Source organism: Micromonospora sp. CNZ322 (genome assembly GCF_007827755.1).
Genome location: NZ_VITD01000007.1, coordinates 169,730 through 227,400, shown reverse-complemented (window position 1 = coordinate 227,400; position 57,671 = coordinate 169,730). Strand labels below are relative to the sequence as shown.

Here is a 57,671-nt window from a genome sequence, read left to right as displayed (position 1 = left end):
CCGGCATGCTCACCGACCGGGACATCGTGGTGCGGGCCGTGGCGGAGAACAGCTCCCCTGCGGCCACCAGCATCGGCTCGATCGTCACCCGCGAGGTCGTCATGATCGAGCAGCACTGCACGGCGGGTGAGGCGGCGGCGCTCATGCGGGATCGGGGCATCCGACGCGTGCTGGTCTGTGACAGTGACCGCAAGCTGGTGGGGATCGTCTCGCTCGGCGACCTGGCCATGCAGCTCGACCCCACCAGCGCGCTCAGTGAGATCAGCGAGCAGTCGCCCACCGTGTGACCGGGGCCCCCGCACGACGGCGGTAGCCTCGACGCATGGCTGACATGCCGGCCCGACTGGCCGAGATCGTCGACGAGTTCGCCGCCGCGCCGCGCGACCTGGTGCTGGAGCTGCTCCTGGAGTATTCGGACGTCCTCCCGGCGCTGCCGGAGGGCACCGCGGAGCGCGAGGGCATGGAACAGGTGCCCGAGTGTCAGACGGCGTTCTTCCTGCGCGCCCGGGTGACCCCGGAGGGCACCGTGGAGACGCTCTTCGACTGCCCGCCGGAGGCGCCCACCACCCGGGCGTTCGCCGGGATCCTCGCCGAGGGGCTGGCGGGGGCGAGCGCCGAGCAGGTGCTGGCCGTGCCGGACGACCTCTATCAGCGAATGGGGCTGGCGCAGGCGATCAGCCCGCTGCGCATTCGCGGCGGCACGGCGATCCTGGGCCGTCTCAAGCGGCAGATCCGGGAACAACTCGGCTGACCGCGAGGTTGGCACCGATCATGGAGATCGAGATCTACGCGGACGTCATCTGCCCGTGGTGCTACATCGGCAAGCGCCGCCTGGATCAGGCCCTCGCCAGCTACAAGGGTGAGGTGACGGTGCGCTACCGGCCGTTCCAGCTCGACCCGTCGCCGGTGCCACAGCCCCAGCCGCTGGTGGAGGCGCTGGCCGGCAAGTTCGGCGGCCCGGAGCGCGCCCGGCAGATGGTCGACCACGTGACCCAGGTCGCGGCGGCCGACGGGCTGCGGCTCGACTACGACCGCGCGGTGATCGCCAACACCTTCGAGGCGCACCGGTTGGTCTCCTGGGCGACCGACCAGGGCAGGGCGGCCGAGATGGTGGAGGCGCTCTACCAGGCGCACTTCAACCACGGGGTCGACGTCGGCTCGCGGGAGGCGCTGGCCACCCTGGCCGCTGGGATCGGCCTGGACGCGGCCGAGGCACGCCGGTTCCTCGACTCCGACGAGCGCGTCGCCGACGTCGCCGCCGACCTGGCCGCCGCCCGGGATCTGGGCATCACCAGCGTGCCGACCTTCGTGCTGGCCGGAAAGTACGCGGTCTCCGGTGCGCAGGAGGTGCAGACGCTGCTCGCCGCGTTCGCCGAGGTCGAGCAGCGCGAGTCCGCAGCGCACTCACACTGAGTCACCGACGTCCGGGCGTCCGGCATCGATGATCACGATGTTTCACGTGCAACAACATCGATGCCGATGCCTGGTCAGACCGGCCTGGCCAGCCCCTCCACCACCTGGGCTCCCGGCAGCGCGCCCAACGCCGGCCCCGGCAGCGCTATCTTGCTGTGCCGTACGCCGGACCCGACGATCACGTGCGGTGTGGCGATGACGCGCGCGTCCACCAGGATCGGCCACTGCGCCGGCAGTCCGATCGGGGTGATGCCGCCGTACTCCATGCCGGTCAACTCGACAGCGTCGTCCATCGGGGCAAAGCTCGCCTTGCGGACGTCCAGCGCCCGGCGGGCCACCCCGTTCACGTCGGCCCGCGTGGTGGCCAGGATGATGCAGGCCGCGTAGCGGACCACGCCCTCGCGCTTGCCCGCCACCACGACACAGTTGGCCGACACGTCCAACCCCACCTCGTACGCCGCGCAGAACGCCGCGGTGTCGGCGAGGTCGGCGTCGATCGGCGCGACCAGCACGTCGTTGACGTCCACCGGCGCGTCGGCCGGCCACTGCGCGATGGCCTCCGCGACCGGCGGGGCGAGCAGATCCAGGCGGGCGCGGGCCGGTTCGGTCTTCAGCGTTCCCATCACGGGTGCGATCCTCGCATCCGCGACGCTGAACCGCCCAGCGGCTCCCCGACCCCCCGGTGACGCCACCGGCCCGGGCCGGATCGATCCGGTGCTCAACTGCCGGCGAGGAAGGCGTTGTCGCGCATGAAGGAGCGGTCGCGGGCAGCCGCCAACTCCTCCTCGCGCTGGGCCTTGGCCCGTTGCAGCTCCAGATCCTCGAAGGCGTGCCGGACACCCAGCCGGATCACGCCGTAGAGGAAGACGAAGCCGAAGACGTAGAGGATCACAGTGGTGACGACAGCGAACATGGCGTCACGGTAAGACGAACGTGAACCGTTGTTGCTCTCATTTCCGGCCGGTTCCCCCGTACGTGTCGGCCAGGTGGTCGGCCCAGGTTCGTACGCCCCGGGGCAGCGCCTCGGTGGCCAGACCGCCGGCCCGCAGCTCGCGACCGAGTCGGCCGGGAATCCGCACCGGCAGCAAGGGTCGGCGCGAGCCTCGGGCCGCTCGCCAAGCCCGGGCGGCCTCGTCGAAGCGGAGCATCTGCGGCCCACCCAGCTCCTCGATGCCGCCCAACGGGCCGGCGACCAGTCGGGCCGCCAGCCGCGCCGCCACCTCGCGCGGGTCGACCGGTTGGGCGAGCACCGCCCGGTCCCCGATCACCGGGCCCAGCCGCGCGCTGGCGGTCAGCATGTCGTCCAGGAACTGGGGAAACTGGGTGGCCCGCAGCACCGACCAGGGCACCGGACCGGCCGCGATCACCTGCTCGGCGGCGAGCTTGTGGCGGTAGTACGGGATCGGCACCCGATCAACCCCGACGATCGAGATGTAGACGATGTGTCGGACACCGGCCGTGCCGGCGGCCACCACCAGTCGGTGGGTGCCCAACACGTCCACCTGGTAGGTCTGCCGACCCCGAGGCGCCGACGCCAGGTGCAGCACGGCGTCCACCCCGGTCACCGCCTCGGTCAGCCCGTCCCCGGTGGCCAGGTCGGACACCACCCACTCCACGTCCGAGCCGGCGGGCGGTCTGCGGCTGGTGGCCCGGACGCTGATCCGATCGTCGCGCAACCGGCCCAGCACCGCACGGCCCAGATTGCCAGACGCCCCGGTGATCAGAACCTTCATCTCGTCCTCCTGCGAACCCGTCCGACCCTTACCTCGTGTCGACGAAACGACACGGCATCCCGTGACGGCGGGCGGCCGCTCACCCCGAGCGGATCAGGTCCAACACGGTGAGCAGCGCGAAGAACGCGATCACGATCTCGTTGACGATCCAGGCGTGCCCCTCGGCCCAGTCCCGCATCCGGGTCAGCACCCGCGAGGCGCGGCTCCCCAGCAGCAGCAACGCCAGCAGGGGAAGCGCGAGCAGGAGCACTGTGAGCAGCACGAACGGCACCAGGTGCCACCACGGCAGATCATGTCGGGCCACACTCGCACCGACGGTGGCCATGGTCAGGTCGTCGGTCGGCGTCGCCACGAAGAGCAGCGCACCCAGCCGCAGCGCCTGCGGCGGACCGGCATGCTCGATGCTCCCCAGCCAGCGCGGTGGTCCGGAACGGTCCCGGCGCACCCAGATCAGCACGGCCAGGCACACCAGCAGAGCCAGCACCACCAGGTCGATGGCGGGGCCGCGATCGACTTTCCCGGCCACGGCACTGGCGTCGGCGGCCACCCCACCCACCAGCTTGGCCAACAACCAGGCCACCGTCACCCCGGCGGCGACCACCAGCCCCGCGCCGGCGAGGAAGCCCAGCGACGCCGCCCGGGGCCGATCCGACGAAGCCAGGAAGACCGCCACCACCAACTGCGTCCCGGCAACCATGACCACGGCGAGGGGCAGCACGGTCAGGAAGTTCATCGCCCGCCATCCTTCCGGCACGAGCGGGCGGGACGCGGCGGAATCCGCGGATCACCCGGCCTGTCGCACACCCCCGTCCACCACGACCCGGCCGGCGAGCAACGCCCCGAGCAGCGCCAGCCCCGCGGTCACCACGAGCGTCGTCGTGTAGCTGGCCGGGCCCGGCGCGCTTCCTGCCGCCAACACGGCCCCGGTCAGCGCGAGCACTGTCGCCGCGAAGAGGGAGTCGCTCAGTTGCAGTGACGAGCTGTTGCGGCCCTGCTCACCCGGCGCGGACAACTCCAGGGTGAGCACCGACAACGGCGGATAGAGCAACCCCATGCCCAGACCGGCGATCGCCCAACCGGCCACGGCGACGGCCACCGGCAGCTCGGGCCGGACGGCCAGCGCCACAGTGGCGGTGCCGACGGTGATGCAGCTCAGCCCGGCGCGCGGCAGGCTGGCCCGCGACGCCGGCACCGGGATCCGGCCCTGCAACCAGGAGCCCGCCGACCATGCCAGCGCCCCGACAGTGAGGACCAGCCCGGCCGCGGTCGGCGAGAGGCCCCGTTCCCGGGAGAGCATCAACGGGATGACCACCTCGCTGCCGACGAAGGCCGCCGACGCCAGGCCACGCAGCCCCACGACGGTGGGCAGCCCCCGTGCTGCCCGAAGGAACCCGGCCGGCAGCAGGCGTGGGGCACAGACCAACAGGCCGACCACGGCGAACGCGACCAGCACCAGGGCCGTGGCGCCGCGCTGCTGCCCCCCGATGTGCAGCAGTGCGGCACTCACCGCGGCCCCGCACGCCCAACCGATCCGCGCGGCCGCACCCGTCGGCGGGCTCGTCGCCGCACTCCGGCCCAGCGACCGCAGGCCGGGATGGATCAGCAGCCCCGCCGGCACCGCCACCGCCGGCACCGCCAGGAAGACCCACCGCCAGCCCAGATGCTGCACGATCAGGCCGGCAACCGCCGGCCCGACCAGCGACGGTACGACCCACGCCGCCGCGAACGCCGCGAAGATCCGCCGGTGCAGGTCCTGCGGGTACGCCTGCCCGACGATCACGTAGAGCGCCACCGAGAGCAGCCCGGAGCCGAAACCCTGCACGACCCGCCCGACGACCAGCGCGCTCATCACGGGGGCGGTCCCGGCGATCAGCAACCCGACCACGAACCAGGCGACGCCGTGCCACATCGGCCCCTTCGGACCCCGGGCGTCGCACCAGATGCCGGAGACCACCATGGCCAGCACACCGGTGGCGAACGGGCCACCGAACGCGATCCCGTAGAGCGCCAGCCCGTCCAGGCTGCGCGCGACGGTCGGCATCGCCGTACCGACCGCCAACGCCTCGAACGCGAGGAGTGAGATCAGCGCGACGCTGCCCACCGTCATCGCGCGCAGCCGGGGTGCGAAGAGTCCCGGTGCGGCGGGTGTGGCGGTGACTGCTGTGCTCGGCATCGACCGAGCATGCGACTTCAACCCTGATTCATGTCAACCGTCCGGTGACCCGGCTCTCGTCAGGCGTCCTGCAACGCCTCCCCGACACCGCGCACCAGTCCGGAAAAATGCTGGTCTGCCAGCAGGTGACCAGCGGTGATCACCACAGCGATCGGCCACTCGATGACCTGTAGCGCGGCGAGCACTCCGAGCCCTGCGTAGTAGGCGACCTTGTCCGGTGGCGGCACCGCCACCTCGCCCAGCATCGGCAGTTGCACCCGCCGGTTGTACATCTTGACGTTCTCCCGCGAACCGTTGAGATGTCGCGTCAGCGTGCTCATGCCGGCCTCCCCATGTCCGGTGATGGTCGTCGCGTTCCACGGCCCATCCCGTCCATGCGTCAGCGACGGCGCAAAATACCGCCGCTCAGGGGGCATAACGGATGGCAGGTCGGGAAGCCAGGCCGCCGGACGTGAGTGCGGTGGGAGGACGACATGGCCAAGGTCAGGACGAGCGGCAACAGGGAGCCGGGCCGGCGCCCGTCCAGCCGTACGCCTCGATGACGGCGGCGGGCCGCGCTGCTGGCCGCATCCTGCCGTCCTTCGGTGTGCCGCACCTGGTCGGAGAGGCGTCCCGGTCGGTCAGCTCGGCCGCAGTCCGGCTGGCACGGACGGCCGGGCTGGCGCGGCGTCGGGTCTGGTCCCGGCCGGGCCGGCACCACATCGAGGTGCACGGTGTCTGCCAGGACGGTGGCAATCGGCTGGCCCGTCAGGTGGAGGACGCGCTGGAGCAAATGCCCGGGGTGGCCTGGGCCCGGGTCAACGCACCATCCGGCCGGGTGGTGGTCGCCGTCCAGACCCCAGAGCCGACGTTGCGCGACCTGATCGCCACTATCGACCGCGTCGAGCGGACCTGCGACCACGAACCCGACCCGGAGATCCCACCGCCGCACCCACCGGAGGAAGGGCCTCGCACCCCGCGCACCCTCGGCGCGCTCGCCTCGGACGCACTTGGCCTGACCATCTCGGCGGCCACCCGGATCCTGCCGTTCGCACCGCTGCCCGGTGAGGTGGCCGGCCTGCTCTCCGCAGTGGATCTCCAGCCGAAACTGCATGAGTTCATCGGCAAACGCCTGCGCTCCGACCCGCGCGCCGACATCCTGTTTCCGCTGGCCGAGGCGGTGGTGCAGGGCTTGACCGGCCGCTGGACGGGCATCGTCCTGGACGGCGCCCAACGGGTCGTGCAGTGGGGTGAGGATCGGGCCCAACTCTCCGCCTGGGAGAAGGCCGAACCACGGCTGACCGGCGACGCCGAACGGGCCGCCGCCCGCTGGCCGGTGATCGAACGTCCACGGCCGAAGCCGGACGGCCCGGTCGAGCGGTACATCAACCGGATGCTCGCCGCCGGTGCGGCCGCCGGCGCGGCGGCGGTGCCGTTCGCCGGGCCGAAGCGGGCCACCGCGCTGGGCCTGTCCGCGCTGCCGAAGGCGCCGGGCAGCGGCCGCGAGGGGTACGCGGCTCAGCTCGGCCGGATGCTGGCCCGGCGTGGTGTGATCGCGATGGACCGGAGTGTGCTGCGCGAACTGGACCGGATCGACACGCTCGTGCTCGACGCCGCCGTGCTCGGCTCGGACCGGGGCGTCCTGGCCGATCTGGCACCGGCGTCCGACGCGGACGTCGACCAGGTGGCCGAGTGGGCCTTCGCCTTGTTCGACCCGGACGACCCGGCCGCTTCCCGTACGGCGGACGGCTGGCGGCTCGGGCCGCTGGACCGGATGCCCGCAAACGATCCGGACGACATCCCGGACGCGGCCCGGCTGCGTTCCGCCGGCGGGCAACTCCTCGGCCTCGCCCACGGCGACCGGCTCGCCGCCCTGTTGCGGGTCGAGCCGGAACCCGCGCCCGGCGTCGACGGCCTGCCCTCCGCCGCCCGACACGCCGGCCTGCGGCTGGTCGTCGCCGGCGGCGACGAGCAACGGTACGGCTTCGCCGACGCGATGCTCCCCGGCGGGGACCAGTTGGCCGAGTCGGTACGCGCGTTGCAGCGCGACGGCGCGGTGGTGATGCTGGTTTCCGCGGACCGGAAGGCGCTCGGCGCGTCCGACTGCGGTCTCGGGTTCGCCGCGCCGGAGGAGCTGCCGCCGTGGGGCGCGCACCTGCTGGTCGGTGCCGACCTGCGAGTGGTGGCCCTGGTGATCGAGGCGACCGGGGTGGCTCGGCGTACGGCCCAGCAGAACATCCGGCTGGCCATGGCCGGCACCGGTCTCGGGGCGCTGGGCGCGTTCACGGCCCCGCCGACCGAGCTGCCCGGCCGGGCGCTCGTCGCGGTCAACGGCGCGGCCGGGCTGGCCTTCGCCAACGGGGTCTGGCAGGCCCGCCGGTTGCACGACCAGTCGGACACCCCGGCGCCCGTGGCAACCGCCTGGCACCTGATGCCGGTCGGCACCGTGCTCGACCACCTGCGCTCCACCCCCGACGGCCTGGGCAGCGCCGAAGCGCAACGCCGACACCACGGCGCTGGCGGAAACGGCAATGCCGGGCCGGGGAGCGGAGGGCTGCTGCGTGCCTTCGTGGACGAGTTGTCCAACCCGCTCACCCCGGTGCTGGTGGCCGGGGCGGTGCTCTCCGCGTCGTTCGGATCGCTGGTCGACGCCGCCCTGGTGGGCAGCGTCGTCGGTGGGTCCGCCCTGATCGGGGCGGTGCACGAACGAAACACCGAACGGTCACTGGCCGAACTCCTGTCCCGTTCGGCGGTGACCGCACGGGTCCGCCGCGACGGGGCCGAGCAGGTTCTCGCCGCCGAGGACCTGGTCCTCGGAGACGTCATCACCCTTGAGCCGGGCGACTCGGTGCCCGCCGACTGCCGGGTGCTCGAGTCGGTGGGCCTGGAGGCGGACGAGTCGTCGCTGACCGGCGAGTCGCTGCCCGTCGCCAAGTCCAACCGACCGGTGGTGGCCGCCGCCATCGCCGACCGACACTCGATGCTCTACGAGGGCACCACCGTCGCCGCCGGGCACGGCACTGCTGTGGTGGTGGCGACCGGGTCGGACACCGAATCCGGCCGCAGCCTCGCCCTGGTCAAGCAGGACCCGCCGGCCAGTGGAGTGGAAGCTCGGCTCGGCTCGTTGACCAGCGCCGCGATCCCGTTGGCGGCTGGTTCCGCCGTGGCGGTGGCCGGCGCGGGCCTGCTTCGAGGCGTACCCCTGGCCGAAACGGCGGCGACCGCCGCGAACCTCGCCGTGGCGTCGGTGCCGGAGGGGCTGCCGTTCCTGGTCAGCGCAGCGCAGCTGGCCGCGGCCCGGCGGCTGGCCGAGCACGGCGCGTTGGTCCGCAACCCGCGCACCATCGAGGCGCTGGGCCGGGTGGACGTGCTCTGCTTCGACAAGACCGGCACCCTCACCGAGGGCCAGTTGCTGCTAGCCGGGGTCGGCGACAGCGTCGGCGACCGGTACGCCCCGTTGGACCGGTTGGACGACCGGCTCCGGATGACGCTGGCCGCGGCGCTGCGGGCCACCCCCGCCGCGAAGAATCCGGAGGAATTGGCGTTGCAGACCGACCGGGCGGTCCGGCGGGGCGCCGGGGAGGCCGGGGTGGTGGAGCAGACCGGCGCCGCCGGGTGGCGGGCCGCCGGAGGGCTGCCGTTCGAGCCGTCCCGCGGCTACCACGCGAGCATCGGACAGACCGACGGTCACCTGTTGTTGAGCGTCAAGGGTGCTCCGGAGACGGTGCTGCCGCGCTGTTCGTCCCGACGCATGGACGGTCGTCAGGAGCCGCTGGACGACGCCGGCCGCGCAGAGCTGGAGCGGATGCTCGCCGACCGGGCCGGCGCGGGAAACCGGATCCTGGCCGTCGCGGAGTGCCCGGTGAACGATCCGACAGTGACCGACGGGGACGTTCGAGGACTGACCTTCGTGGGCTTCCTGGCCCTCGCGGACGGTGTCCGGGAGAGCGCCGCCCCGGCGGTACGCCGGATCCGGCAGGCCGGCGTGCACACCATCATGATCACTGGTGATCATCCGGCCACCGCCGAGGCGATCGCGGCCACCATCAGTGAGCACGACGAACAGCGGGTGGTCACCGCCGCTGAACTCGACCAACTGGACGACGACGCGCTCGCCGAGCGGTTGGCCAACACCGACGTGGTGGCCCGCTGCACCCCGGCCCACAAGGTGCGGATCATTCAGGCGTTGCAGAAGTGCGGGCGGACGGTGGCGATGACCGGCGACGGTGCCAACGACGCCCCGGCGATCCGGCTGGCCGACGTCGGCATCGCCCTCGGCCAACGGGGCACCCCGGCCGCACGGGCCGCGGCCGACCTGGTGGTCACCGACGACCGGCTGGAGACCATCATCGCCACCCTGATCGAGGGGCGGGCCATGTGGTCGTCGGTGCGGCACGCGCTCAGCATCCTGGTCGGCGGCAACCTCGGCGAGATCGCGTTCAGTGTGCTCACCGCCGCGGCGACGGGCCGCTCGGCGCTCACCGGACGACAACTGCTGCTGGTCAACCTGCTCACCGACCTGGCGCCGGCGCTGGCCATCGCGGTCCGGCCACCCGCGTCGGACCGCACCGACGCGCTGCTGCGGGAGGGCCCGGACAAGGCGCTCGGCGAGAGCCTCACCAGGGAGATCGGGCTGCGGGCGGCAGCCACCACGCTGGGCGCGACAGCGGGCTGGACGTTGGCCCGCTACACCGGACGCCGTCAGCGGGCCGGCACTGTCGCCCTGGTCTCCCTGGTCGGCACCCAACTCGGGCAGACCATCCTGGCCGGCGGCACCAGCCCGGCCGTGCTGGCCTCCACGGCGGCGTCACTGGGAGTCCTGGTCGTGGTGGTGCAGACCCCGGGGGTGAGTCAGTTCTTCGGCTGCACCCCGCTCGGGCCGGTGGGCTGGACCATCGGGGCCGGTTCGGCGCTCGGCGCGACCTTCGCCAACGGCGCGCTCACCAAGCTGATGGAACACCTCCCGGAGGCCCGTCCCAACCGGTCCGGCTCCGGTGCCGAGCCCGCGGCGGACGGTGGTTCCGCCGACTGACCGTCGGCGCCAGCGATCACGCCCGTGGCCCGTAGGTCAGGCGGCGCAGGACGATTTCGGCGGGGCCGGGCTGCTTGCGTCTGTCGAGCTGACGGGCGATCAGGACGGTGGCCAGCCAGACGGCCACCGCGATGATCAGACCGGTCACCGTGGGGCTGCCGAACCGGTTGCCGAGGGCGAGTGTGAAGGGTGCCAGGAGAACGAGCCAGGCCACCGACTGGAACAGGTATCCCGACAGGGAGCGCTGACCGAGGGCGGAGAGAGCGCCGACGACGGTGCCCGATCGGCTGGCTCTCAGGGCGATCAGGCCGAAGACAGCCACGTAACCCGGTCCGGCGAACATGCCGCTCGCCCCGTGCAGCAGCATCATCAGGCTGGCGGCCGACTCGTCGACGTGCAGCCATCCGGCACTGACCAGGGCTGCCGGGATGCCTCCGGCGACGGCGACGCCGAGGCCGAGCGCTGCGGTCCAGGTGAGCAGGGCCCGGTGCCGAGCCGGATCTTCGAGGATCCGACGGCGGGCGGCCCACATGCCCAGCCAGGCGATCATGATGAAGGGCAGGACGGTCAGCGTGTGCACCGGCCATTCGGCGAGACGATCCAGCATGGACGCGACGTAGTCGGGCGCGGCGAGAGAGTTGATGTGGCCCGACGGCAGCGGCGCCGACCCGCCCGACCGTCCGAGCATGCCGCTCACCACCATGGCGCCGATGGCCAGCACCTCGACCGCCGACAGCGCCCAGAGCACAAGCACGACGCGGTGGAACTTGTCGCTGCGGCGCAGCAGCAACACTGTCATCGCGATCCCCACGATCCCGTACGCCCCGAGGAAGTCGCCGTAGTACAGCAACGCGGCGTGCGCGAACCCGAACACGACGAGCCAGAGGTTGCGGCGCAACAGCACGGAGCGGACCTGCTGCCGGGTGGCACCGGAGGCGTCCTGGCGGCGGGCGAGCTGGACCAGCCCGTAGCCGAACATCACGGCGAAGACCGGATAGCCGCGGGCATGGACGAGTTCGAAGAGCAGGAAGTTGAGGCCACGGTCGACGCCTTCCGGCGTGGCGTCGAGGCCGGGCTCTCCGGCGAAGACGACTCCGGCGACGTTGGCCAGCGCGATGATCAGCAGCATCGCTCCCCGGGCCAGGTCCGGCGCGAGGGCACGCTCGGCGCGCAGCACCGGCCCTCTCGAAGTCCGCGGTGCGGTGTCAATGCTCATGGACGTCTCCCCGTAACTCGACTTTTAGTTTCAGGGATAAAGTATCAGTCATATACTAATGCTGTCTGTCATGATGTGGACGTAACCTTCCGGGGCGAACGTGGGAGCCCATGACCAGCGACGATTTCGTTCCGGCGCCGCTGCGCCGGCTGTGGGGGATGTCGGAGTCGTCGCGCCTCGGACGGCCCGCGTCCCTCGACGTCAACGTGGTCGTCGCCGCGGCGGTGGAGATCGCCGACCGGGACGGGCTCGACGGCGTGACGCTGCCCAAGGTCGCCAAGAGCCTCGGCTTCACGAGCATGTCGCTCTACCGGCACGTCGGCTCCAAGGATGAACTGCTCACCCTCATGGCCGACGCCGCACTGGGCCCACCGCCCGACATCGACGCCCCCGACTGGCGGGAAGGGCTGCGCCGTTGGGCCTTCGCGCACCGCGCGGTGCTTCAGCGTCGGCCGTGGTTGACGCGCGTGCCCGTCTCCGGACCACCCTCCGGGCCGCACCAGATCGCCTGGATGGAGGCCGCGCTGGCGATCATGTCCGGCACCCTCCTCGATTGGGCGCACAAGATCGGCGCAATGTCACTGATCAGCGGCTACGTGGTCCAGTCGGTACGGCAGTACAGCGAACTCGCCGAGGGCAGGGCCGACGGCCAGGGCCAGGCCGACGCCGAACGCGACTACGGCCGGGCGCTGGCGCGACTCGTCAACCCCGACCGCTTCCCCGAGACAGCCCGGCTGTTCTCCTCGACGTTGTTCGAGGCGCCACCGTCCGACACCCCCGACGAGGCGATCGCCGACGCGGACTTCGCACTCGGGCTGGACCTGATTCTCGACGGCGTCGCCGTCCGGATGGCGCGCTCCGACCCCTGACCCACGCGCGTGCGCTGGTCGGCCGTAAGTGGCGCCAGCGCCTGAGCCGCATGCCGACGGCGCATCGGGGTACCGGAGCGGCAGGAGGTGGGCACGATGGCGGAGCAACCGCAGGTGACGTTCATCGGTACCGCGACGACGGTGCTGCGGATCGGCGGCTTCACCCTGTTGACCGACCCGAACTTCCTGCACCGGGGTCAACGGGCGTACCTGGGCAAGGGGTTGTGGTCGCGCCGACGCACGGACCCGGCGCTGCGGATCGCCCAACTCCCAGAACTGGACGCGGTGGTCCTCTCCCACCTGCACGGCGACCACTTCGACCGGGTGGCCCGTCGGGAACTGGACCGCGAGCTGCCCATCGTCACCACCCCCGCCGCGGAACGCAAGCTGCGCCGCTGGGGCTTCCAGGCCGCCCAGGGCCTGCCGACCTGGTCGTCGCGAGAGCTGCACCGCGACGGTACGACAGTGCGGCTGACCTCGATGCCCGGGCAGCACGGGCCGGGCGCACTGGACCTGCTGATGCCCGACGTGATGGGCACGATGATCGACGTGGAACGCTCCGGGCGGCGGGAGTTCCGGCTCTACGTCACCGGCGACACCCTCAACCGGCCGCTGCTCACCGCCATCCCCGAACGCTACCCGGACATCGACGCGATGCTGATCCACCTTGGCGGCACGAAGGTCGCCGGAATTCTGCTCACCATGGACGCCCGCCAGGGTGCGAACCTGGTGGAGTTGGTTCGGCCGAAGCTGACCGTGCCGATCCACTACGACGACTACCCGGTGTTCCGCTCACCGCTGGCGCACTTCGTCGACGAGGCCCGCCGCCGAGGTTGGGCAAAGCAGGTACGCACCATCGCCCGTGGCGAGACCGTCCCGCTCACTCCGCCCGCCTGACCGCACTGCCGGCACGGATCGCCGGAGTACGCGAATCGCCGCCTGCCGGCGAACCGGCGGCGGCGATCATTGACAGGCGCGAAGGTCAGCTGCGGGGTTGGTGCCGTGTCTCCTACCCCGGTCGGCGCCTGCCATGCCGCCCGCTGTGTGGTCACCGCTCGTCGGAGCGGAGCGGGTCCCGGTCGGCTCGCGACCTGGTACGCCGGTTGGTCGAGGCAGTCGAGCCCGAACCGGGCTTGGTCGGCCCGTTGGTCAAGGACTACGAGTGCGTCGCTGAAGCGATCGCCGCAGCCGCCGCTTCCCCGGTGCGGGAGCCTTGAGTGCTGGTCGGCCGGAAGTACCACGGGGGAGCAGTGACCCGCGTCGCGGTTGGTCACGGCTTCCGCCAGCAGCGCGCTACGCCTTCGCGCGCCCTGCGGTACGGGCGGCTGCGGGCAGCCTTGTACTGTCCCGCCAGTGACGCGCTCCGACTGGTCAGATGTACGCGAACGGCTTGCGCGGCTGGCCGCTGCGCCCGATGCCCCTGATGTCTTTGGTTCTTCGACTCACCGTTGGGAACTTGAGCCGCCATTGAGTGCCGAGGAACTGGACGAGGCAGAGACGCAACTCCAACTGGAACTGCCCAGCGAGTACCGCTCCTTCTTGCTAGAGGCGGGGCGGGGCGGTGCAGGGCCGGCCTACGGGCTCTTTCCGATGCGTCGCCCAGACGGACGGTGGCAGTGGGAGGGTGACGGTACCGATCTGACCGACCTGGACTCGCTCAAGCTTGCCTTTCCGCACCTCGAGGCATTCAACCCTGCCGACGGTCTACCCGAGCCGCCCGACGAGGAAGACTACGACTCGCCCGAGGAGTTCAACGCGGCTGAGGACGCGTACTGGGAACAGCACGACGCCGTCGTCTTCAAGCCTGAGCATTCGGTTGGCCTGCTGTACCTGTGTCATCTCGGCTGCGCGCTGCGAGAGGCTCTCGTTGTCAGCGGTCCAGCACGAGGGCAGATGTGGGCGGACGACACCGCTGACGACGGTGGTTTCCGGCCGCTCCGCGACGACGACGGGACAACGCTCGGGTTCGGTCGTTGGTATCGGCGCTGGCTGGAAGCGGCCGAAGGTCAGGTGTCACACGGCGTCCACGCCTAGCACACTGTCCGACTCCAAGCGGATCTCTGAGGCTCGTGGGTATCAGTGCGAATGTCCAAGAATTCACGGGACTCATCAAGCGACGCGGCCATACCCTCGGCCACGTCCAGGAGCTGACCGCCGTTGACCCTCGGTTCCCGTCCCATCGGGCACGCCCCGCTCCCTAGTGGTCGCCTGCATTGCTGGCTCTCCTGCTGTACGCGCCTCTCGGATCACTGATCTCCTGTCGGCCCTCGCTCCGGCTGGTTGGACAGAGGAGTACAGGTGCTTTCGCCGGTTCTCAGCAACCAGAGCACCTGATCGGGTGCTGGCATGGGCAACGGGTCACCGAACGAGTAGACCTCCAGCTCCGCGAGCTGCCCGCTGGCAAGGAAGAGCAAGATGCCTCCGAACCACTGCCCTTCTTGATCGGGAAACTGTCCTTCTACCCGAACCGGAGTCTGTGCCGGTGAGGCGGGGAGGTTCTTGCCTTGTGGGAAGAGGTGGATGGTTCCGCATCCACATCCGCATCCGGGGCGGGCCATGGCGTCTCGCGCTTGCACGCGGAGCTCCTCGACGCCTGCGAAGTTGTGGCGGAGAAGTGCTTCCAGGACGCCGGCCTCGTTCGCGCTCAGGTGTCGTAGTGGCGGATCTGGATCTGTCACGGCAAAAGCTTAGGCGCAGGTGGCCGACAAGCGCCTTAAGCCCATCTCCGCCGTGAGCCCGCACATCCGGATGACGGCCGACACCTACGGCCACGTTTCGCCGGCGCGGGCTCGTCAGGCTGCCTCGGCCATTGACCGAATTCTCGGCCAGGAGGGGCCGCGTGACCGGCTTGGCTGTACGGATGGCTGTACTCGGACCGAGATCAACCGAGGAAGGTGCTGGTGGAGCCCAGGGGACTCGAACCCCTAACCCCTGCCTTGCAAAGGCAGTGCTCTGCCAGTTGAGCTAGGGCCCCGTGGGTGGCTTGGCGATGATCGCTCGTCGCCGAGCCGAACGTCAGCGCAGGTCGGGCGCGGTGGTCGCCTCGTGCCACAGGGCGCGCTCGTCGTTCGACGCCTTGATCTTGTTGAACACGACGGCAGCCACACCGACGACGCCAGCCAGAATCAGCAGCTTCTTGAACATGGGGCGACCCCTCGCGCTCGACTACCGTCGGACGACATGCGGTGGGGCTAGATGGAATCGAACCATCGACCTCAGAGTTATCAGCTCTGCGCTCTAACCGACTGAGCTATAGCCCCGCGTTGCGACGAGCAAGATTAACCCATCCGCTCCGTCGGCCCCAAATCGGGGTCCGCGCTTGCGAGCCAGGCCCGTCGCCGCCTGCAAAACCTACCCGAGTACGGGACGCCGGAGCGACCGCATTCCGCGGTGCCCCGGCGTCCCGGTCACTCAGTCCCGCTCGGCGAGCGTCAGCTCGATCCCGCCGACCAGGTCGGCGCAGACGTTGTAGACGAACGCGCCCAGGGTGGCCAGCGCGGTGAACAGCACCACGTTGACCAGGCCGATCAGCGCAGAGCTGAGAATCACGCCCTTGGCGGTGATCTGGAAGCCGCTGGTGCTCTGGCCGCCGCCCGCGTTGACCAGGTCACTCAGGCTCTCGTTGACGCTCTGGAACACACCCATCGCATCCAGCGCCAGGTAGAGCACCGAGGTGGCGACCACCACGACGATGAAGAGCACCACCGACACCGCGAATGCGAACTTCATCACGGACCACGGGTCGATCCGCTTGAGGTTCAGCCGGGCCCGACGCGGTCCGCGAGAGGCGGCCGAGCTGACCGACGTACGCGCCGCACGCACCGCGTCACCGACGCGGGCCGCGCCGACGGCCGACGCGTTGCCGATCCCCGGTGGCAGGCCACCGCCGCTGGCCGGGCGGCCGGCGGTGGCGGACGTACGCGCCGCGTCCGGCTGCGGCTGGGTCATCCCGGGTGTGATCCGCGGCTGGGTGCCGGTGGACCCGGTTGACGCCGCCTGACCCGGCCGGAGACCGATCGGCTGGGTGGTCGCCGGACGTGCCGAGGGTGCCGCCGCCGGACCCGGAGGATTGGCGGCGGCCGACGTCGGCGCCTCGGCGCTGGGCGTCTCGGTCTTGTCGCCGGACTCGCCATCTTCGCCCGGCTGTTCCGGCGGGGGTGTCATACCTGGAGCCCTGGTGAACTTCGGGGCAGGCGCATCGGCGGGGACCGTCGCCCGGCCCACGGCCGCGCGGCCGGTCGCTGGTGTGCCGCCCTTGGCGGCCTCCTCGTCGACCGGTTTGGCCGAGGTCCCCGAGTTCCCCGACTTCGCCTGTGTCTCCGTCATTCAACTAGTCCTGTTCGTCAGGCTCGTCGGCATTGCGAGCAATCGCCACGATAGTCACGCCGTCCGGGAGGTCCATCAGCTTGACCCCCATTGTGTTCCGGTCACGCGTACGCCGTACAGGCTTCACCGGAGTCCGAATGACACCACCGTTGCTGGTGATCGCGAACAGCTCGTCGTCCGGGTCGATCACCACCGCGCCAACCAGACCACCGCGCCGTTCGGTGATCTTTGCAGTCAACACGCCCTTACCTCCCCGGCCCTGCACCGGGTATTCCTCGATCGGGGTTCGCTTCGCGTATCCCCCGTTCGTGGCCACCAGAACGTCCAAACCTTCCCGCACGACTTCCATGGCGAGCAGGACGTCGTCGTCCGTGAAGCGCATGCCGATCACACCCGAGGTGGCCCGGCCCATCGGCCGCAGCGCCTCGTCCGAGGCGTTGAACCGGATCGCCTGTGCCTTCTTCGAGACCAGCAGCAGGTCGTTCTCCGGCGCAACCAGCGCAGCACCGACCAGCTCGTCCTCATCGCGCAGGTTGATCGCGATGATGCCGCCGGAACGGTTGGAGTCGAACTCCTCGAGCCGCGTCTTCTTCACCAGGCCGTTCTTCGTGGCCAGTACCAGATAGGGGGCTACCTGGTAGTTCGGGATCTCAATGATCTGCGCGATCTGCTCGTCGGGTAGGAAGGCGAGCAGATTGGCCACGTGTTGGCCCTTGGCTACCCTACTGGCCTCCGGCAACTCGTAGGCCTTGGCCCGGTAGACGCGGCCCTTGTTCGTGAGGAACAGGATCCAGTCGTGGGTCGAGCAGACGAAGAAGTGGCTGACGATGTCGTCCTGCCGCAGCGTGGCGCCACTGACGCCCTTACCGCCGCGCCGCTGCGAGCGGTACAGATCGACCTTGGTCCGCTTGGCGTACCCGGTGCGGGTGATCGTGACGACCACGTCCTCCCGGGCGATGAGGTCCTCCATCGAGACCTCGCCGTCGAACGGGATGATCTGCGTCCGGCGGTCGTCGCCCCACTTGGTGACGATCTCGCCCAGCTCCTCCGAGACGATCTTCCGCTGCCGCTCGGGCTTGGCGAGGATGTCCTTGAGGTCGGCAATCTCGATCTCGAGCTTCGCCAGGTCGTCGATGATCCGCTGCCGCTCCAAAGCGGCGAGCCGGCGCAGCTGCATGTCGAGGATCGCGGTCGCCTGGATCTCGTCGATCTCCAGCAGCCGGATCAGGCCCTGCCGGGCGTCGTCCACTGTCGGGGAGCGCCGGATCAGGGCGATCACCTCGTCCAGCGCGTCCAGCGCCTTACCCAGGCCGCGCAGGATGTGTGCCCGCTCCTCGGCCTTGCGCAGCCGGAACGCGGTCCGCCGGCGGATCACGTCGATCTGGTGCTCGACGTAGTAGCGGAGGAACTGGGCCAGGTTGAGCGTGCGCGGCACCCCGTCGACCAGGGCCAGCATGTTGGCGCCGAAGGTCTCCTGGAGCTGGGTGTGCTTGTAGAGGTTGTTCAGCACGACCTTCGCGACCGCGTCGCGCTTGAGCACCAGGACGATCCGCATGCCGGTACGACCGGAGGACTCGTCGCGGATGTCGGCGATGCCGGCGAGCTTGCCCTCCTTGATCAGCTCGGCGATCCGCTCGGCGAGGTTGTCCGGGTTGACCTGGTAGGGCAGTTCGCTGACGACCAGGCAGGGGCGACCCCGCTTGTCCTCCTCGACCTCCACGACGGCGCGCATCCGGATCGAGCCGCGACCGGTGCGGTACGCGTCCTGGATCGCTGTGGTGCCGACGATCAGGCCGTGGGTCGGGAAGTCCGGGCCCTTGACGATGCCGAGCAGGGCCTCGAGGGTGGTCTCCTCGTCCTCCTCCGGGTGCTCCAGGCACCACTGCACCGCCGCGCCGATCTCCCGCAGGTTGTGCGGCGGGATCTTGGTGGCCATGCCGACCGCGATGCCCTCGGAGCCGTTCACCAGCAGGTTGGGGATCCGCGACGGCAGGATGGTGGGCTCCTTGGCCCGGCCGTCGTAGTTGTCCTGCAGGTCGACGGTGTCCTCGTCGATGTCCCGCAGCATCTCCATGGCGAGGGGGTCGAGCTTGCACTCGGTGTATCGCATGGCGGCGGCCGGGTCGTTACCCGGCGAGCCGAAGTTGCCGTTGCCGTCGACCAGCGGGTAGCGCAGCGACCAGGACTGCGCCATCCGGACCAGCGCGTCGTAGATCGCCGAGTCGCCGTGCGGGTGGAACTGACCCATCACGTCGCCGACGACGCGGGAGCACTTCACGTAGCCGCGGTCCGGACGGTAGCCGGAGTCGAACATCGCGTAGAGGATCTTGCGGTGGACCGGCTTGAGGCCGTCCCGGACGTCCGGCAGCGCGCGACCGACGATGACGCTCATCGCGTAGTCGAGGTAGGAGCGCTGCATCTCCACCTCGAGCCCGACCGGTTCGATCCGGTCGTGCGCGACCACCGCGGCGATGGCCTCGGCGGGAACCTCGGGCTCGTTCGGTGTGGACTCGGGAGAATCGGTCACTGTATACCCTTATCAGACTCAGAGTCGTTTTCGTGCTGTGGATAACGGCTGTGGATACCGGCCAAGCTGTGGATAACTCTGTGGACCGCCGGATCGGCCGGGCAGTGCCCGACCGATCCGGCGCAGTCCGTCAGATGTCCAGGAACCGCACGTCCTTGGCGTTGCGCTGAATGAACGACCGGCGCGCCTCGACGTCCTCACCCATCAGCACACTGAACAACTCGTCAGCGGTCGCCGCGTCGTCGAGAGTGACCTGACGCAGGGTACGCGTCGCCGGGTTCATAGTGGTTTCCCACAGCTCGGGGTAGTTCATCTCGCCGAGGCCCTTGAAGCGCTGAATGTCGTCCGGCTTGGCGTTCGGCTTCTTCTGCTGGCGCAGCACGATCAGACCGTCACGCTCGCGGTCGGAGTACGCGTACTGGGCGTCATCGCCCTTCTTGTTCCACTTGATCTTGTAGAGCGGCGGGGCTGCCAGGTAGACGTGCCCCATCTCGACCAGCGGACGCATGAAGCGGAACAGCAGGGTGAGCAGCAGCGTCTGGATGTGCTGGCCGTCGACGTCCGCGTCGGCCATCAGCACCACCTTGTGGTACCGCAGCTTCTCCATGTCGAAGTCGTCGTGGATGCCGGTGCCCAGCGCGGTGATCAGCGCCTGAACCTCGTTGTTCTTCAGCACCCGGTCGATCCGGGCCTTCTCCACGTTGAGGATCTTGCCGCGGATCGGCAGGATCGCCTGGGTACGTGGGTCGCGACCCTGCTTGGCCGAGCCGCCGGCCGAGTCACCCTCGACGATGAACACCTCGGACTCGCGGGGGTCGGTCGACTGGCAGTCGGCAAGCTTGCCCGGCATCGAGCCGGACTCCAGCAGCGACTTGCGCCGGGCCAGCTTGCGCGCCTGCTGGGCGGCGATCCGGGCGCGGGCCGCCTGGGAGGCCTTCTGGATGATCGTCTTGGCCTCGGCCGGGTTGCGGTCGAACCAGTCGACCAGCCGGTCGTTGCAGACCCGCTGCACGAAGCTCTTCACCGGGGTGTTGCCCAGTTTGGTCTTGGTCTGGCCCTCGAACTGCGGGTTGGTCAGCTTGACCGAGATGATCGCGGCCAAGCCCTCGCGGATGTCCTCGCCGGAGAGCTTCTCGTCGCCCTTGAGCAGCTTCTTGTCGGTGCCGTACCGGTTGACCACGCTGGTCAGCGCGGACCGGAAGCCCTCCTCGTGGGTGCCGCCCTCGTGCGTGTTGATGTTGTTGGCGAAGGTGTAGACCGACTCGCCGTACGACTCGTTCCACTGCATGGCGATCTCGAGGGACATGCCCTCCTCCTCGGCCTCGAACTCGACCACCGTCTTGTGCATCGGGTTCTTGGAGGCGTTGAGGTGTCGGACGAAGTCGGCGATACCGCCGTCGTAGCGGAAGGTGACCTCGCGGGTCTTGCCGTCCTCGTCCTCAGGGACCCGCTCGTCGAGCAGGTGGATGGTGATGCCCCGGTTGAGGAAGGCCATCTCCTGCAGGCGTCGGTAGATGGTCTGGAAGTCGAAGTCGATCGTCTCGAAGACGTCGGGGTCGGGCCAGAAGGAAACCGCCGAGCCGGTGCGGTCGGTGGCCTCGCCCTTCTCCAGCGGGCTCGGCTTGGAGTTGGTGTAGTGCTGCCGCCACACCGCGCCGGACTTGTGGATCTCGACGAACATCTTGGTAGAGAGCGCGTTCACCACGGAGACACCGACGCCGTGCAGACCGCCGGAGACCGCGTACGCCTTGCCGTCGAACTTGCCACCCGCGTGCAGCACCGTCAGCGCGACCTCGACGCCCGGCTTCTTGAGCTTCGGGTGGAGGTCGACCGGGAAGCCACGGCCGTTGTCGGTGACCCGGACGCCGCCGTCGGCGAGCAGTACCACGTCGATGGTGTCGCAGTAGCCGGCCATCGCCTCGTCGACCGCGTTGTCGACGACCTCCCAGACGAGGTGGTGCAGACCGCGCTCGCCGGTGGACCCGATGTACATACCGGGCCGCTTGCGAACCGCCTCCAGCCCCTCGAGAACGGTGATCGACTCTGCGCCGTACTCCTGCTTGTCCTGCGCTGCCACCCTCGGCCACTTTCTCGCGTCAGCCGCGCCGGTAGGGCGCGTCGGGCGCGGGTTCGGCGGACAGGACGCGACGTCGGCGCGCGGACCGGCGCCGGAGATCTCCGGACAGCGGGTCGAACGCGCCGGTCGCCGCGGTTGCCCGCGGATCGCGATCGGCTCGACCCGACGTGGAGAATGAATCTGGGGCCAGCGGCCCCGTCCCACTCCCGCACCGGGTCTTCGTCTCACTGTCAATCCTACTGTGCGCGGGGGACAGAACCACCACTCGGCACCCTCAACGAGGCGGCTGAGAAGTCCATAGCCGGCAGAACCCCGCCGCCCACGACTCCCCCCACACGCCAGGCCCCCATCGCACGCGCCGCCCCGGAACGGGTTGACCCGCGGTCGGGCGGGTCGGGGGTCGCGGCCAAAGCGTCAGTGCCGTACGTTTGCGGCGCCCCGGAACCAGCCTTGATCTTTACCGGTTGGAACCGGGACGATCGACCCGATCGACCCGACACGTGCTCTTTAAGAGGTGACAGATGGGGCTGGACAACGTCGCGGTGCACTGGCCGCGTACCGGCCGCTTCTACGATCCGGTCGCGCCGGCCGAGTTCGTCGACTTCGGCGAGATCGTCGACCTGCCGCGCATCTCCGCGCCGACCGCGGCGCTGGCCGAGCTGATCGCGAAGACCGGCACCATCCGGGCGACCGCGTACACCGAGCTGGTGGATCTGCTGCTCGGCCTCGAAGGTGTGTTGTACGCCACAGACGCCGCCGCCGAGGACGAGGACCCGGTGATCGACCCGGACGGCTGCTCCTGGATCGCGAGCGGCATCGAACGGTTCGTGGCCGCGCACCGCCCGACCGGCGAGGCGGTCACCTTCGAGTCGGTGAGCACCGTGCTGCGCTCCCTGCTCGGCGACGGTCGGTTGGCCGAGCAGCAGCTGCGCTGGCTGGAGAGCCGGCTCGACGCGCTGCGCGACGAGCGCGGTGACCCGCCGCAGTGGAACTTCACCTGCGCCGAGCTGGGCGTGCTGGCCGCGTTCTACCGGCGCTGCGCCGAGCGCGGGTTCGCCGTCTACGCCGACGCCTGAGCCGCCCCGTCGGTCTCCGGGGCGGCCGGTCGGTTGGCGGCCGAGATCAGCTGCGTGAGCACCGCGTGCAGGTGTTGCAGGTCCTCGACGGGCAGCCCGAGCCGCTGCACGATCGCGGCCGGGATCAGCTCGGCCTGACTCCGCAGCGCGGCACCGCTGGCGGTGAGGGTGACGGCGAGGCTGCGCTCGTCGCTCGGGTCGCGTTCCCGGCGCAGGTAGCCGGCCGCCTCCAGTCGCTTGAGCAGCGGTGAGAGCGTGCCCGGGTCGAGCTGGAGCAGGCGACTGAGGTCGCGACCGGACAACGGTGCGTGCTGCCAGAGCGCCAACATCACCAGGTACTGCGGGTGGGTCAGCCCCATCGGCTCCAGCAGCGGCCGGTAGACGGCCACCACGCTGCGCGCGGCGACCGAGAGGGCGAAGCAGACCTGCTGCTCCAGGGCCAGCGGGTCGACGCCGTCCGGTCGTTCGCTCATCGGTTGCCCTCTCTCCGCACGGTGACTATCGTACCGATCGTTGGGACACCAACCATTGGTGCCCCAAAGGTAAGCTCGTGCGACGGGCGAGAACCGGCGAGGCGACGCGGGGAAGAGGACGGCAGATGAGCGAGGACGGCGCGATCACCAGGGCCCCGGGCGAGGGCGGCCGATTGATGCGTTGGGCCTTCCGGCACCTCGCCGGGCCGGCCGAGGGTGTGCAGGGCGCGGTGCAGGGCGGCTCTGCCGAGGCCCGCGAGGCGTGGAAACGTGACCTGGCCGAGCGCAAGCGCTTCACCCGGGAGCAGCGGGAACGCAAGCGGGCAGCCCGCGAGGCCGACCGGCGCGGCTGAACGGCCGACTCAGCCGTACGTGTCGCGCGGACCCCGGCCACGTACCCGGCGGGGGCCCTTGCCCCAGGAGGGCGCGGCCGGGCCGTGGATGTGCAGCTTGCGCACCACGTTGTGCCCGACCTCGCTGGCGATCTGCTTGAGCAGCGAGCCGGCGAGCAGCCGCAGCTGGGTGGCCCAGGCGGTCGAACGCGCCTCCACTGTCAGCTCGCCGTTCTCCAACTTCACCGGGCGACTGTTCTGCGCGACCTCCGCGCCGACGACCCGCTCCCAGGCGCCGAACACTGTGGCCTCGGCCGCCGGCTGCTGCCAGCCGCGCGCCTTCACCAGCCGGTTCAGCACGGCACTGAGCGGCTGCGGATCGCGCGGGTCGGGGCCGGGGCCGGAGTAGCCGCGCAACCGCCGCCCCGAGCCGCCGGCAGCGTCGCCGCCGCCGGGGGTACGCCGGGCGCGGGCCGCCGCCTGCCGTCGGGACAGCGCCGCGTCGAGCACCGCCCGGGCCAGCTCCGGCCCGCTGGCGGCCGCCGCCGGCTCACCGCCCGCCGACCCCTCCGCCGCCTTCGGGGTACGCGCAGCCGGGCCCTCGCCGGCCGCTGGTCGATCGGTGCCTGGCTTATCCGACACGGCGTACCGTCCCTTCGCCGACCTGGTAGCGGGTGCCGCGCAGGGCGGCCGGCACATCGTCGTCCACCGCGCAGGTGACCAGAAGCTGACTCGCCCCGCCGACCAGCTCCGCCAACCGTTCCCGGCGGCCGGTGTCCAACTCCGCGAAGACGTCGTCGAGCACCAGCACCGGCTCGATGCCGTCGGCGCGCAACAGGTCGTACCCGGCCAGCCGCAACGCGAGGGCGAACGACCACGACTCGCCGTGGCTGGCGTACCCCTTGGCGGGCAGTGGGCCGAGGCTCAGCGCCAACTCGTCGCGGTGTGGGCCGACCAGGGTGGTGCCCCGCTCGATCTCGGCGGAGCGGGACGCGGCCAGGGCCGCCGTCAGCGCCTCGGCCAGCGCGGCCCGATCGGTGGTCGGCTCGGCCAGCTCAATCGAGGGCCGGTAGGTGATGCTCGCCGCACCCCGACCGGCGGCCACCGCGTCGTACGCCTTGGCCACGTGCGGGGTGAGCGCGGCCACCAGCTCCAGGCGGCCGGCGAGCAGCTCCGCCCCGTGCTGGGCCAGGTGGGTGTCCCAGACCGCGAGGGTGCCGAGGTCGCCACCCCGGGACCCACCGGTCTTGCGTGCCAGGTACGCGGTGCGCAGTAGGGCGTTGCGCTGCTTGACGACCCGCTCGTAGTCGGCCCGCACGCCCGCGAACCGGGGTTGCCGGTTGACCAGCAGGTCGTCCAGGTAGCGGCGGCGCTCGGCCGGGTCGCCCCGGACCAGCTCAAGATCTTCCGGGGCGAAGAGCACCAGCCGGAGCGCCCCGAGCACGTCCCGGGCCCGCCGCGCCGGTGAGCGGCCCAGTCGGGCCCGGTTGGCCTTGCCGGGCACGATCTCCAGCTCGACCAGGAGTTCGCGGCCGTCGTGCACCACCGCGCAGCGGATCACCGCGGACGTGGCACCCATCCGGACCAGAGGCGCGTCGGTGGCGACCCGGTGCGAGTCCAGGGTCGCCACGTAGCCCAGCGCCTCGACGAGGTTGGTCTTGCCGACGCCGTTGGCGCCGATCAGGACGTTCGCTCCCGGCTGGAGGTCGACGGCCACCCGCTCGTACGAGCGGAAGTCGACCAGTTCCAGCCGGTGAACGTACACAGGTTGTGGATACCGCTCAGCGCTTGTGGACGGCGTGGCCACCGAACTGCTGACGCAGCGCGGAGACGGCCTTCATGGCGGGCGAGTCGTCCTGCCGCGAGGCGAACCGGGCGAACAGCGAAGCGGTGATGACGTTCAGCGGCACCGCCAGCCGGACCGCCTCGTCGACCGTCCACCGGCCCTCGCCGGTGTCCTCCGTGTAACCGCTCAGGTCGGCCAGCTCCGGGTCCTCGTCGAGCGCCCGGTCGAGCAGGTCAAGCAGCCAGGAACGGACGACGGTGCCCTCCCGCCAGGACTTGATGACGCCCGGCACGTTGGTCACCAGCTCCGAGGCGGCCATCAGCTCGTAGCCCTCGGCGTAGGCGTGCATCAGGCCGTACTCGATGCCGTTGTGCACCATCTTCGAGTAGTGCCCGGCACCGACGGGGCCGGCGTGCACGAAGCCGAACTCACCCTCCGGCTTGAGCGCGTTGAAGATCGGCATCAGACGGTCCACGTGCTCCTGGGCGCCACCGACCATCAGCCCGTAGCCGTTCTGCCGGCCCCAGACGCCGCCAGAGACCCCGACGTCCATGTAGCCGATGCCCCGCTGGTTGAGCCGCTCCGCGCGGGGCGCGTCGTCGCTGAAGCGCGAGTTGCCGCCGTCGATGATGATGTCGCCCTCGCCAAGCACCTCGGCGAGCTCGTCGATCGTGGCGTCGGTGACACCGGCGGGCACCATGACCCAGACGGCGCGCGGCGACTCAAGCTTCTCTGCCAGGCCGGCGAGGGTCGTGACGTCGCTGATCTGAGCGTTGTGGTCGAATCCGACCACCTCGTGCCCGGCCGAACGCAACCGCTCCCGCATGTTGCCGCCCATACGGCCGAGTCCTACCAGGCCGAGCTGCATGTGTTTCTACCTCCGTGGATCTGGGTGTTGCTGGGCGCGATCAGCGCGAGACGCGGATCGGCATGATGAGGTACCGGTACCCCGGAATGACCTCGCCATCCTCGCCAGCGGGAGAGATCACCGCGGGCTTGAAGGCGTCGACGAACGAGAGCACGGCCGTCTGAGCGCCCAGGTTTGCCAGACCGTCGATGAGGTACTGCGGGTTGAAGCCGATGGTCAGTGGTTCACCGGTGAAGGTAGCCTCCATCGCCTCGCTGGCCCGTGCCTCCTCGGAACCGCCGGCCTCGACCACCAGGCCGTCGGCGCTGAAGCTGAGCAGCACCGGGGTGGTCCGTTCGGCGACCAGCGCGACCCGCTTGACCACCTCGATCAGCGTGCTGACCGACACCCGGGCTGCGGCGTTGTGCGTGGCCGGGAAGAGCGACCGCACCGGCGGGTAGTTGGCGCCGTCGAGCAGCCGGCTGGTGGTACGTCGGGTGCCGCCGGCGAGGCCGACCATGCCCTCGCCCGCAGCGCCCTGGGCGAGGGCGAGCGTGACCTCGCCGCCCAGCGGACCGAGGGCCTTGGCGGTGTCGTTCAGGGTGCGTGCCGGCACCAGGGCGTTGATGCTCACCTCGGGGTCGTCCGGCCGCCACTGGATCTCGCGCAGCGCCAACCGGTAACGGTCGGTGGCGAGCATCGACAGGGTGTCACCCGACAGCTCGACGCGGACGCCGGTCATCATCGGCAGCGTCTCGTCGCGACCGGCGGCGATGGCCACCTGGGCCACCGCGGTGGCGAACGCCGCGGCGTCGACAGTGCCGGCGCTCTGCGGCATCTCGGGCAGCGCGGGGTAATCCTCCACCGGCATGGTGGGCAGGGTGAACCGGGCGCTGCCGCAGACCAGCTCGAGGTGCGCGCCGACCGCGGCGATGTCGACCGGCTTGGCCGGCAACGCCTTGGTGATCTCGGCGAGCAGGCGGCCGGAGACGAGCGCGGCGCCGTCGGCGTCGCCCTGCACCTCGACGGTCACCTGGCTGGAGACCTCGTAGTCGAACCCGGAGACCCGCAGGTTGCCGTCGGTGACGCGAAGCATCACCCCGGCGAGCACCGGTACGGATGGCCGGTTGGGCAGGCTCTTCGCGGTCCACGCCACAGCCTCGGCGAGCGCGTCGCGCTCCACTCGGAACTTCATCAATGCCTCCGCGTCGACGTCAGCGACAACTCTCTCATGCCGACCGCTGCCTACCGTCCCGCCCGACCGTGCGGGTACCCATCGCACCTTAGGGCGCGGGGACATCGGCTGTGCGCCCGACCCCATGGATCGTGTCGATGCTGACCGGTTGATCCGACAGCGTTCGGCCCGATCCACAGAAAGCCCAACGGTGATGATTGGTTTTTGTTCTCTTAGAAGAGATAACTCATCGTCTTCATCGCACCTGTGCAAACTGTGGAAAACCGAGGTCTGCGCAGGTCAGACAGGTTATCCACCGGTGATTTAGCTGTGGAGAACCGGGGGTACAACCGGCTCGTGTGTCCACAGCCCGGCGACGACGGCCGGTTGTCCACCGTTGTCCACCGGTTGTCCACCGGTAATCCACCGACTTTCTCCCCAAGCCTGTGGATCGCGGGGAAGATCACCATTGCCGTCATCCCCAGAACCTTCAACAGCTCGTACACAGGTTGATGATGATCGGTGGATAACCTGACGGTCGTCCCCAGGCGTCCACAGCTTCGTACACAGGGTTTCTCCACAGCCTGTGGGTAACTGGCGGAGGACGGACCGTAGTTATCCACCGACGGTGGATAACGAGCTGTGGACAACGAGTGGGGATCGAGGCGGTCACGGCCTCAATGCTGTGGTCTCCACCATGTCGAGAGTCCAGCTGACTGACCCAAAAAGAACGCCCGACCGGCGATCCGGTCGGGCGTGTCCTGCGGCTGTGCGCCGCGCGACGGCGGTCGTACGCCTCAGCTGTTCTGCTTGATGCGGTTGGTCAGCTCGGCGATCTGGTTGTACAGCGAGCGGCGCTCCGCCATCTGCTGACGAATCTTGCGGTCGGCGTGCATCACAGTGGTGTGGTCCCGGCCACCGAACGCCTGCCCGATCCGGGGCAGCGACAGCTCGGTCAACTCCCGACACAGGTACATCGCCACCTGGCGGGCGTTGACCAGCACCCGGGACCTGGACTGGCCGCGCAGATCCTCCAGGCTCACCCCGAAGTAGTCAGCGGTCGAGGCCATGATCTGGTCAGCGTTGATCTCCGGACCGGCGCCGTCGGGCATGAAGTCCCGAAGCACCTCCTCGGCCAGCGACAGCTCGACTGTCGACCTGGTCAGGCTGGCGAACGCGGTCACCCGGATCAGCGCGCCCTCCAGCTCCCGGATCGAGTTCGACACCCGAGAGGCGATGAACTCCAACACGTCAGGCGGGGCGTACATCCGCTCCTGCGCCGCCTTCTTCTGCAGGATCGCGATCCGGGTCTCCAGATCCGGTGGCTGGATGTCGGCCAGCAGCCCCCACTCGAACCGGGTTCGCATCCGGTCCTCGAGGGTCGCGAGCTGGCGCGGCGACCGGTCGGAGGTGATCACGATCTGCTTGTTGGCGTTGTGCAGCGTGTTGAAGGTGTGGAAGAACTCCTCCTGGGTGCGCTCGCGGTTCTCCAGGAACTGGATGTCGTCGATCAACAGGATGTCGACGTCGCGGTAGCGCCGCTGGAACGCGCTGGTCTTGTCGTCCCGGAGCGAGTTGATGAAGTCGTTGGTGAATTCCTCGGTCGAGACGTACCGGACCGAGCGGGCGTTGCCGAGTGTCGTGGCGTAGTGCCCGATGGCGTGCAACAGGTGCGTCTTGCCCAACCCGGAGTGCCCGTAGATGAACAGCGGGTTGTACGCCTTGGCCGGTGACTCCGCCACCGCCACGCTCGCCGCGTGGGCGAAGCGGTTGGACGAGCCGATGACGAACGTCTCAAACATGTACTTCGGATTGAGCCGGTTGCCACCGGTGTCGGCACCGGGCAACCGACGGTCGTCGCGGCCACCGGCGCGATGGTCCACCGCGCTGCGACCCGGACCGCTGTCCGTTCCGCTGTCCCGGGGCAACGAGCGGATCACGTGCTGGTCGCGCGGTGACGCCGAGTCGTCCCGGTAGCGGGGCTCGTAGGGCCGGGTGTCGGGGCCGGACGGGTCCAGGCGGGCGGCCTGCTCGTCGTAGCCGCGCCGGTCCGGACCCGGCCGGGAGGGCCGCAGGGGCTCCGCGAAGGCAGCGCTGAACAGCGCCTCCTGCCCGTCCCTGCTGGCGGGAATCAACCCGGCGCGATGCCCGTCGACGGGCAGCGCGAGTGGCGGACCCGCGGGCGCGGGCGGCGGACCCGGATCGGGGGTACGCGGCGCGGCTGACTGCTCAGGGATCATCGCGTCGGCGGACGGTCGAGCGCCCTGGTCGTCGTCGAACGCCATACCCGGACCGTCGATGTCGAGCTGCCCGGTCTCCGGGGCGCTGCGGTAGACGGTGCCGGCCGGTCGGCCGGTGGCGTCCTCGGCCACCCGAACGGTGACCGCAACCTGGATCGGTCGGCCCAGCCGGCGGGTGAGCGCCTCGGTGATCGCCGGGCGCAGCCGTGACTCGATCACGTCGCGGGTGAACGCGTCCGGAACGGAGAGCAGTGCGGTGTCCTCGACGATCGCTCGCAGCCGGGTCAGTCGGAGATAGGCACGCTGCTGGGCGGAGATGATCTCGTCGGCGAGCTCGTCGGTCGCCGCTAACCACACTGCGGCAAGGTCGGTCGTACCGGCCACCGTCGTGCCACCCCCTCGCTTCTGCTCCCGGCCGCCGCTGTCTGCCAGCCGGCCGTCCCGGGCCCGCCGCGTTCGCGGGTGGAACAACACCCACCCGGACGGTCGACCGGTGGTCATCCACAAGTTATCCACAGCCTGTGTACCGACCGATTGTGGCCGCCGCCGGGCGCGGGTGGGACCTGCCCCTGCCTGAACGGGCGCTGAAGCGGGTTCACCGTGCCGAACGATTCACTGCCATGTCCGGTCTTGCCTGCGCGACGACCGGAGCTTCCGACGCTCACCGCAATCGGGCACGGTAACAGCGTTGTCCCTGCGCCATCAACCGGCGACGCGGCGGCGCCCTTGTCGGCATCAGCGAAAACCGCCCTTCGGCCTCGGGCGCGTCCCGTTGTCCCCTGCTCGAGGTGTTTGACGGTCATTGCCCCCCTGCGTAGGCTGGAACGGCTGCTTTCTCGCCCTCTGCTAGGGTGATGGGTGCTTGCTGTCCGCGGTCGCATCCCCGCATCGCCGAGGTCCCGCTCCGCCGGACAGCACCGATCGTGGGCCACCGTCGAGGTGGCCTGGACCACCACACGACCCCGGCGATCCCGTCGCGCGGGGCGCGTACGAAAACGGAGAGCCTGACGTGAGCAAGCGCACCTACCAGCCGAACAACCGCCGGCGCGCGAAGACCCACGGCTTCCGGCTGCGCATGCGCACCCGTGCCGGCCGTGCCATCCTGTCGAGCCGTCGCGCCAAGGGTCGCACCACCCTGTCGGCCTGAGCCGACCGGGCCGGTCCAGGGGACGTGGGCAGTCGTGCTGGCCGCCGCACAGCGACTGCGGCGCAGCACTGACTTCGCCGCAGCGGTTCGTGGTGGCCGACGCGCCGGACGTGGCGCCGTCGTGGTCCACCTCACCGTGCCGGTGACCGTCGACCCCAGCACACCGACCTCGCCGGAGCCGGTACGGGACAACAGTGCGGAGCAGTCGTCCGTGCCGTCCCGTGCCGGCTTCGTCGTGTCCAAGGCGGTCGGTAACGCGGTGATCCGTAACCGGGTCCGGCGCCGACTGCGGGCGCTGGTCCGGGAACGGTTGACCGACCTGCCCGCCGGCAGCACCCTGGTCGTCCGGGCGCTCCCCGCCGCGGCGCAGGCGTCGTATCCTCGGCTCGCCACCGACCTGGACGCCGCCATCGCGGTCGCCCAGTCGCCGCGCGAACGACGGTCCCGATGAGCGGCACCGAGCAGAGCAGCCCACGGCCGTCGACAACCGGTGCCAAGGTGCTGATCGCGCCCATCATCGCGTACCGTCGGTGGATAAGTCCGGCACTGCCGGCTCGCTGTCGGTTCTACCCGTCGTGCAGTGCGTACGCCCAGGAGGCGGTCGTTCGGCATGGCGCGCTCCGGGGAGCCGTGCTGGCGGCCCGGCGGTTGTTGCGCTGCCACCCCTTTCACCCTGGTGGATATGACCCGGTGCCGGAGCCGGGCGGCCGCCGTCGTGCTGATGTGACTGGAGCCCCGAATTGAGTCTGAGTCTCGACTGGATCTACTACGCGATTTCGTGGATCCTGCTGACCTGGCACTCTGCCTGGGACGCCATCGGGGTGCCCGTCGGCGCGGTGATCGGCACCAACTTCGCCTGGATCCTCTCCATCATCTTCCTGGTGGTCACCGTCCGGGTGATCCTGTTCCCCGTCTTCGTCAAGCAGATCAAGTCGCAGCGGGCGATGCAGGCGCTCCAGCCCAAGGTCAAGGAGCTTCAGGAGAAGCACAAGGGTGACCGGGAGACGCTCCAGAAAGAAATGATGGAGCTGTACAAGAAGGAGAAGGCCAACCCGCTTATGGGTTGCCTTCCGATGTTCCTTCAGATCCCGGTCTTCCTGGGCCTCTTCCACGTGCTGCGCCGGCTCGACCCGGACAAGCGGAACCAGACCCTCTACGGCTGGACCGCCGACCAGTTCCAGAGCGCCTCGCAGGCGAAGCTCTTCACCGCCCCGATCGCCGGCAAGTTCGGCTCCACTGCCGACGAGCTCGCCAGCCTCGGCGCCAACGGCAGCACCGTGAAGATCATTGCTGGTGTCCTGGTCCTGGTCATGATCGCCACCACCTACCTCACCAGCCGTCAGATGATCCTCAAGACCGGCTGGGCCGAGGACCCGCAGCAGCGGATGATCCAGCGACTGATGCTCTACGGCATCCCCGCGTCGCTGCTGATCTCCGGCGCGATCTTCCCGATCGGCGTCATCATCTACTGGGTCACCAACAACCTCTTCACCCTCGGCCAGCAGCAGTGGGTGCTGCGGAAGTTCCCGCCGCCGGTGACCGCCAAGAAGGCCGTCGCGCCCGCCGCCAGCCGTAACCCGGTGCAGCCGGCCAAGGCCGGTGGCCTGTTCGGTCGTGGCAAGACTGCCCCGCCGGCACCGGTCAAGGCGGCCGCGCCCAAGGTGGCCGGGCCGAAGCCGGGCGCCAAGCCGGTGAACAACCCGAAGAAGAGCCGCCCCGCCAAGCGGCAGGGCTGACCTGCGAGGGCCGCCGCCGGATCACCGGCGGCGGCCGTTCCGCACCGCGCAGCCGCCGTACGGCCGACGCCGGGCGGAACCGACCGCGCACCGCGCGGCCACGGGCGACACTGCCCGTACAGACGTGCCCGTGGGCACCGGCGACCTCCCGCCGGCCCCGGGAAACCAGTCGGACCCGACGGTCCGGCCGAGCGAGTACGGAGATGAGACCGTGACCGAGACCAGCATCCCCCGCGCTGAGCAGTCCCTGGACGAGGAGGAGACCGCCACGCTCGCGGTGGACGGCGACGACACCGAAGCCGACGACACAGAGGCGGACGACGACACCGACACCGCCGCTGGCACCCGGGTGAAGAAGGCTGTGGGCGAGGGCGACCTGTTCCGGCAGAGCGAGATCGCCGCCGACTACGTCGAGGGTCTGCTCGACATCCTCGACTACGACGGCGACATCGACGAGTTGGTCGCCGCCGGCCGTCCGATGGTCGAGGTGGTCGGTGAGCGGCTGCAGAATCTGGTCGGTCAGCGCGGGGCCACCCTGGAGGCGCTCCAGGAACTGACCCGCCTTGCCGTCTTCCGGCAGACCGGTACGCCGAGCCGTCTGCTGCTCGACGTCGGTGGCTACCGGGCGAACCGCCGCAAGGAACTCGCCGCGGTCGCCAAGAACGCCGTCGAGAAGGTCAAGGAGTACGGCGAGCCGGTCCGCCTGGAGGCGATGTCCGCGTTCGAGCGCAAGTGCGTGCACGACGTCGTCAACGCCATGTCCGGCGTGGCGAGCGAGTCCGAGGGTGTGGAGCCGAACCGGCGCATCGTCGTACGGCCGGCGGACTGACCGGGTGACCCACGACGACATCACGGCCGACGCCGTGTCCGGCCCGGGCGGCACGCCGCCCGGGCCGTCCGCTGTCCGCCCCGCCACCGTCGACGCCGATGCCGAATCGACCGGGCGTGACGCCGCCCCGTCACCGGCCGACGCGGCGTTGCCGCCCGAGCTGGCCCCGGCCGCGCTGACCCTCTTCGGTGACCGTCTCGACCTGGCCGCCGCGTACGCCGAACTGCTGGCCACCGACGGGGTGGTCCGCGGCCTGATCGGCCCCCGGGAGGCGCCCCGCATCTGGGACCGGCACCTGCTCAACTGCGCCGCGGTCGCCGAGCGGATCCCGTCCGGCGCGACGGTGCTCGACGTCGGCTCCGGCGCCGGTCTGCCGGGTCTCGTCCTGGCCATCGCCCGTCCCGACCTCACGGTCACCCTGATCGAGCCGCTGGCCCGGCGGACGTCGTTCCTGATCGAGGTCGTCGAGCGACTGGGTCTGGCCAGGTCGGTGCGGGTGTTCCGTGGCCGGGCCGACGAGGCGGCCAGCGGGTCGAGCGGCCGGGAGCCGATCAGCGGAGATGTGGTGACCGCGCGCGCGGTCGCGCCCCTGGATCGGCTCGCGGGCTGGAGTCTTCCCCTGGCGGTTCGCGGTGGTCGACTGCTGGCGCTCAAGGGCTCGTCCGCCGCGGCCGAGATCGAGGAGCACGCCGAGGTGGTCGCGCGACTCGGCGGCGGGGAGCCGGCCGTGCAGCTCTGCGGCGTCGGGGTGATCGATCCGCCCACCACGGTCGTGGAGATCGTGCGCGAGCGGATGGTCGGCCCGCCCCGGCCGGCGGCCAAGAAGCGCGCCCGGGGTGGACGCTCCCGCCGAGGTTGACACTTCGCGCCATCGGGCTTCCGGCCGGTGGGTTGCCTCGTTGTACCGGTACGGATGGACGAGGGGATGAGAACCCGACGTGGACCGGCCGCGCCCGTCCGCCGTAGGCTGACCGCGCGTCGATAGTGTGGAGCGGGTGACGGACGTCGCGGGTCTCCGACCGCTCCCGCGGGCCGTACGCTCCGGGTTGCGGGCGTGGATGCGGCCAAGTTGACCGGGGCGCGGACCGACCATCCGAAGCGGGCAGGGATGACAGGTGCATGACGACGGCAGGTACGACGATCCACGCGTGACCGGGTCGACCAGCGATCCCGTTTCACGTGAAACCGACTACCCGAGCTGGTCGCCCGGCGCGACCGGGCCATCGAGCCGACCTACCGACAGCGACCCGCCGGCACCGCTCGACCCCTCGTCGGGTGCCGGGCGGCCGGAGGGCTCGGCCGTTCCGGAGCCGGCGAGTGGTCGTCGGACGCCGGAGGCGTCGAGTCGACCGGTCAACGCCGCCGAGGTGCGGTCGACCTCGGGCCGCCGCAACACCGCCGCTGCGGTTCGCTTCGAGCCGGCCGTCCCGCACCAACCCACCGCGGCGGCCGCTCGGGACGCCGCGCCGGCGGTCGCCGACGCACCGGTCGCTTCGACCGAGTCGTTGGCCGCCGTGGCGGCCGATCCCACGTACGTTTCACGTGAAACCCCGACGCGCGAAGAGGATGACCCACCGTTGGCTATGGAGGCGATGCGCGCCGTGCAGATCCTGAATCCCAGTGGCGAGGTGACCATGCCTCGGCCGGACCGGACCCGGGTCATGTGCGTCGCCAACCAGAAGGGTGGCGTGGGTAAGACCACCACCACCGTCAACCTTGCGGTGGCGCTCGCCCTGCACGGCAACCGGGTGCTCGTGGTCGACCTCGACCCGCAGGGCAATGCCTCGACCGGGCTCAACGTCCCACACCACACCGGAATCCCCGACGTGTACGACTGCCTGATCAACAGCGTGCCGCTGGCCGAGGTGGCACAGGCGGTCGAGGGCATCCCCAACCTCTGGTGCGTACCCGCGACCATCGACCTGGCCGGCGCGGAGATCGAGCTGGTGTCGGTGGTTGCCCGGGAGTCGCGCCTGGACCGGGCGATCGCCGCCTACCCGGGCGAGTTCGACTACGTCTTCATCGACTGCCCGCCCTCGCTCGGCCTGCTCACGGTCAACGCTCTGGTTGCCGCGCAGGAGGTGCTGATCCCGATTCAGTGCGAGTACTACGCGCTGGAAGGGCTCAACCAGCTGATCAACAACATCAACCTGGTACGCCAGCACCTCAACCCGAAGCTCGACGTCTCCACCATCCTGCTGACCATGTACGACCGTCGCACCCGGTTGGCCGACGCCGTCGAGCAGGACGTCCGGAACCACTTCGGTGACAAGGTTCTCCAGGCGGTCATCCCCCGCAACGTCCGGGTCTCCGAGGCGCCGAGCTACGGCCAGTCGGTGATGACCTACGATCCCGGTTCGCGGGGGGCCACAAGTTACTTCGAGGCCGCCCAGGAGATCGCCGAGCGAGGCGTCAAGGAGCCGGTGGGCCGGAATGCGTAGTGCGGACGAATCGCTGGGAGGCGTGGCATGAAGAACCGTCCTCGGGGCGGTCTGGGTAGGGGCCTGGGGGCGCTGATCCCGACCGGGCCGGCGCCGGCTGCCGCTGGCACCGCGACGGCCGAGCCGGAGAACGAGCACCTGGACGACGCGGGCACCGTCGCTGTCGCCGCGGTGCCGGCCGGAGCGCCGGTCCGTGAGCCGGAACCCGTGCTCAGCCCGGTGCCCGGTGCGCGATTCGCCGAGATCCCGGTCGACGCGATCATGCCCAACCCGAAGCAGCCCCGCCAGGTCTTCGATGAGGAGGCGCTGGAGGAGCTGAAGACCTCGATCCAGGAGGTCGGCTTCCTGCAGCCCATCGTCGTTCGGCAGCTCGACGATGAGAAGTACGAACTGGTGATGGGCGAGCGGCGCTGGCGGGCCGCCCAGGCGGTGGGGCGGGAGAGCATCCCGGCGATCGTCCGGGACACTCGTGACGACGCCATGCTCCGCGACGCCCTGCTGGAGAACATCCACCGGGCGAACCTGAACCCGTTGGAAGAGGCCGCCGCCTACCAGCAACTGCTGGAGGAGTTCGGCGCCACCCACGAGGAGTTGGCCCGCCGGATCGGCCGGAGTCGCCCGCAGATCTCCAATACGATCCGACTGCTGAACCTGCCCGCACAGGTGCAGCGCCGGGTTGCCGCCGGCATCCTGTCGGCGGGGCACGCCCGCGCCCTGCTGAGCCTCGACGAGGCGGAGGCGCAGGAACAGTTGGCCCTGCGGATCGTGGCCGAGGGACTGTCGGTTCGGGCGACCGAGGAGATCGTGGCCTTGGCACTCAACGACGGGCCGGCGAAGGGTCAGGCAGCGAAGCGGCGACCCAAGGCGCACGCGCCGGCCCTGACCGATCTCGCCGATCGGCTGTCGGACCGGTTCGACACCCGGGTGAAGGTCGACATCGGCCGGAGCAAGGGCAAGATCACCATCGAGTTCGCGACGGTGGACGACCTTGAGCGGATCGTCGGGATCATCGGAGTGCAACAGGAGGAGAGCGGGGAGGACTGACCCCGCCCGCTCGCCCACGGCCGCGCTACCCCACCCGAAGCGCGGCCGTTCTGCATCCGGGGTCGTCGCGGTTTCACGTGAAACCGGCGGTGGCCCTGATTTCGAGATCGGCATGACCCGTGGACCGTCGTCATTCTCGCTTCGCCAGCCAACCCGGGGTCCCGCTCTAGCCGCAGGAGAAGTCGGCGGGAGTGGTGAGCGGACGGGTCGGTTGCTGGCCCGCGCGTGCGAAAGCACAATCCGCAAGCGGCTCGCGGCTCGCGGCTCGCGGCTCGCGGCTCGCGGCTCGCGGCTCGCGGCGGGCGCGGTGACGGGCGCGGCGGGCGCGGCGGGCGCGGCGGGCGCGGCGGGCGGTCGGCGCGGCGATGGGTGTCGCGACGGGCGAGTCGGTGGGCGACGAGGTCGGCGTCGCGAGCGGCTGGTGGCGGGGCGGACGCAGCGGCGGGCGGCGGCTGCGGGTGCCGAGCGACTGGCGGCGGCCACTGGGGTGAGTGCATGGTGCCGAGTGGATCCTCTACACGCGTCGCAGAAGGCTCCGGAATGGTCCACTCGACCGCAACCACCCCCTGCGCCGATCAAGGCGCCAGCGAGCCGCTGAGTGGCGCTAATCGACGTCTTCGTGGTCATCTGCAGGTGGGCCGAGCATCTCGATCGCGGTGAGTCTGGCGGAACAGCCTCGCAGCGACCTCGGTGGGAGTCCGCCGGATCGCCGAGCCGCCGAGCCGCTGGACCGCTGGGCCGCTGGGCCGCCGGACCGCCGGACCGCCGCGCCGCCGGGCCGCTGGGCTGCCGCGCCGCCGGGCCGCCGCGCCGCTCGGCCGCTGGGCCGCTGGGCTGCCCGACCGCTGGGCCGCCGCGCCGCTCGGCCGCCGGACCCCGGACCGTTGCGAGCCCGGCCCGCATCGCCGGATCGCGTTCGCTGTCCGGCGCTCGGTTTCACGTGAAACCGAAGTCGCGGCTCGCTGGCACCGATCGGAAGCCCTGGGGTCGACGGCCAAGCGGAGCCGCCTGCCCGTCTCAGACGCTCGACGTCAGTACTGCGGTTCGATCTCTTGGTCCTTGGGCATCCTGAGCATCCGGGCATCTGGGCGTCGAAGCCGTAGGCCAAGGTCTGCTGGCACGGTCCGCGAGACGAGCCGAACCGTCACCGCCGACGTGTACTCAACTGAGCCAGCGGACGGTCGTCGGAGGCTGGTTGCCGCGCCGGCGGTGACACGCGGCGCCGAGCGGACCGCACCCGTCCGATTTCGTCCCCGGCGGCCGTCGACACCGCCGATTTGGCGGTTCGCGGACAACGACCGACTGGCCGAAAAGTTATCCACACCGGTTGTCCACAGGCACCCCCCGTTTCACGTGAAACAGCGCGTGGGAGCGGGTGCGAGCCTGTGGATGACGGCCTGTGTTCAGGATCTCGGCAGCCTGTGGATATCGTCTCTCGGCGCCCCGCGCGACCATGCGCAACCGGTCGGCGATGGGCACCGATCCGGTGGCCCGGGACCGCTCGAACAGGTAGGGACAGCGGTGCCAGACTCGGTTAGGGTCAGCGTCGTGCACGACAACCCTCCCTCAGTCCCGGACTTCACCCAGTGGCCGTCATTTCCCTTCGAGGGTGACCTCCACGTGAAGCAACTCGATGATCCGGTCCCGGTCGAACCGCCCCGGAAGGGCGAGGGTCTCCGGGAATGCACCGCCTGCAACGCACCCGACGACGCCTACATCTGGGTGGGCGAGCGGTGGCGGGTCCGCGCCATGGACCGGCCCACCGGCCTACCCATGGTGCTCATCCTGGAATCGCGCACCCACCTCGACCTCGGCGACCTGCCGAACCTGCTGGCCGCCGAACTGGGGGTGATGACCGTACGTCTGGAGCGGGCCATCCGGTCGCTCGACGGCGTGGCACGGGTGCACGTCAATCGCTGGGGCGACGGCTCGGCTCATCTGCACATGTGGTTCCTCGCCCGCCCGTACGGCCGTCTTCAGTTGCGGGGCACGTTCCTGTCCCTGTGGGACTCGATCCTGCCGCCGATCTCCGAGGCGCAGTGGCGGGAAAATTTGGCGCTCGTCGCGGCCTGGCTCGCCGAGTTCGGCGGCCGCCCACTCGCCGAGCCACCCCGCATCCAGTGGCAGGCGCCGTCCAGTCTGCTGGCCCAGTCCGCTGCCGCGGATGCCGCTGCCGCAGCGGAGGCTGCCTCAGCGGCAGCAGCCGGGACGGAGGCGGTCTCGGTCATCGAGGCGGCAGAGGAGATCCCCGAACCAGCGCTCGACTCCACTCCTGATCCGACCGACGCCGACAGCGGGCCCCGGGCCGAACCGGTCGTCGAGCCGGACGCCGGTTCCAGCTCGACGACGACCACCGTCACCGACAGCGCGGCTGAACCCGCTCGGTCGGCATCCGTCACCAATCTGTCCGGCATCACGGCCTCCGGCACCAGGAACTCCACCGCCGCAGCATCCGGCAGCGCCGCCACGGCGGCTACCGACGGACTCCACGTGGGCCCGGCGGAGGCACCCACCGACGGGCCCCGCGTCGGCCCGGCGAGCGGAAGCGCCGACGAGGCCGGTTCCGCCAACCCGGCAGCGTCCGACCCGGCCAACGGGGGCGCCTCCGGAGAAGCCGTTAGCAAAACGGTCCCCGAGAAGGGCGCCGGCATTGCGGGCGCGGCCGCGCCCGCCGACGGCAGCGACATACCCGACGTACGCGCGGCCCAGTGATCTGGACCCGACCATGAGGTTGACCCGGACAGGCCAACCTCATGGTCGTCCGGCGGGTGGTCCGCAGGGCCGAACGGGTTGGCGGCTAGGTCAGTGTTTGGTGAGGCGGGCGGCTGCTCGGGCGACCAGGGTGCCGAGGAGTCGGCCGAAGTCCAGCCCGGCCGCCTGCACGGCGAGCGGAAGCAGTGAGGTCTCCGTCATCCCTGGCGAGACGTTGACCTCCAGCACGTGCGGCTGGCCGGCCGCGTCCACGATCACGTCGACGCGGGAGAGATCCCGTAGACCGAGCGCGGTGTGCGCGGCGAGGGCCACGTCAGCGACCGTGGCGGCCACCTCCGGGTCCAGCCGGGCGGGGGCGTGCCAGGTGGTCCGCCCCGCGGTGTAGCGGGCGGCGTAGTCGTACACGCCGTTGCGCGGCACGATCTCCACCGGCGGCAGTGCCTGCGGGCCGTCGCCGAGGTCGACGACGGAGACTGCCACATCCATCCCCGGCACGTACCGCTCCACGAGCGCCGTGGAGTAGTACGCGAAGCAGCCAACCATCGCGGCGGGCAGCGCGGCGGCGTCCCGGACCACCGCCCCGCCCAGCCCAGACCCGCCCTGCGCCGGCTTGACCATCAGGGGTACGCCCAGACGGTCGACGATCCGGTCCAGGACGGCGACCGCGCCGAGCTCGGAGAAACGATCGTGCGGGAGCGCCACCCAGTCGGGGGTGGGGATGCCGGCCTCGCGCAGCACCGCCTTGGCCGAGGGCTTGTCCCAGGCGACCCGGGAGGCTCGAGCGTCGCAGCCGACGTACGGGACGTCGCACAGATCCAGCACCCCGCGCAGTGAGCCGTCCTCGCCGGTCGCGCCGTGCAGTGCGATCACCACCGCGTCCGGCGGGTCGGCCGCGAGTGCCGGTAGCAGCGCCACGTCCGCGTCTCGCAGCTCGGCCTCCACGCCGACGGCGCGCAGCGCGTCGAGCACCCGACGACCGGAGCGCAGCGACACGTCCCGTTCGTAGGAGAGCCCACCGGCGAGCACCACGACGCGCAGGTCGGCCGAGATGGCGGATTCGGTCACGAGGAGGTGCTCGGCGGTCGTACCCATGCCGGCATCATGCCAAGTCGGGCCCGGGCACGTCGGAGCCGGCCCGGCCGCGTCGGCCGGCGGCACCACCCACGGCACCGAAGACGCGGCGCATCGCGATCTCCTGCTCCATCACACCGGCCAGCCGGCGGACGCCCTCGCGGATCCGCTCCGGCGGCGGGAAGCTGAAGTTGAGCCGCATGGCGTCGGTGCCGGTGCCGTCGGCGTAGAAGCCGGTGCCGGGAACGTAGGCGACCCGGGCGGCGACCGCTCGCGGCATCATGGCCTTCGAGTCGAGCCCGTCGGGCAGGCTGGCCCACACGAAGAGACCGCCGGCCGGCGTGGTCCAGCTGGTGCCCTCAGGCATCAGGTCGGCCATCGCGTCGAGCAGGGCGTCGCGACGTTCCCGGTAGACCTCGCGATAGACCTTGAGCTGCTGCCGCCAGGGCATCGTGCTCAGGTAGGTGGCCACCGCGGCCTGGGCGTAACCGCTGGGGCAGAGGATCTGCGCCTCGCTGGCGATGACCAGTTTGTCGCGGACCGCGTGCGGCGCCAGGATCCAGCCGACCCGCAGCCCGGGGGCGAAGGTCTTGGAGAAGGTGCTGAGGTAGAAGACGCCGTCGCGGCGGCGGGCCCGCAGGGGGGCCGGGGCCTCACCCTCGAACCCGAGCTGCCCGTACGGGTCGTCCTCGACGACGAGCAGGCCGGCGCGCTCGCAGATGTCGAGCACCCGTTCCCGGCGCTCCTCGCTGAGCGTCACGCCGGTCGGGTTCTGGTAGGTGGGGATCGTGTAGAGAAACTTGACCCGCTGGCCCGCACGGGCCAGGTCGGCGATGGCCGTCTCCAGCGCCTCCGGGATGAGCCCGTCCGCATCCATCGGTACGTGGACTACCTGCGCCTGGGCGGCCTGAAACACGCCGAGCGCACCGACGTACGTCGGCCCCTCGGCGAGCACCACGTCACCCGGGTCGAGGAAGAGCCGGGCCACCAGGTCCAGTGCCTGCTGCCCGCCCACGGTGACCACGACGTCCTCCGGGGAGGCACCGCACGCGGCGTCGATCCCGGAGAGCGACATCACCTCGCAGATCCGCTCGCGCAGCTCGAGGGTCCCCTGACCAATGCCGTACTGAAGAGTGGTCACGCCGTGCTCGGAACCGAGCCGGCCGAGCATCTCGCCGACCGCGTCCAGCGGAAGGGCGGCGATGTACGGTGCGCCACCGGCGAGCGAGACGACCTCCGGACGACTGGCCACCGCGAACAGTGCTCGGATCTCGGAGGCGGTCATCCCGCGTACCCGCCGGGCGTACCGGTCGGTGTAGTCGTCGAGTGTCGTGCCGGTCATGACCTCACCTCGATCGCTGCTCGGGTGGCTCCCGCCCCGGGTACCCCGCACACCGCTGACCATGGCGGCGGACACACCGATTGTCGATCCTAGTCCGCCATAGTCGTGCTGCCGCCGTGCCGAGGCAGATCGACCACATGGCGGACCGTCCTCGGCGTCCCCCGTTGCGGTGGGCATTCGCGCGTCCCCTCCCGAATCGCCGATCGGCGGCGTACGATCGCTCGTCGGGGGCAGGAAGGCGGCGCTGTCGTTCCATGCCGGTCTCACCACCGAGCCTATTGTGGGGATGCGCCATATGTCGCGACGTCTGGTCAGCCTGACCCTCGACACGTTGGAAGACCTCCCGCGCCCGTGCCGGCAGTGCGTCTACTGGGAGCTTGATCCGGTCTCCGCGGACCGTGCCTGCGCCGCTGGCGATCCGGGCCTGGAGAAGGAAGCGTGGGTCTCCCAGACGCTGCTGGAGTGGGGCTCCTGCGGCAAACTCGCGTACGTCGACGGCATGCCGGCCGGCTTCGTGATGTACGCCCCGCCCGCCTACGTGCCCCGTTCGATGGCGTTCCCGACCTCACCGGTCTCCGCGGACGCGGCACTGTTGATGACGGCCAACGTGGTAGCCGGGTTCTCCGGCGGCGGGTTGGGCCGGATGCTGGTGCAGGGTGTCGCCCGGGATCTGACCAAGCGTGGGATCAAGGCGATCGAGGCGTTCGGCGACGCCAAGTTCGGCGACGCGGACGACCCCGCCGGCGGTTGCGTGGCCCCCGTCGACTTCTTCCTCTCCGTGGGCTTCAAGACCGTACGTCCGCATCCGCGCTTCCCCCGGTTGCGCCTTGAGCTGCGTACGGCGCTGAGCTGGAAGTCCGACGTCGAGTACGCGCTGGAGAAGCTGCTCGGGTCGATGAGCCCGGAGACCTTGCTCCGGCCGGTCCGTCCGGCTCCGGCCACCCGCTCCACCAACGGCTGACGCCCGGCGGCGAATCAGTCCACCACCGTGCCGGCGGTCACCACGGCACGCAGTTCGCTGACGTCGAGCGATCCGGTCGGGACGTCTCGTTCGATCGGGTAGTACATCCGCTGCACCGCGGCCACGATCGCCTCCACCACCCGGTCCCGGAACCGGGGGTCGACAAGGTGGGCGCGGTCCGTCGGCGAGGTGAGGTAGCCGACCTCGACCCGGACGGCGGGCATCCGCGTCAGTCGCAGCAACTCCCACGTCTTGGCGTGCGTACGGCAGTCCCGCAGCCCGGTGCGGGCGACGATCTCCCGCTGCACCAGCCCGGCCAGGCGTTCACCGGTCGCCGAGGTCACCCCGTTGTCGGTGCCGTAGTGGTAGGTCGCGACGCCCTCCGCATCCGGGTTGGCGTGGCCGTCGAGGTGCAGCGAGATGAACACGTCGGCGCCGAGCGAGTTGGCGAGCAGGGCCCGGTCGGTGTCCGGCAGGCAACTGTCGGGCGACGGGCCCCGGGTGAGCTGCACCCGCACCCCGGTGGCGGCGAGTCGCCCCTCCAGTCGGCTCGCCAGGTCGTGCACCAGGTCCGCCTCGGTCCAGCGCAGCGAGCCGTCGGGCACCACCATCCCGGGGTCGGTGCCGCCGTGCCCCGGGTCGATGACGACCGTCTTGCCGACCAACGCCGGCCCGGACTGCCGGATCGCGTCGGATTCGCGGAGCCACTGCGGGCGGCCGCCGACCACCTTGCGGCCGATCCGGCGGAGCGCGTTCATGGTGTGTGGGCCGCAGGAGCCGTCCGGGGTGAGCCCGACCTCACGCTGGAACTGGGCTACCGCCCGCGACGTCCGGACGCCGTAGATCGCGTCCGCGCGGCCCACGTCGTACCCCATCTCCAGCAGTCGCTCCTGTAGCGACCGGACATCCTCGCCGGTGAGTGGCTCGGGGACCGCGTGGTAGAGGGTGCGGGCGCCGAGCCGCCAACGGGCGGCATCCAGGGCGCGCCAGGTCTCGGCGCCGACCCGGCCGTCCACACTGAGCCCCCGCGACTGCTGGAACGCGCGCACCGCCCGCTCGGTGTCGAGGTCGAACTCGTCGGTTTGCGGGCCGGCGGCGGCCAGCAGTTCGAGGCCGGTCAGGATGGTACGGATCTCCGTGACCGCGGGTCCCCGGTCACCGGGTCGGATCGGACGCACGCACGACCCCCTCTGCACGACGCTGGCTGGCCGGGCGGCCCAGGCTTGAGGCTATGCGTTCCGGGGCGGCGAGGTGGCTGGGCCGAGAAATACGTCGGCGGTACGGCCGAGAAGACGCCGAACCCCGCACCCGGCGAGCGGGTACGGGGTTCGGTTGATGTTTCTGCTGGTCAGAGGGCCGATTCGATGAGCCGGACCAGCTCGCCCTTCGGCTTGGCACCGGCGATCGACTGCACCGGCTGGCCGTTCTTGAAGACGGTGAGCGTCGGCACCGACATCACCCGGTAGGCCCGGGCGGTCTCCGGGTTCTCGTCGATGTTGAGCTTGACGATGGTGACCTGGTCACCCATCTCCCGGGCGATCTCCTCGAGCAGCGGCGACACCTTGCGGCACGGCCCGCACCACTCCGCCCAGAAGTCCACCAGCACCGGCTTGTCGGCCTGCAGCACGTCAGCGACGAAGCTCTTGTCGGTGACCGCCTTGGTTGTTCCCACTATGCCCCTCCTCCGGGATGTGTTCCTTGTTTCAGCTGAGCGTCGCGATGAACCGCTCGGCGTCGAGCGCGGCGGCACAACCGGTGCCGGCCGCGGTGATCGCCTGACGGTAGGTGTGGTCGACCACGTCACCGGCGGCGAAGACACCGGGCACGTTGGTGCGGGTGCTCGGGGCGTGGACCTTCACGTAGCCCTCGTCGTCCAGCTCGACCTGGCCCTGGAACAGCTCGCTGCGAGGGTCGTGACCGATGGCGACGAAGACGCCGGTCACGTCCATCACCTTGGTCTCGCCGGTGTGCACGTTGCGGACGCGAACGCCGGTGACCTTGCCGTCCTCGCCGAGGATCTCCTCGACGGTGCTGTTCCACTCGACCTTGATCTTCTCGTTGCTCAGCGCCCGGTCGGCCATGATCTTGCTGGCCCGGAACGAGTCGCGGCGGTGGATGATGGTCACCGACTCCGCGAAGCGGGTGAGGAAGGTGGCCTCCTCCATCGCCGAGTCGCCGCCGCCGACGACCACGATCTGCTGGTTGCGGAAGAAGAAGCCGTCACAGGTGGCACACGCGGAGACGCCGTGGCCCAGGAATTCCTGCTCACCGGGCACGCCCAGCGGACGCCAGGCCGAACCGGTGGAGAGAATGATGGATCGCGCCCGGTAGGCGGTCTCGCCAACCCAGACGGTGCTCACCGCGCCGGAGCCGGCGTCGCCGGTGTCCACCAGCTCGACCCGGGTCACGTCGTCGGTGAGGAACTCGGCGCCGAACCGCTCGGCCTGCTTGCGCATGTTGTCCATCAGCTCGGGGCCGAGGATGCCGTCGGCGAAGCCGGGGAAATTTTCCACCTCGGTCGTGGTCATCAGCGCGCCACCGGACTGCACGCCCTCAATGATCAGCGGCTTCAGGTTGGCACGTGCGGCGTAGACCGCCGCTGTGTAGCCGGCCGGCCCGGAGCCGATGATGATCAGGTTGCGGACCTCGTCCACTGCCGTCTCCCGAGTTGTGTGTGTTCGGCGTCGGCGCGAGCACCGATGCTGATCCGAGTCGCCGACGCCTGGGTGGGGCCGGCAGCTGACTTCCAGAACGTCATCGTACGAACCGGGGATTCCCGAGCCGGGCATCCGGTGGGTCAGGTCACGTGGGGGGTCATCGTGCCATTGACCGTGGATTCACCCTACCCGCGCCGAATACCGGCTGTCCGAGCCGGACCCAGGCACTCCGCACTCCGGGCCACTCACCCAGGCCCACCGGGCGCCGGTCGCGTCGGTGAAATGGATGACCAGCCCCTGATCGCCCTGGAACCGTGCGTAGTCGATCACCTCGACCACCAGTGGGGCCGATCCGTGCTCCGTAGCGATGCTGGCCAGACAGCTGGTCAGCGCCGCCTCGTCGGTCAGCCGGGCCAGCTGGTCCGACCCGTCGGGAGAGGGACGGCGGTCGCCCTCGGCATCCACCTTCGGCTGCTCGCTCGGGGTGTTGCCGGTCGCCCGGCTGGTGGCCGGTGTGCCTGGCGCGTCCGTGCCGTAGGCGTTGCCGAGGGTCTGCGGGGTGTAGTTCGTACCACTGCGCAGTGCCGGCCCGGTGGTGCGGGCCGTCCCGGCCCCCGCGACGCCCTCCGGCGCGCTGGCCGGCTGGTTCATGGCGTTGGTGCCGGCGGAGTCGTCCGACGCCCGCATCGAGAGCTGGTTGAGGCCCAGCGCGACGGCGATGACGGCGATCGCGGCGGCGGCCACGGGTGCGCCACGGCGGGCCCAGCCGCGCTGGCGGCGGCCCGGACCGATGGACGCCTGGCGCCCCGCACCGCCGGGCGTGGGCATGGCAGGCCGGCGACCGGCCCCGCCCTGCGCCGGTACGACAAACGGCGTCCCAGCGTCGGCGGGTGCCTCCTCGGTCGAGGTGTCGGTCGGCTCTGCGGAGGCGAACGCGGCCAGGAGGCGGTCGGTGATCGCCGACGGCATCTCCGGGGACGGCTCGGCCCAGCGGGTCAGGTCCGTCCGAACCTCGGTCACGGCGGGGGCCAGCATCGCGTACGCCTCGGCCCAGGACGGGTCCGCGGAGACCAGTTGGGCGACCTCGTCCTGCTGCGGGGTGCCGTCCAACGCCCCGCCGAGGTAGTCAGCGAGGAGGTCGACGTCGACCTCCCGGAACCCCTCGGTCGTCACGTGTCCTCCTGGTTGGCGTCCCGCCGGTATCGACCTGACCCCGATCCGACGCCCTCCACCGGGCCGGGGTTCCCCGGCGTGACGCCGGGCACGCCCGTGATCGGGGCGGTGGGGTCCGGTCGGGCCGAAGGCGTCGCGACGGCGGCGGGGCGGAGATGCCCGAGCAGCACAGCCAGCCGCGCCCGGCCCCGGGCACACCGGCTCTTCACAGTGCCCTCGGCGACGCCGAGGATGCGGGCGACCTCGGCGACCGGATAGCCCTGCACGTCGACCAGCACCAGCGCGGCGCGTTGCTCAAGGGGCAGCGCGGCGAGCGCCTCGCGGACCACCAGCACTGTGTCGTGGTCCACAACTGGTGCCGCCGGCTCGAGCCCGCCGGTGCCCGATCCGTCGTCGGCCCGGTTGCCGTCCGGCAGCGGCACTGTGGGGTGCGCCTGCCGGCGTCGGATCCGGTCCAGGCAGGCGTTGACCACGATCCGGTGCAGCCAGGTGGTGACGGCGGAGTCGCCGCGGAAGCGGGCCGCCGCCCGATGCGCCGATAGCAGGGCGTCCTGGAGTGCGTCGGCTGCCTCCTCGCGGTCGCCGAGCGTCCGCAGGGCCACCGCCCACAGCCGGTCCCGGTGCCGGTGGAACAGTTCGGTGAAGGCGTCCCGGTCTCCGGCGACGTGCGCGCGCAGCAACTCCAGGTCTCTTGCGGCGGCGCGCCCGTCCATCACCGCGTCCAGTGAAAGCGGTGCCCGGATCGTGGTGCTCGGCTCACGACCCCTGGACCGTAATCTCCTGCACGCCCAGCTTGAACCCACCCTCGGACGGAGGCAACTCGGTGATCCAGAACAGCAGGTACTGGTATTTCTGGTCGACGTCGAAGCCGTTGAACGTCATGGTGGTGCCGTCGTGGTCCTCGAACGGCTGGCCGATGGCGGTCTTGTAGCTCGCGACCAACTGCTTGTCACCGCTGGAGCTGGACTCCGGGTTGGTCGTGCCGGCGAACAACTGGGCGGACGCGTTGGTGGCCGACAGCACTGCCTGCACCGACTTGACTGTGTGCGGCTGGCCGAGGTCGATCCAGACGCCCATGCCCTTCTTCAGGTTGCCGAAGTTGGGCCGGTCCCGGTAGGTCTCGGTCTCCCAGCCCTTGTCCTCGTCACCGTCGATGACCTTCTCGGCGCCGTCGACCTCGCTGCGGTCCTTGCTTTCCGGGTCGATGATCCGGACGTCCTTCACGGTCAGCTTGCGGGCCGTCGCGGCGGCCGGGGTGGCGTCGCCGGCGGGGGCACTGGAGGTCGGCGCGGCGACCGGATTGGACTGCGGGTCCTTGTCGTCGCCGCCCAACGCGATGATCCCGATCAGCAGACCGACCAGAGCGACGGCCAGCAGACCAGCGATGCCGACGGCGACCTTGCGACCCCCGGCCGCGGCCAGTGGCGACGGCTCTTCCCCGGTTTCGGCGGCGAACCGCAGCGGCCCGCTGTTGTCGAGGTAGTGCTCATCCTCGGCCGGCACGTCCAGTCGCGCCAATTCCGCGGCGAGCACGTCCGAGGACGGCGGCGCGATCTCGGCATCGAGCAGGTCCATGGTCAGGTCGTCCAGGTACGCCGGAACGCCCGCCCGAACCTGGCGCGGTGCCGCGATGGCACCCCCGGCGTCCCGAACAGCGTCCGGGATGGCGGCGCGGCCGTGGCCGGCGGTGGCGCCGTGCAGTGGTGCCTCGGCGTGCGGCCAGGAGCCGGTCAGCGCAAAGTAGAGGACCCCGCCGACCGCCCGGATGTCGTTCTCCTGGCTGTCGGCGCCGTCGGTGCGGGCGTCGGCCAGGACCACCCGGCCCTCATCGCTGATCATGACGGTGCCGGGGTGGACGTTGCCGTGCACCATGCCGGTGGCGTGCACCGCGGCGAGCGCGCTCGCGACGGCGTTGCCGATCGCGGTGGCCCGAGCCGGGTCCAGGGGGCCGTCGGTCGCCAGGTCCCGCAGGGACTGCCCGTCGACCCACTCGCGCACCACGTACGCCCGGTCGGCCTCGTCGATCGCGTCGTAGACGCCGACCAGGTTGGGGTGGATGACCCGGCTGGCCGCGACGGCGGCCTGAAGCATCTCGGTGGCGGAGTCGCCACCCGGGTAACGCAGCACCACGGCAACGGGACGGCGCAGGATGACATCGACCCCGCGCCAGACCAGCCGACCCGCACTGTCGTTGTTGATGTGCTCAACCAGTTCGTACCGCTCGGCGAGGACTTCACCGGCCGTGGGAGCACCGAAGGTCATGACCGGAGGAGCGCTTTCGTCCGCCTCCTGACCCTCGCCGACCTGGGTCACCCGTCCTCCCTCGGTGATCGTGTCGATCGATGAACCCGAACTGCTGGGCATGTGGCTTCCCGCTCTGCCGTTGAAGGAACCGGCCGACCGGTGTCGACGCCCAGCGTCGGCCCCTGCCGTACCCGTCGAGAGCGACCTTACCCGGGTTGCCCGTCTCTCCGACATGTCATCTTCCCGCCGTACCTGGCGGGGTTCCGGCTGTCGAAGAGCTCGTCCGGTTACGACCGTTGTCAGCCACGTTGCTGGCACATGTACTAGCTAATCTACGGCTTCACCGCAAGTGACCGACGCCGGGGCTGGGCTGGCGTGGCGCTCGCGCTGCCTCGTACGTTCCCACCGATCGGGTCGCCACCCTCAGCCGTACGGTTGGTTATCCACAGGCCGAAGCGGCGGTTGACCGGCGAATCGCGGAGTTATCCACAGGCGCATCCCCAGCCTGGTGATCCGTAGTCACGATCCGTATGAGTGTCAACTTGTTGTAATCGGATGCTGCCACTCAGCGACCGAGGCGGCGGCGAACCATCCCGACCACCTCGGTGATCTCGCCGATCCTCAGCAGCATGGCCAGACCCAGGTAGGTCCCGCCGATCACCACACCACCGATCACGAGCTGGGTTGCCGCCTCGATCCAGCTCGGCTCGTCGCCGCCGGGCAGCAGGGTGATCACCAACCATCCGACCAGCGCCGCGCCGAGTGCGGCGACCACGACCCGGCCGAGGGTACGCATGATGGCGCCCAGGCCGATCCGGCCGACCCGAGGCCGGAGCAACCAGGCGGACGCTACCGCCGCCGCCACGTAGGAGACCGCGTTGCCGATCATCATTCCGGCTGCCGCGAAGTGCGCGGCGAACGCAGCGAACAGCACGATCTGTACGCCGACCCGCAGCGCCACCACCGGAATGTTGATCAGGGCCGGGGTTCGGGTGTCCGGTAGGGCGTAGAAGGCAAAGGTGAAGAGCTGGCTGATCGCGAACGGCACCAGGGCGATTGCGGCAAACAGCAGCACGGTGGACGTGGCTGTCGCGTTCTCGGCGCTGAAGGCGCCGTACCGGAAGACGACCACCGAGATCGGAATGGACAGCACCGCGTAGCAGACCGCGATCGGCGCGAGGACCGCCGACACCATCCGGACACCTCGGGAGAGGTCTGCGGTGACGTCGTGGAACCGCCCGTCGGCTGCGGCGGCTGCCATCCGGGGCATCAGCGCGGTGATGATCGAGACGGCGATGATGCCGTGGGCCATCATCAGCAGCAGGAAGACGTTGTTGTAGATCAGGATGCCGGCCTGGTCCGTGCCCGCGGCCCGGGTGAGGAGATTGACCACCACGAAGAGGCCGAGCTGGTTGACCGCCACGTAGCAGAACATCCAGGCCCCGAGCTGGGCCAGCTCGCGCAGCCCCAGCTCGCGGAAGTCGAACCGCCACTTCCAGCGGAAGCCGACCTTGCGCAGCGCTGGCAACAGCCCGGCGGTCTGCACCGCCACGCCGAGCAGGGTGCCACCACCGACCAGCAGGATCCGGCCGGCGTCCATCTCCGACGGCTGTAGCCCCTTCGCCCCGTAGACCAGGATGTAGAGACCGAAGACGCCGATGACCACCAGGTTGTTGAGGATGGGGGCCCACATCGGCGCGGCGAAGTGACCCCGGGTGTTCAGCACCGCTGCGATCAGCGCGCTGACGCCGGTGAAGAACAGCATCGGCAGGATCAGCCACGACAGGCGTGTGATCAGTGTGGTGTAGGCCTCGTCCTTACCGCTGGCGTAGATGGCTGTCAGCCAGGACGCCGACGCCACGGCGATCAGGGCCGCCACCGCCAACGCCAGCACCGCGAGGCTGAGCAACCGTTGGGCGTACGCCTCACCCCGGTCCGCGTCGCTCTTGCGCCGACGGACCAGCACCGGGATCAGCACGCTGGTCAGCACCCCGCCGAGCAGGAACTCGTACACCTGGTTGGGGAGGAAGATGGCTGTCGTGTAGGCGTTGCCGATCAGGTTGCCGAGGGCGGCGCCGATCATCAGATTCCGGATGAAGCCGGTGCCCCGGCTCACCAGACTGCCGACAGCCATTACCGCGCTGTTGGCGGCGGCGCTGGTCTCGCCGACGACCTCGGGCGGGGGTGCCGTCGCCTCCGCCGCAGGCTGGTTCAGCGGCTCCGCGGAGATGAAGATCGCCCCGTCAGCCGGCGGCACGTTACCGTCCGGCGTGGCGTTGGCGCTGCGGTAGAGCCCGCCGCTCATCTCCAGCCTCCCAGGGGTACGTCGAGTCGGACACCGACCCGCACGCCACAGACCATAGTCAACCCCCACCCGTTACCCGCGCCCGGCGGATCGGATCACACCCCGGCCCGATAAGCTGGCGATCCCATGTCCGAAGCCTCCGCTCCTCACGCCGCCGACCGCCGCGAACTCACCGCCGCGCAGCGCAACGCCGTCGCCGAACTGCTCCGGGTGTCCCCGGTCGCCGACGAGTTGGGCCGCCGCTTCGTCCGCGCCGGTCACGAGTTGCACCTGGTGGGCGGTTCGGTGCGGGATGCCCTGCTCGGTCGACTCGGGGACGACCTCGACTTCTGCACCGACGCGCACCCCGACGAGACCCTGCGGATCATCAAGGGCTGGGCCGAGTCGATCTGGGAGACCGGTCGGGAGTTCGGCACCATCGGCGCTCAGCGCGACGGCCTCCGACTGGAGATCACCACTTTCCGTGCGGAGTCGTACGACCAGGTCAGCCGCAACCCGGTGGTGGTGTACGGCACCAGCCTCGACGAGGACCTGAAGCGGCGCGACTTCACGATCAACGCGATGGCGGTCAGCCTGCCGGACCACCGGTTCACCGACCCGCACGGTGGGCTGGACGATCTCTCGGCCAAGGTGATCCGTACCCCGAGCACTCCTGGTGAGTCGTTCGGCGACGACCCGCTGCGGATGCTGCGGGCCGCCCGGTTCGCCGCGCAGCTGCGCTTCGCCGTCCACCCGGACGTGCACCTGGCGATGACCGAGATGGCCGCCGACCTGGACCGGATCACCGCCGAGCGGATCCGCGACGAGTTCACCAAACTGCTCTGTGGCGCGGACCCGATCACCGGGCTGCGGCTGCTGGTCGACACCGGGCTGGCCGAGCGGTTCCTGCCGGAGCTGACCGGGCTGAAGCTGGAGATCGACGAACACGCCCAGCACAAGGACGTCTACGAGCACACGTTGACGGTCGTCGAGAACGCGGTCTCCTACGAGGAGGAAGGCTGCGACTTCATCCTGCGGATGGCCGCCCTCCTGCACGACGCCGGCAAGCCGGCCACGAAGGCGGTCGGGTCCGACGGCCGGGTCAGCTTCCACCACCACGAGGTGGTCGGCGCCCGGCTGACCAAGGCCCGGATGAAGGCGATGCGTTACCCCAAGGACGTCACCGCGCAGGTGACCGCGCTGGTCGCGCTGCACCTGCGCTTTTACGGGTACGGGCGGGGCGAGTGGACCGACTCGGCGGTGCGCCGCTACGTCGCCGACGCCGGTGACCTGCTGCCCCGCCTGCACAAGTTGACCCGCTCCGACTGCACGACCCGCAACCGGCGCAAGGCCGCCCAGCTCGCGGCCGACTACGACGCGCTGGAGGATCGGATCGCCCGGATCGCGGCCGAGGAAGACCTGGCGCGGGTTCGACCCGACCTGGACGGCAACGCGATCATGGAGCTGCTCGGCGTACCGCCGGGGCCGGTGGTCGGGCGGGCCTGGAAGCACCTCAAGGAGCAACGCCTCGAGCACGGCCCGCTGGACCGCGACGCCGCCGAGGCGGAGCTGCTGCGCTGGGCCCGCGCCGAGGGCATCCTCGGCTGACGCGCTCACTTCAAGGCTGGTCAGGCAGCGCGATCTGACGTGAGGTGGCGGGAGCCGTCACTGCAGGACGTGGCCGACGTCGATGAAGGACGACGCAGGCCACAGCTGTCTGGTCGACGACGAAACGCCAGCGGATCGACCGAATGGCTGAGGTGTAGCGCTTTCATCGTCGTCCATGATGTCTGGGCGTCCGTCGGCTACCGGTGCATCGACACCGCCGCCGACCCCACCGCCCGTCCGGTCGTCCGGATTGGACGGGCGACGACCAAACGGGGAGATCACCTAGTGAAACGCCGTGGCGTGATACGCCGCTCGGCGGTGGCGAGCCTTGCTCTCGCCTCCGCAACCATCATCGTCAGCGCCGCGACCGGTGGGGCCGCCATGGCCGAACCGTCCGCTCCGCTGGCGCCGAAGCCCGCAAGCAAGTTGACGGCCCCCAAGCAGGACGGCCGGTTGGACAAGGCCAAGCCCGCCGAGGTCGTACCGGATCGCTACATCGTGGTCCTCAAGGACAAGAAGACCACCCCGGCGAAAATCAAGGCCGCCGCTTCGGCTCTGGCCAAGGAGAACGGCGGCAGCGTCCGTCGGACGTACAGCAACGCCCTCAACGGCTACTCCGCCGCGATGACCGCGAAGCAGGCCGGCCGGCTGGCCGCCGACCCGGATGTCGCATCCGTGCAGCCGGTGATCCGCTTCCACAAGAGCGGAACGCAGAGCGCGCCACCCTCGTGGGGCCTGGACCGGATCGACCAGGTTTCGCCCAAGCTGAGTGGAAGCTACACCTACCCCACCACCGGTGCCGGGGTGAAGGCGTACATCGTGGACACCGGCATCGACATCAGCCACAGCGACTTCGGTGGCCGTGCCTCGAACGGCTACGACGCGATCGACCAGGACAATGTGGCGCAGGACTGCAACGGTCACGGCACGCACGTGGCGGGCACAGTCGGCGGCACGAAGTACGGCGTGGCCAAGGCCGTCAACCTGGTCGCCGTCCGGGTCCTCGACTGCGATGGCTCTGGCACCACCGAGCAGGTCCTGGCCGGGATCGACTGGGTGACCGCCAATGCGCAGAAGCCTGCCGTGGTCAACATGAGCCTCGGCGGGCCGGAGGACCCGGCGATCTCCAACGCGGTCAGCAACTCCATCGCTACCGGTCTCACCTACGCGGTGGCCGCCGGCAACGAAGCGGACGATGCCTGCTCGTACACCCCGGCCGAGGTGTCGGCGGCGATCACCGTCGGAGCCACCGACAGGATCGACCGTCGGGCCTCGACCGAATACTTCGATTCGAACTACGGCCCGTGTGTCGACGTCTGGGCTCCGGGCGTGGACATCGTCTCGGCGGCAAGCGGGACCACCGACGGGTCGGTGGCCTTCAGCGGGACCTCGATGGCGGCGCCGCACGTGGCCGGAGCCGCTGCGCTGCTGCTTCAGTCGAACCCGACGTGGTCGCCGTCGCAGGTGCGCAACACGATCGTGACCCGGGGGCTCGCCGGCGCTGTGCTGAACCCGCAGGGCGGGGTGGACCGTCTGCTCAACGTCGCGTCGGCCCTCTCTCCCGCGCGTACCTCGCACGGCCTGCTGGCGCGTTCCAACGGCTATTTCGTCTCGGCTGACGGTGCGGGCAGCAAGCCTCTGGCCGCCGTCGGCCCAGTGCTGGGCGGCTGGGAGAAGCTCGACATCGTCGACGCCGGCAGCGGCCTTGTCGCACTGCGGGCGAACGTCAACGGTAAGTACGTCAGCGCCAACGGTGCTGGCAGCAAGCCACTGATCGCCGCAGCCGCGTCGGTGAGCACGTGGGAGAGGTTCCAGCTGGTTCACAACATCGACGGCACGGTGAGCCTGAAGGCCACTGTCAACAACAAGTACGTCAGTGCGCCCAGCAACGGTGGCCCGCTGATCGCCAGCGCGGCGAACGCCAGCACCTGGGAGAAGTTCGACCTCGAGACGAACCTGATCGTCAGCTTCAAGTCGGCCGCCAGCGGCAAGTACGTCTCCGCTGACGGTGCCGGGAGCAAGCCGCTGATCCCGGTGGCCGCGACGGTCAGCACGTGGGAGAAGTTCGAGCTGTTCGACCTGGACTACTACGGCTACTTCGGCATGCGTTCGTTGGCCAACGGCAAGTGGGTCTCGGCGACCGGTGCCGGATCGAAGCCGATGCTTGCCTCGGCCACCGGAATCGATGCCTGGGAGGCCTTCACCTTCTGGCACCGGGGTGTCGGTGCCACGGACGGGTCGGGCTGGATCTACGCGAACGTCGACGGGCAGGCGGTCAGTGCCGGCAGCGCCGGCACCAGCCAGCTGATCCCGAACAAGGACTTCGACTTCTGGGCTCCGGACTTCGGCCTCTCGGCGGGCGAGCGCTTCGTCATGAACCTCGCCTGAATCAGCCACGGAATTACCACCGGCGCCCGCCGGCACCCCTCCCTCGGGAGGCGGTGCTGGCGGGCGCCGGCCGTTCGTGGGTCATCCGGTGCCGGCCAGAGCCTTGACGGTCGGCCGGTCCCTCGGGCTCAGCGCGAGACGGTGCTGCCGTCCACCGTGCCGACCCCGGTTGCCGGCGCGGTGGCGTCGGTCCGTCCGGCACCGAGCCGTGCCAGCAGGCCGGGCAGGTCGATCCCGGTGAGGTCGCTGCCGAGCTGGAGGCCCTGAGCCACGTTGCCGGCCACCGACTTCGTGAGCGACGACGCGCCGTCGGTGGAGATGACTGTCATCTTGTCGATCGCCCCGATCGGCGCGCTGGCCGCCTCGACCACCTGCGGCAGGACCTTGACCAGCAGGTCCAGCACGGCTGCCTCTCCGTACGCGGCGAACGCCTCGGCCTTGCGCGCCATCGCGTCGGCCTCGGCCTCACCCTTGGCGAGGATGGCCGCGGCCTCGGCCTGGCCTTCCCGCTCCACCGCCTCGGCAATGGCGGAGCGTCGCCGCTGCTCGGCCTCACCCTCCTTGGCACCCTCGATGGCGTTGGCCTCGGCGAGCGCGGCCCGTCGGGCCCGCTCACCCTCACCGGTGAGGCGGGCCTGCTCGGCGGAGGCCTGCGCTGCGGCGATGACGGACTGGCGCTGCGCGTCGGCGTGCAGCACCGCCGCGTTGCGGGACGCCTCGGCCTCCTGCTCCACCTTGTACCGGGCCGCGTCGGCCGGCTTGCGAACCTCGGTGTCGAGTTGGCGCTGCTTGAGTTCGGCGTTGCGCTCGGCCACCTTCTGCTGTTCGGAGAGGATCGCCTGGTCCCGCTCGGCCTGGGCGAGCGGTCCGGCCGCCGCGGACTTCGCCTTCGCCGCGTCGATCTCGGCCTGGATGCCGGCCTGCTTGAGAGCCAGGTTGCGGTTCGCCTCGGCGATGGCCTCCTCGGCGAGCAGCCGCTCCTGCTCTGCCTGCTGCCGGGCCCGGGCCTCGGCGATCGCCGCGTCCTTCAGCACCCGGGCGGCCTCGGGGCGGCCCAGGTCCTGAAGGTAGGAGCCTTCGGCGAGGATGTCCTGGAGCTGAAAGGTGTCCAACACCAGACCCTGGTTGGTCATCGAGTGCTCGGCCTCCTCGGCGACCGCGCTGGCGAACGCCGCCCGGTCCCGGATGACCTCCTCGACGGTGAGCCGGCCGACGATCGAGCGCAGCGCGCCGGCCAGCACCTCGCGGGTGAAGTTGTCGATCTCGTCCTGCTGGTGCAGGAACCGTTGTGCGGCGGCCCGGATCGCGTCCTCGGTGCCGCCGACCTTGACGATCGCCACGCCGTGCAGGTCGGCGCGGATGCCCTGCTTGCTGACGGCGCCCCGGATGCCGACGTCGATCCGCCGGCTGGACAGGTCGAGCGACTGGAGCTTCTGCACCACCGGCAGCACGAAGACCGAGGCGCCCAGCACGACCTTCTGACCGGAGTTGTCGGTGGACCGCCCGCCGTCGGCGGTCTGGGTGGTGCGGCCCTTGCGACCGGTGACGATGAACGCCTCGTTCGGGCCGGCCACCTTGATCCGGGAGAGCACGAAGAGCACCAGGATGAGCGCGAGGAGGACCGCGCCACCGATGGCGATGAGTAGGGCCATATGAGGAGTCCCGTCTATGAGGGTGAGGTCAGTAGGTCTCTACGTGCACGCTGGTCTCACTGAGCGCCTGCACGACGAAGACCTGTGCGCCGATCGGGATCGGCTGGTCCGCGCGGGCGCTGAGCTTGACCGGTTGGCCGGCGAGGCGAATGCGGACCTCGCCGTACCCGTTGGCCGGCACCGGGGTGACAACCAGGCCCAGCGCGCCGACCAGGTCGTCGCGGGTCGGGGTGGGGTCGGTGCGCATGTTCCGCGCCGCCCGACTCAGCCGGGACGCCAGCCAGGCGGTGGGCACGGCCGCGAGCACGCCGCCGGCCACCGCCCCGACGACCATGCCAGGTGTACGCGCACCGAGCAGTTCGTTGACGATGGCCGCGCCGAACCCGAACGCCCCGGCGAAGCCGGCGACCGTCTCGATCGAGATCGGCCCGTCCACGTCGGCGTGCCCGAACTGGAACAGCTCGGTGCCGAGCAGGGCGAGCGCGAGCACACCGATGCCCGCCCCGCCAATGATCAGAAAGATGAGGGTCCCCGTTGCCACGACCAGCACGGTATCGACGTCCCGCAACGTCTCGGTGCCCGTTGTCCTGTCGGCGATGTGACGACGACACGGGTGCGTATCGACCGAAAAGCCGAGGCGCGCCAGGCCGGCGATCGTCCACGATGGCAAGACGCTGACCGGCAGTCGTGCACGTCGATGCGACACTGGCGGCGAACATGTCTGACCATCCGCGGGGGATGGTCAACGAAACACGGGGAGTTCCATCTGTGAAACGTCGTGGCGTCATCCGCCGTTCGGCGGTGGCGGGCCTTGCTCTCGCCTCCGTAACCCTCATCGTCAGCGCCGGCACCGGTGGCGCCGCGCTGGCCAAACCATCCACCCCCTCCTCGGCGGGGCCCAGCCAGGAGGCCGCGGACACGCATGCCAAGCGTCCCCAGGCCAAGCCCAGTGCCGTCGTGCCGGACAGCTACATCGTTGTCCTGGACAAGAAGGCCACTCCAGGGCAGCGCAGGGCCGCCGCCTCGGCGTTGACGAAGAGCAACGGCGGCACGGTCCGTCAGGTCTTCGAGAAGGCGCTGAACGGCTACTCCGTAGCCATGACCAGTCA

The 57,671-nt window shown here is 70.4% G+C and carries 51 protein-coding genes and 2 tRNA genes (2 of these 53 running past the window's edge); 23 read left to right on the top strand and 30 right to left on the bottom strand.

The features are described from left to right. The 3 genes in view from FB453_RS18825 to FB453_RS18815 are tightly spaced (at most 35 nt apart) and all read left to right on the top strand, a layout consistent with a single transcriptional unit that may run on beyond the window. Nucleotides 1-287: the 3' portion of a CBS domain-containing protein gene (locus FB453_RS18825; RefSeq protein WP_145791941.1), read on the top strand. Its footprint begins 139 nt before the window's first position; 287 of the gene's 426 nt are visible here — the last part of the coding sequence; the start codon falls outside the window, past its left edge; it ends in the stop codon at nt 285-287. A 35-nt stretch (nt 288-322) separates the two neighbouring features. Continuing rightward, entirely contained in the window at nt 323-751 is a 429-nt protein-coding gene (locus FB453_RS18820; protein WP_091396456.1) for a SufE family protein, read from the top strand. Between the two features lie 20 nt (nt 752-771). Continuing rightward, on the top strand, nt 772-1,413 hold the full coding sequence (locus FB453_RS18815) for a DsbA family oxidoreductase (protein ID WP_145791939.1): 642 nt from the start codon (nt 772-774) through the stop codon (nt 1,411-1,413). Nucleotides 1,414-1,487: 74 nt separating this feature from the next. Here FB453_RS18815 and FB453_RS18810 read toward each other — a convergent pair whose 3' ends face one another. From FB453_RS18810 to FB453_RS18785, 6 genes are all read right to left on the bottom strand, one after another. Next, a complete protein-coding gene (locus FB453_RS18810) occupies nt 1,488-2,036 on the bottom strand; it encodes a YbaK/EbsC family protein (protein WP_091396461.1) in 549 nt (182 codons plus the stop codon). Nucleotides 2,037-2,131: 95 nt separating this feature from the next. Then, complete coding sequence (locus FB453_RS18805) at nt 2,132-2,326, bottom strand: hypothetical protein (RefSeq protein WP_030331904.1); 195 nt, start codon at nt 2,324-2,326, stop codon at nt 2,132-2,134. A 37-nt stretch (nt 2,327-2,363) separates the two neighbouring features. Next, complete coding sequence (locus tag FB453_RS18800) at nt 2,364-3,146, bottom strand: NAD(P)H-binding protein (RefSeq protein WP_145791937.1); 783 nt, start codon at nt 3,144-3,146, stop codon at nt 2,364-2,366. A 79-nt stretch (nt 3,147-3,225) separates the two neighbouring features. Further along, nucleotides 3,226-3,879: a GAP family protein gene (locus FB453_RS18795; protein ID WP_145791935.1), complete on the bottom strand. Its 654-nt coding sequence runs from the start codon at nt 3,877-3,879 to the stop codon at nt 3,226-3,228. Nucleotides 3,880-3,930: 51 nt separating this feature from the next. After that, nucleotides 3,931-5,319, bottom strand: a complete 1,389-nt coding sequence (locus FB453_RS18790) for an MFS transporter (protein WP_112583945.1) — start codon at nt 5,317-5,319, stop codon at nt 3,931-3,933. Nucleotides 5,320-5,378: 59 nt separating this feature from the next. Beyond that, nucleotides 5,379-5,639 carry a hypothetical protein gene (locus tag FB453_RS18785; RefSeq protein WP_112583944.1) on the bottom strand — a complete coding sequence of 87 codons (261 nt, stop codon included), beginning with the start codon at nt 5,637-5,639 and terminating at the stop codon, nt 5,379-5,381. Nucleotides 5,640-5,857: 218 nt separating this feature from the next. Here FB453_RS18785 and FB453_RS18780 point away from each other — a divergent pair, with 218 nt between their 5' ends. Then, nucleotides 5,858-10,330 carry a cation-translocating P-type ATPase gene (locus FB453_RS18780; protein WP_145792156.1) on the top strand — a complete coding sequence of 1,491 codons (4,473 nt, stop codon included), beginning with the start codon at nt 5,858-5,860 and terminating at the stop codon, nt 10,328-10,330. Between the two features lie 16 nt (nt 10,331-10,346). Here the strand turns inward: FB453_RS18780 and FB453_RS18775 are convergent, their stop codons facing one another. After that, nucleotides 10,347-11,546 carry a DUF418 domain-containing protein gene (locus FB453_RS18775; protein ID WP_145791932.1) on the bottom strand — a complete coding sequence of 400 codons (1,200 nt, stop codon included), beginning with the start codon at nt 11,544-11,546 and terminating at the stop codon, nt 10,347-10,349. A 110-nt stretch (nt 11,547-11,656) separates the two neighbouring features. On the opposite strand from FB453_RS18775, the gene FB453_RS18770 reads away from it, so the two are divergent. From FB453_RS18770 to FB453_RS18755, 3 genes are all read left to right on the top strand, one after another. After that, nucleotides 11,657-12,415, top strand: coding sequence for a TetR/AcrR family transcriptional regulator (locus tag FB453_RS18770; protein ID WP_145791930.1), 759 nt, complete (start codon nt 11,657-11,659; stop codon nt 12,413-12,415). A gap of 96 nt (nt 12,416-12,511) precedes the next feature. Then, the gene (locus tag FB453_RS18765; RefSeq protein ID WP_112583942.1) at nt 12,512-13,312 is read left to right on the top strand and encodes an MBL fold metallo-hydrolase; all 801 of its coding nucleotides are present in this window, start codon (nt 12,512-12,514) and stop codon (nt 13,310-13,312) included. A 456-nt stretch (nt 13,313-13,768) separates the two neighbouring features. After that, nucleotides 13,769-14,449, top strand: coding sequence for an SMI1/KNR4 family protein (locus FB453_RS18755; protein ID WP_145791926.1), 681 nt, complete (start codon nt 13,769-13,771; stop codon nt 14,447-14,449). A gap of 864 nt (nt 14,450-15,313) precedes the next feature. Here FB453_RS18755 and FB453_RS18745 read toward each other — a convergent pair. From FB453_RS18745 to gyrB, 6 genes are all read right to left on the bottom strand, one after another. Next, nucleotides 15,314-15,389: transfer RNA gene (locus tag FB453_RS18745), tRNA-Ala, on the bottom strand. Between the two features lie 41 nt (nt 15,390-15,430). Continuing rightward, nucleotides 15,431-15,559: a DLW-39 family protein gene (locus tag FB453_RS34610; protein ID WP_209444550.1), complete on the bottom strand. Its 129-nt coding sequence runs from the start codon at nt 15,557-15,559 to the stop codon at nt 15,431-15,433. 42 nt (nt 15,560-15,601) lie between these two features. Continuing rightward, nucleotides 15,602-15,675 (bottom strand) — tRNA-Ile (locus FB453_RS18740). Nucleotides 15,676-15,826: 151 nt separating this feature from the next. Next, nucleotides 15,827-16,741 carry a DUF3566 domain-containing protein gene (locus FB453_RS18735; protein ID WP_112583940.1) on the bottom strand — a complete coding sequence of 305 codons (915 nt, stop codon included), beginning with the start codon at nt 16,739-16,741 and terminating at the stop codon, nt 15,827-15,829. A 4-nt stretch (nt 16,742-16,745) separates the two neighbouring features. Next, nucleotides 16,746-19,268 (bottom strand): DNA gyrase subunit A, encoded by a 2,523-nt coding sequence (gene gyrA, locus FB453_RS18730; protein WP_112583939.1) that lies wholly within the window; start codon nt 19,266-19,268, stop codon nt 16,746-16,748. 130 nt (nt 19,269-19,398) lie between these two features. Further along, complete coding sequence (gyrB, locus tag FB453_RS18725) at nt 19,399-21,345, bottom strand: DNA topoisomerase (ATP-hydrolyzing) subunit B (protein ID WP_145791924.1); 1,947 nt, start codon at nt 21,343-21,345, stop codon at nt 19,399-19,401. A 521-nt stretch (nt 21,346-21,866) separates the two neighbouring features. On the opposite strand from gyrB, the gene FB453_RS18720 reads away from it, so the two are divergent. Further along, nucleotides 21,867-22,421, top strand: coding sequence for a hypothetical protein (locus FB453_RS18720; protein WP_112583937.1), 555 nt, complete (start codon nt 21,867-21,869; stop codon nt 22,419-22,421). Here the strand turns inward: FB453_RS18720 and FB453_RS18715 are convergent. Then, nucleotides 22,406-22,894: a MarR family winged helix-turn-helix transcriptional regulator gene (locus FB453_RS18715; RefSeq protein ID WP_112732028.1), complete on the bottom strand. Its 489-nt coding sequence runs from the start codon at nt 22,892-22,894 to the stop codon at nt 22,406-22,408. The genes FB453_RS18720 and FB453_RS18715 overlap by 16 nt on opposite strands. Nucleotides 22,895-23,019: 125 nt before the next feature. Here FB453_RS18715 and FB453_RS18710 point away from each other — a divergent pair, with 125 nt between their 5' ends. Continuing rightward, entirely contained in the window at nt 23,020-23,247 is a 228-nt protein-coding gene (locus FB453_RS18710) for a hypothetical protein (protein WP_091396532.1), read from the top strand. Between the two features lie 9 nt (nt 23,248-23,256). On the opposite strand, the gene FB453_RS18705 is transcribed toward FB453_RS18710, so the two are convergent. The 5 genes from FB453_RS18705 to dnaA all read right to left on the bottom strand — a co-directional run bounded on the left by FB453_RS18705 (nt 23,257) and on the right by dnaA (nt 29,774). Then, a complete protein-coding gene (locus FB453_RS18705) occupies nt 23,257-23,868 on the bottom strand; it encodes a DciA family protein (RefSeq protein ID WP_145791922.1) in 612 nt (203 codons plus the stop codon). Next, nucleotides 23,858-24,991: a DNA replication/repair protein RecF gene (gene recF, locus FB453_RS18700; protein WP_112583934.1), complete on the bottom strand. Its 1,134-nt coding sequence runs from the start codon at nt 24,989-24,991 to the stop codon at nt 23,858-23,860. Before recF ends, FB453_RS18705 begins: the two co-directional genes overlap by 11 nt. 16 nt (nt 24,992-25,007) lie before the next feature. Next, nucleotides 25,008-25,880 carry a phosphogluconate dehydrogenase (NAD(+)-dependent, decarboxylating) gene (gnd, locus tag FB453_RS18695; RefSeq protein ID WP_112583933.1) on the bottom strand — a complete coding sequence of 291 codons (873 nt, stop codon included), beginning with the start codon at nt 25,878-25,880 and terminating at the stop codon, nt 25,008-25,010. Nucleotides 25,881-25,920: 40 nt separating this feature from the next. After that, nucleotides 25,921-27,054: a DNA polymerase III subunit beta gene (gene dnaN / locus FB453_RS18690; protein WP_112583932.1), complete on the bottom strand. Its 1,134-nt coding sequence runs from the start codon at nt 27,052-27,054 to the stop codon at nt 25,921-25,923. A gap of 776 nt (nt 27,055-27,830) precedes the next feature. Beyond that, nucleotides 27,831-29,774, bottom strand: coding sequence for a chromosomal replication initiator protein DnaA (dnaA, locus tag FB453_RS18685; protein WP_486480332.1), 1,944 nt, complete (start codon nt 29,772-29,774; stop codon nt 27,831-27,833). A gap of 508 nt (nt 29,775-30,282) precedes the next feature. Between dnaA and rpmH the strand changes: the two genes are divergently transcribed. The 10 genes from rpmH (at nt 30,283) to FB453_RS34950 (ending at nt 39,182) form a co-directional block, all read left to right on the top strand. Continuing rightward, nucleotides 30,283-30,420 carry a 50S ribosomal protein L34 gene (gene rpmH / locus FB453_RS18680; protein WP_007453904.1) on the top strand — a complete coding sequence of 46 codons (138 nt, stop codon included), beginning with the start codon at nt 30,283-30,285 and terminating at the stop codon, nt 30,418-30,420. A 34-nt stretch (nt 30,421-30,454) separates the two neighbouring features. Beyond that, nucleotides 30,455-30,871 carry a ribonuclease P protein component gene (gene rnpA, locus FB453_RS18675; protein WP_145791919.1) on the top strand — a complete coding sequence of 139 codons (417 nt, stop codon included), beginning with the start codon at nt 30,455-30,457 and terminating at the stop codon, nt 30,869-30,871. After that, entirely contained in the window at nt 30,868-31,164 is a 297-nt protein-coding gene (gene yidD, locus FB453_RS18670) for a membrane protein insertion efficiency factor YidD (protein ID WP_091396555.1), read from the top strand. The genes rnpA and yidD overlap by 4 nt, the downstream gene beginning before the upstream one ends. Nucleotides 31,165-31,166: 2 nt before the next feature. After that, complete coding sequence (gene yidC, locus FB453_RS18665) at nt 31,167-32,156, top strand: membrane protein insertase YidC (protein ID WP_145792152.1); 990 nt, start codon at nt 31,167-31,169, stop codon at nt 32,154-32,156. A gap of 211 nt (nt 32,157-32,367) precedes the next feature. Next, complete coding sequence (locus FB453_RS18660) at nt 32,368-32,985, top strand: Jag family protein (RefSeq protein ID WP_091397533.1); 618 nt, start codon at nt 32,368-32,370, stop codon at nt 32,983-32,985. Nucleotides 32,986-33,133: 148 nt separating this feature from the next. Then, nucleotides 33,134-33,844, top strand: coding sequence for a 16S rRNA (guanine(527)-N(7))-methyltransferase RsmG (gene rsmG / locus FB453_RS18655; protein WP_486480339.1), 711 nt, complete (start codon nt 33,134-33,136; stop codon nt 33,842-33,844). A 508-nt stretch (nt 33,845-34,352) separates the two neighbouring features. Continuing rightward, a complete protein-coding gene (locus FB453_RS34265; protein ID WP_486480338.1) occupies nt 34,353-35,426 on the top strand; it encodes a ParA family protein in 1,074 nt (357 codons plus the stop codon). A 27-nt stretch (nt 35,427-35,453) separates the two neighbouring features. Continuing rightward, on the top strand, nt 35,454-36,470 hold the full coding sequence (locus FB453_RS18645) for a ParB/RepB/Spo0J family partition protein (RefSeq protein WP_145791912.1): 1,017 nt from the start codon (nt 35,454-35,456) through the stop codon (nt 36,468-36,470). Between the two features lie 365 nt (nt 36,471-36,835). Further along, the gene (locus tag FB453_RS34955; protein WP_486480331.1) at nt 36,836-36,961 is read left to right on the top strand and encodes a hypothetical protein; all 126 of its coding nucleotides are present in this window, start codon (nt 36,836-36,838) and stop codon (nt 36,959-36,961) included. Nucleotides 36,962-38,243: 1,282 nt separating this feature from the next. Beyond that, entirely contained in the window at nt 38,244-39,182 is a 939-nt protein-coding gene (locus FB453_RS34950; RefSeq protein WP_486480337.1) for a hypothetical protein, read from the top strand. A 90-nt stretch (nt 39,183-39,272) separates the two neighbouring features. Here the strand turns inward: FB453_RS34950 and FB453_RS18630 are convergent, their stop codons facing one another. After that, nucleotides 39,273-40,274 (bottom strand): D-alanine--D-alanine ligase family protein, encoded by a 1,002-nt coding sequence (locus FB453_RS18630; protein ID WP_112584008.1) that lies wholly within the window; start codon nt 40,272-40,274, stop codon nt 39,273-39,275. Nucleotides 40,275-40,281: 7 nt separating this feature from the next. Further along, nucleotides 40,282-41,595 carry an aminotransferase-like domain-containing protein gene (locus FB453_RS18625; RefSeq protein WP_112584007.1) on the bottom strand — a complete coding sequence of 438 codons (1,314 nt, stop codon included), beginning with the start codon at nt 41,593-41,595 and terminating at the stop codon, nt 40,282-40,284. 295 nt (nt 41,596-41,890) lie between these two features. Here FB453_RS18625 and FB453_RS18620 point away from each other — a divergent pair, with 295 nt between their 5' ends. Continuing rightward, a complete protein-coding gene (locus FB453_RS18620; RefSeq protein WP_145791910.1) occupies nt 41,891-42,556 on the top strand; it encodes a GNAT family N-acetyltransferase in 666 nt (221 codons plus the stop codon). Between the two features lie 14 nt (nt 42,557-42,570). Here FB453_RS18620 and FB453_RS18615 read toward each other — a convergent pair whose 3' ends face one another. From FB453_RS18615 to murJ, 7 genes are all read right to left on the bottom strand, one after another. Next, on the bottom strand, nt 42,571-43,734 hold the full coding sequence (locus tag FB453_RS18615; protein ID WP_112583927.1) for an N-acetylmuramoyl-L-alanine amidase: 1,164 nt from the start codon (nt 43,732-43,734) through the stop codon (nt 42,571-42,573). 170 nt (nt 43,735-43,904) lie between these two features. Next, nucleotides 43,905-44,228, bottom strand: coding sequence for a thioredoxin (trxA, locus tag FB453_RS18610; protein WP_030331849.1), 324 nt, complete (start codon nt 44,226-44,228; stop codon nt 43,905-43,907). A gap of 31 nt (nt 44,229-44,259) precedes the next feature. Continuing rightward, complete coding sequence (gene trxB, locus FB453_RS18605; protein ID WP_091396582.1) at nt 44,260-45,210, bottom strand: thioredoxin-disulfide reductase; 951 nt, start codon at nt 45,208-45,210, stop codon at nt 44,260-44,262. A gap of 183 nt (nt 45,211-45,393) precedes the next feature. Then, nucleotides 45,394-46,386 carry a hypothetical protein gene (locus FB453_RS18600; protein WP_145791907.1) on the bottom strand — a complete coding sequence of 331 codons (993 nt, stop codon included), beginning with the start codon at nt 46,384-46,386 and terminating at the stop codon, nt 45,394-45,396. After that, nucleotides 46,383-47,099, bottom strand: coding sequence for an RNA polymerase sigma factor SigM (gene sigM, locus FB453_RS18595; RefSeq protein WP_145792150.1), 717 nt, complete (start codon nt 47,097-47,099; stop codon nt 46,383-46,385). The genes FB453_RS18600 and sigM overlap by 4 nt, the downstream gene beginning before the upstream one ends. A 43-nt stretch (nt 47,100-47,142) precedes the next feature. Next, entirely contained in the window at nt 47,143-48,750 is a 1,608-nt protein-coding gene (locus tag FB453_RS18590; RefSeq protein ID WP_145791905.1) for a protein kinase family protein, read from the bottom strand. 445 nt (nt 48,751-49,195) lie between these two features. Beyond that, nucleotides 49,196-50,935, bottom strand: coding sequence for a murein biosynthesis integral membrane protein MurJ (murJ, locus tag FB453_RS18585; protein ID WP_145791903.1), 1,740 nt, complete (start codon nt 50,933-50,935; stop codon nt 49,196-49,198). 126 nt (nt 50,936-51,061) lie between these two features. Here murJ and FB453_RS18580 point away from each other — a divergent pair, with 126 nt between their 5' ends. Continuing rightward, nucleotides 51,062-52,522: a CCA tRNA nucleotidyltransferase gene (locus FB453_RS18580; RefSeq protein WP_145791900.1), complete on the top strand. Its 1,461-nt coding sequence runs from the start codon at nt 51,062-51,064 to the stop codon at nt 52,520-52,522. Between the two features lie 69 nt (nt 52,523-52,591). Continuing rightward, nucleotides 52,592-54,910, top strand: coding sequence for a S8 family serine peptidase (locus FB453_RS18575; protein WP_486480330.1), 2,319 nt, complete (start codon nt 52,592-52,594; stop codon nt 54,908-54,910). Between the two features lie 128 nt (nt 54,911-55,038). Here FB453_RS18575 and FB453_RS18570 read toward each other — a convergent pair whose 3' ends face one another. Further along, nucleotides 55,039-56,562, bottom strand: coding sequence for an SPFH domain-containing protein (locus tag FB453_RS18570; protein ID WP_145791898.1), 1,524 nt, complete (start codon nt 56,560-56,562; stop codon nt 55,039-55,041). A 28-nt stretch (nt 56,563-56,590) separates the two neighbouring features. Continuing rightward, the gene (locus tag FB453_RS18565) at nt 56,591-57,112 is read right to left on the bottom strand and encodes a hypothetical protein (protein ID WP_486480336.1); all 522 of its coding nucleotides are present in this window, start codon (nt 57,110-57,112) and stop codon (nt 56,591-56,593) included. A 218-nt stretch (nt 57,113-57,330) separates the two neighbouring features. On the opposite strand from FB453_RS18565, the gene FB453_RS18560 reads away from it, so the two are divergent. Continuing rightward, nucleotides 57,331-57,671 carry the 5' portion of a S8 family serine peptidase gene (locus tag FB453_RS18560; RefSeq protein WP_145791894.1) on the top strand. The gene runs 1,738 nt beyond the window's last position, so 341 of the gene's 2,079 nt are visible here — the first part of the coding sequence; its start codon is at nt 57,331-57,333; its stop codon lies off the right edge, out of view.

Bases quoted from the DNA above. Each gene is read 5' to 3' on its own strand.
- FB453_RS34950 (WP_486480337.1), top strand. From the start codon at position 38,244: ATGGTGCTCATCCTGGAATCGCGCACCCACCTCGACCTCGGCGACCTG.
- FB453_RS18815 (WP_145791939.1), top strand. From the start codon at position 772: ATGGAGATCGAGATCTACGCGGACGTCATCTGCCCGTGGTGCTACATC.
- FB453_RS18765 (WP_112583942.1), top strand. From the start codon at position 12,512: ATGGCGGAGCAACCGCAGGTGACGTTCATCGGTACCGCGACGACGGTG.
- FB453_RS18580 (WP_145791900.1), top strand. From the start codon at position 51,062: ATGTCCGAAGCCTCCGCTCCTCACGCCGCCGACCGCCGCGAACTCACC.
- FB453_RS18800 (WP_145791937.1), bottom strand. From the start codon at position 3,146: ATGAAGGTTCTGATCACCGGGGCGTCTGGCAATCTGGGCCGTGCGGTG.
- dnaA (WP_486480332.1), bottom strand. From the start codon at position 29,774: ATGACCACCGGTCGACCGTCCGGGTGGGTGTTGTTCCACCCGCGAACG.
- FB453_RS18715 (WP_112732028.1), bottom strand. From the start codon at position 22,894: ATGAGCGAACGACCGGACGGCGTCGACCCGCTGGCCCTGGAGCAGCAG.
- FB453_RS18805 (WP_030331904.1), bottom strand. From the start codon at position 2,326: ATGTTCGCTGTCGTCACCACTGTGATCCTCTACGTCTTCGGCTTCGTC.
- FB453_RS34610 (WP_209444550.1), bottom strand. From the start codon at position 15,559: ATGTTCAAGAAGCTGCTGATTCTGGCTGGCGTCGTCGGTGTGGCTGCC.
- FB453_RS18775 (WP_145791932.1), bottom strand. From the start codon at position 11,546: ATGAGCATTGACACCGCACCGCGGACTTCGAGAGGGCCGGTGCTGCGC.
- FB453_RS18590 (WP_145791905.1), bottom strand. From the start codon at position 48,750: ATGCCCAGCAGTTCGGGTTCATCGATCGACACGATCACCGAGGGAGGA.
- FB453_RS34955 (WP_486480331.1), top strand. From the start codon at position 36,836: ATGGGTGTCGCGACGGGCGAGTCGGTGGGCGACGAGGTCGGCGTCGCG.
- FB453_RS18820 (WP_091396456.1), top strand. From the start codon at position 323: ATGGCTGACATGCCGGCCCGACTGGCCGAGATCGTCGACGAGTTCGCC.
- FB453_RS18645 (WP_145791912.1), top strand. From the start codon at position 35,454: ATGAAGAACCGTCCTCGGGGCGGTCTGGGTAGGGGCCTGGGGGCGCTG.
- FB453_RS18795 (WP_145791935.1), bottom strand. From the start codon at position 3,879: ATGAACTTCCTGACCGTGCTGCCCCTCGCCGTGGTCATGGTTGCCGGG.
- FB453_RS18735 (WP_112583940.1), bottom strand. From the start codon at position 16,741: ATGACGGAGACACAGGCGAAGTCGGGGAACTCGGGGACCTCGGCCAAA.
- gnd (WP_112583933.1), bottom strand. From the start codon at position 25,880: ATGCAGCTCGGCCTGGTAGGACTCGGCCGTATGGGCGGCAACATGCGG.
- FB453_RS18810 (WP_091396461.1), bottom strand. From the start codon at position 2,036: ATGGGAACGCTGAAGACCGAACCGGCCCGCGCCCGCCTGGATCTGCTC.
- FB453_RS18710 (WP_091396532.1), top strand. From the start codon at position 23,020: ATGAGCGAGGACGGCGCGATCACCAGGGCCCCGGGCGAGGGCGGCCGA.
- yidD (WP_091396555.1), top strand. From the start codon at position 30,868: ATGAGCGGCACCGAGCAGAGCAGCCCACGGCCGTCGACAACCGGTGCC.
- FB453_RS18780 (WP_145792156.1), top strand. From the start codon at position 5,858: ATGACGGCGGCGGGCCGCGCTGCTGGCCGCATCCTGCCGTCCTTCGGT.
- FB453_RS18770 (WP_145791930.1), top strand. From the start codon at position 11,657: ATGACCAGCGACGATTTCGTTCCGGCGCCGCTGCGCCGGCTGTGGGGG.
- FB453_RS18570 (WP_145791898.1), bottom strand. From the start codon at position 56,562: ATGGCCCTACTCATCGCCATCGGTGGCGCGGTCCTCCTCGCGCTCATC.
- murJ (WP_145791903.1), bottom strand. From the start codon at position 50,935: ATGAGCGGCGGGCTCTACCGCAGCGCCAACGCCACGCCGGACGGTAAC.
- FB453_RS18790 (WP_112583945.1), bottom strand. From the start codon at position 5,319: ATGCCGAGCACAGCAGTCACCGCCACACCCGCCGCACCGGGACTCTTC.
- dnaN (WP_112583932.1), bottom strand. From the start codon at position 27,054: ATGAAGTTCCGAGTGGAGCGCGACGCGCTCGCCGAGGCTGTGGCGTGG.
- FB453_RS18625 (WP_112584007.1), bottom strand. From the start codon at position 41,595: ATGACCGGCACGACACTCGACGACTACACCGACCGGTACGCCCGGCGG.
- FB453_RS18630 (WP_112584008.1), bottom strand. From the start codon at position 40,274: ATGGGTACGACCGCCGAGCACCTCCTCGTGACCGAATCCGCCATCTCG.
- FB453_RS18620 (WP_145791910.1), top strand. From the start codon at position 41,891: ATGTCGCGACGTCTGGTCAGCCTGACCCTCGACACGTTGGAAGACCTC.
- FB453_RS18720 (WP_112583937.1), top strand. From the start codon at position 21,867: ATGGGGCTGGACAACGTCGCGGTGCACTGGCCGCGTACCGGCCGCTTC.
- sigM (WP_145792150.1), bottom strand. From the start codon at position 47,099: ATGGACGGGCGCGCCGCCGCAAGAGACCTGGAGTTGCTGCGCGCGCAC.
- FB453_RS18785 (WP_112583944.1), bottom strand. From the start codon at position 5,639: ATGAGCACGCTGACGCGACATCTCAACGGTTCGCGGGAGAACGTCAAG.